This window comes from Streptomyces sp. NPDC014801, assembly GCF_043082085.1.
GTDB lineage: Bacteria > Actinomycetota > Actinomycetes > Streptomycetales > Streptomycetaceae > Streptomyces.
The window spans coordinates 1-56,236 of record NZ_JBIBXG010000009.1; the positions used below are offsets into that span (position 1 = coordinate 1).

Annotated in this window: 49 protein-coding genes (1 of these 49 cut by a window edge); 17 read left to right on the plus strand and 32 right to left on the minus strand. The window is 73.1% G+C overall.

All coding sequences use genetic code 11. The features are described from left to right. Positions 1 to 531 precede the first annotated feature (531 nt). The 6 genes from proC to ACF1AL_RS21930 form a co-directional block, all read right to left on the minus strand. Positions 532 to 1,344 carry a pyrroline-5-carboxylate reductase gene (gene proC, locus ACF1AL_RS21905; protein ID WP_366840554.1) on the minus strand — a complete coding sequence of 271 codons (813 nt, stop codon included), beginning with the start codon at positions 1,342 to 1,344 and terminating at the stop codon, positions 532 to 534. 103 nt (positions 1,345 to 1,447) lie between these two features. Then, entirely contained in the window at positions 1,448 to 2,224 is a 777-nt protein-coding gene (locus ACF1AL_RS21910) for an ABC transporter permease (protein WP_366840555.1), read from the minus strand. Then, positions 2,221 to 3,027: an ABC transporter ATP-binding protein gene (locus ACF1AL_RS21915; protein WP_391827015.1), complete on the minus strand. Its 807-nt coding sequence runs from the start codon at positions 3,025 to 3,027 to the stop codon at positions 2,221 to 2,223. The genes ACF1AL_RS21910 and ACF1AL_RS21915 overlap by 4 nt, the downstream gene beginning before the upstream one ends. Before the next feature lie 96 nt (positions 3,028 to 3,123). After that, the gene (locus ACF1AL_RS21920; RefSeq protein WP_391827017.1) at positions 3,124 to 4,035 is read right to left on the minus strand and encodes a class I SAM-dependent methyltransferase; all 912 of its coding nucleotides are present in this window, start codon (positions 4,033 to 4,035) and stop codon (positions 3,124 to 3,126) included. Positions 4,036 to 4,299: 264 nt separating this feature from the next. Next, entirely contained in the window at positions 4,300 to 4,845 is a 546-nt protein-coding gene (locus tag ACF1AL_RS21925; protein WP_391820810.1) for an EamA/RhaT family transporter, read from the minus strand. 214 nt (positions 4,846 to 5,059) lie between these two features. Next, positions 5,060 to 5,395 carry an SH3 domain-containing protein gene (locus tag ACF1AL_RS21930; RefSeq protein ID WP_366840559.1) on the minus strand — a complete coding sequence of 112 codons (336 nt, stop codon included), beginning with the start codon at positions 5,393 to 5,395 and terminating at the stop codon, positions 5,060 to 5,062. 181 nt (positions 5,396 to 5,576) lie between these two features. On the opposite strand from ACF1AL_RS21930, the gene ACF1AL_RS21935 reads away from it, so the two are divergent. Beyond that, positions 5,577 to 7,967, plus strand: a complete 2,391-nt coding sequence (locus tag ACF1AL_RS21935) for a PQQ-binding-like beta-propeller repeat protein (RefSeq protein WP_391827019.1) — start codon at positions 5,577 to 5,579, stop codon at positions 7,965 to 7,967. Positions 7,968 to 8,282: 315 nt separating this feature from the next. Here ACF1AL_RS21935 and ilvD read toward each other — a convergent pair whose 3' ends face one another. From ilvD to ACF1AL_RS21955, 4 genes are all read right to left on the minus strand, one after another. Then, entirely contained in the window at positions 8,283 to 10,136 is a 1,854-nt protein-coding gene (gene ilvD, locus ACF1AL_RS21940; RefSeq protein WP_386913885.1) for a dihydroxy-acid dehydratase, read from the minus strand. Positions 10,137 to 10,348: 212 nt separating this feature from the next. Beyond that, the gene (locus ACF1AL_RS21945; RefSeq protein WP_391827021.1) at positions 10,349 to 10,987 is read right to left on the minus strand and encodes a TetR family transcriptional regulator; all 639 of its coding nucleotides are present in this window, start codon (positions 10,985 to 10,987) and stop codon (positions 10,349 to 10,351) included. Further along, positions 10,984 to 11,808, minus strand: a complete 825-nt coding sequence (locus ACF1AL_RS21950; protein ID WP_391704349.1) for a sugar phosphate isomerase/epimerase family protein — start codon at positions 11,806 to 11,808, stop codon at positions 10,984 to 10,986. The genes ACF1AL_RS21945 and ACF1AL_RS21950 overlap by 4 nt, the downstream gene beginning before the upstream one ends. A gap of 416 nt (positions 11,809 to 12,224) precedes the next feature. After that, positions 12,225 to 13,157 carry a Ppx/GppA family phosphatase gene (locus ACF1AL_RS21955; RefSeq protein ID WP_391661835.1) on the minus strand — a complete coding sequence of 311 codons (933 nt, stop codon included), beginning with the start codon at positions 13,155 to 13,157 and terminating at the stop codon, positions 12,225 to 12,227. Between the two features lie 83 nt (positions 13,158 to 13,240). On the opposite strand from ACF1AL_RS21955, the gene ACF1AL_RS21960 reads away from it, so the two are divergent. Further along, on the plus strand, positions 13,241 to 14,239 hold the full coding sequence (locus tag ACF1AL_RS21960; RefSeq protein ID WP_391704354.1) for a hypothetical protein: 999 nt from the start codon (positions 13,241 to 13,243) through the stop codon (positions 14,237 to 14,239). A 59-nt stretch (positions 14,240 to 14,298) separates the two neighbouring features. Here the strand turns inward: ACF1AL_RS21960 and ACF1AL_RS21965 are convergent, their stop codons facing one another. Then, a complete protein-coding gene (locus ACF1AL_RS21965; RefSeq protein ID WP_391704357.1) occupies positions 14,299 to 16,041 on the minus strand; it encodes a hypothetical protein in 1,743 nt (580 codons plus the stop codon). A gap of 485 nt (positions 16,042 to 16,526) precedes the next feature. Here ACF1AL_RS21965 and radA point away from each other — a divergent pair, with 485 nt between their 5' ends. Continuing rightward, positions 16,527 to 17,936, plus strand: a complete 1,410-nt coding sequence (gene radA / locus ACF1AL_RS21970) for a DNA repair protein RadA (protein ID WP_384214096.1) — start codon at positions 16,527 to 16,529, stop codon at positions 17,934 to 17,936. Positions 17,937 to 18,015: 79 nt separating this feature from the next. Continuing rightward, positions 18,016 to 19,140 (plus strand): DNA integrity scanning diadenylate cyclase DisA, encoded by a 1,125-nt coding sequence (disA, locus tag ACF1AL_RS21975; RefSeq protein ID WP_366840568.1) that lies wholly within the window; start codon positions 18,016 to 18,018, stop codon positions 19,138 to 19,140. A 158-nt stretch (positions 19,141 to 19,298) separates the two neighbouring features. On the opposite strand, the gene ACF1AL_RS21980 is transcribed toward disA, so the two are convergent. After that, the gene (locus ACF1AL_RS21980; protein ID WP_391827023.1) at positions 19,299 to 20,144 is read right to left on the minus strand and encodes a hypothetical protein; all 846 of its coding nucleotides are present in this window, start codon (positions 20,142 to 20,144) and stop codon (positions 19,299 to 19,301) included. Between the two features lie 667 nt (positions 20,145 to 20,811). On the opposite strand from ACF1AL_RS21980, the gene ACF1AL_RS21985 reads away from it, so the two are divergent. From ACF1AL_RS21985 to cseC, 5 genes are all read left to right on the plus strand, one after another. Continuing rightward, positions 20,812 to 21,762 (plus strand): A/G-specific adenine glycosylase, encoded by a 951-nt coding sequence (locus ACF1AL_RS21985; protein ID WP_391827025.1) that lies wholly within the window; start codon positions 20,812 to 20,814, stop codon positions 21,760 to 21,762. Positions 21,763 to 22,101: 339 nt separating this feature from the next. Then, positions 22,102 to 22,641, plus strand: coding sequence for a SigE family RNA polymerase sigma factor (locus ACF1AL_RS21990; RefSeq protein ID WP_391661839.1), 540 nt, complete (start codon positions 22,102 to 22,104; stop codon positions 22,639 to 22,641). Then, positions 22,629 to 23,294 (plus strand): hypothetical protein, encoded by a 666-nt coding sequence (locus ACF1AL_RS21995; RefSeq protein WP_366840572.1) that lies wholly within the window; start codon positions 22,629 to 22,631, stop codon positions 23,292 to 23,294. Before ACF1AL_RS21990 ends, ACF1AL_RS21995 begins: the two co-directional genes overlap by 13 nt. Positions 23,295 to 23,564: 270 nt before the next feature. After that, positions 23,565 to 24,269: a two-component system response regulator CseB gene (gene cseB / locus ACF1AL_RS22000; RefSeq protein ID WP_366840573.1), complete on the plus strand. Its 705-nt coding sequence runs from the start codon at positions 23,565 to 23,567 to the stop codon at positions 24,267 to 24,269. 11 nt (positions 24,270 to 24,280) lie between these two features. Continuing rightward, positions 24,281 to 25,636 carry a two-component system sensor histidine kinase CseC gene (cseC, locus tag ACF1AL_RS22005; protein WP_386414908.1) on the plus strand — a complete coding sequence of 452 codons (1,356 nt, stop codon included), beginning with the start codon at positions 24,281 to 24,283 and terminating at the stop codon, positions 25,634 to 25,636. A 196-nt stretch (positions 25,637 to 25,832) separates the two neighbouring features. Here cseC and ACF1AL_RS22010 read toward each other — a convergent pair whose 3' ends face one another. Further along, positions 25,833 to 27,413 carry an MDR family MFS transporter gene (locus ACF1AL_RS22010; RefSeq protein WP_391661851.1) on the minus strand — a complete coding sequence of 527 codons (1,581 nt, stop codon included), beginning with the start codon at positions 27,411 to 27,413 and terminating at the stop codon, positions 25,833 to 25,835. A 147-nt stretch (positions 27,414 to 27,560) separates the two neighbouring features. On the opposite strand from ACF1AL_RS22010, the gene ACF1AL_RS22015 reads away from it, so the two are divergent. Further along, the gene (locus ACF1AL_RS22015) at positions 27,561 to 28,148 is read left to right on the plus strand and encodes a helix-turn-helix domain-containing protein (RefSeq protein ID WP_366840575.1); all 588 of its coding nucleotides are present in this window, start codon (positions 27,561 to 27,563) and stop codon (positions 28,146 to 28,148) included. 28 nt (positions 28,149 to 28,176) lie between these two features. Here ACF1AL_RS22015 and ACF1AL_RS22020 read toward each other — a convergent pair whose 3' ends face one another. Continuing rightward, positions 28,177 to 28,899: a M23 family metallopeptidase gene (locus ACF1AL_RS22020; protein WP_366840576.1), complete on the minus strand. Its 723-nt coding sequence runs from the start codon at positions 28,897 to 28,899 to the stop codon at positions 28,177 to 28,179. A gap of 438 nt (positions 28,900 to 29,337) precedes the next feature. On the opposite strand from ACF1AL_RS22020, the gene ACF1AL_RS22025 reads away from it, so the two are divergent. Continuing rightward, positions 29,338 to 29,982: an HAD family acid phosphatase gene (locus ACF1AL_RS22025; RefSeq protein ID WP_391781247.1), complete on the plus strand. Its 645-nt coding sequence runs from the start codon at positions 29,338 to 29,340 to the stop codon at positions 29,980 to 29,982. A gap of 125 nt (positions 29,983 to 30,107) precedes the next feature. On the opposite strand, the gene ACF1AL_RS22030 is transcribed toward ACF1AL_RS22025, so the two are convergent. Continuing rightward, complete coding sequence (locus ACF1AL_RS22030; protein ID WP_366840578.1) at positions 30,108 to 32,633, minus strand: ATP-dependent Clp protease ATP-binding subunit; 2,526 nt, start codon at positions 32,631 to 32,633, stop codon at positions 30,108 to 30,110. A gap of 430 nt (positions 32,634 to 33,063) precedes the next feature. Between ACF1AL_RS22030 and ACF1AL_RS22035 the strand changes: the two genes are divergently transcribed. Further along, complete coding sequence (locus ACF1AL_RS22035; protein ID WP_391704370.1) at positions 33,064 to 33,897, plus strand: SCO3374 family protein; 834 nt, start codon at positions 33,064 to 33,066, stop codon at positions 33,895 to 33,897. Here ACF1AL_RS22035 and ACF1AL_RS22040 read toward each other — a convergent pair. From ACF1AL_RS22040 to ACF1AL_RS22085, 10 genes are all read right to left on the minus strand, one after another. Next, on the minus strand, positions 33,876 to 34,211 hold the full coding sequence (locus tag ACF1AL_RS22040) for an Lsr2 family protein (protein WP_366840580.1): 336 nt from the start codon (positions 34,209 to 34,211) through the stop codon (positions 33,876 to 33,878). The two genes, ACF1AL_RS22035 and ACF1AL_RS22040, sit on opposite strands and share 22 nt — an antisense overlap. A gap of 250 nt (positions 34,212 to 34,461) precedes the next feature. Next, complete coding sequence (locus tag ACF1AL_RS22045) at positions 34,462 to 34,995, minus strand: amino-acid N-acetyltransferase (RefSeq protein WP_391704373.1); 534 nt, start codon at positions 34,993 to 34,995, stop codon at positions 34,462 to 34,464. Positions 34,996 to 35,004: 9 nt separating this feature from the next. Beyond that, complete coding sequence (locus ACF1AL_RS22050) at positions 35,005 to 35,544, minus strand: BlaI/MecI/CopY family transcriptional regulator (RefSeq protein WP_391827027.1); 540 nt, start codon at positions 35,542 to 35,544, stop codon at positions 35,005 to 35,007. A 211-nt stretch (positions 35,545 to 35,755) separates the two neighbouring features. Continuing rightward, the gene (locus ACF1AL_RS22055; RefSeq protein ID WP_384214109.1) at positions 35,756 to 35,935 is read right to left on the minus strand and encodes a hypothetical protein; all 180 of its coding nucleotides are present in this window, start codon (positions 35,933 to 35,935) and stop codon (positions 35,756 to 35,758) included. A gap of 649 nt (positions 35,936 to 36,584) precedes the next feature. Continuing rightward, positions 36,585 to 37,223 carry a hypothetical protein gene (locus ACF1AL_RS22060; protein ID WP_391827269.1) on the minus strand — a complete coding sequence of 213 codons (639 nt, stop codon included), beginning with the start codon at positions 37,221 to 37,223 and terminating at the stop codon, positions 36,585 to 36,587. 288 nt (positions 37,224 to 37,511) lie between these two features. Beyond that, complete coding sequence (locus ACF1AL_RS22065) at positions 37,512 to 38,309, minus strand: type III pantothenate kinase (RefSeq protein ID WP_366840585.1); 798 nt, start codon at positions 38,307 to 38,309, stop codon at positions 37,512 to 37,514. Positions 38,310 to 38,318: 9 nt separating this feature from the next. Continuing rightward, positions 38,319 to 39,296, minus strand: coding sequence for a carboxylating nicotinate-nucleotide diphosphorylase (gene nadC, locus ACF1AL_RS22070; protein WP_384214110.1), 978 nt, complete (start codon positions 39,294 to 39,296; stop codon positions 38,319 to 38,321). A gap of 5 nt (positions 39,297 to 39,301) precedes the next feature. Beyond that, the gene (locus ACF1AL_RS22075) at positions 39,302 to 41,035 is read right to left on the minus strand and encodes an L-aspartate oxidase (RefSeq protein ID WP_366840587.1); all 1,734 of its coding nucleotides are present in this window, start codon (positions 41,033 to 41,035) and stop codon (positions 39,302 to 39,304) included. Continuing rightward, a complete protein-coding gene (gene panC, locus ACF1AL_RS22080; RefSeq protein WP_391827029.1) occupies positions 41,032 to 42,024 on the minus strand; it encodes a pantoate--beta-alanine ligase in 993 nt (330 codons plus the stop codon). Before panC ends, ACF1AL_RS22075 begins: the two co-directional genes overlap by 4 nt. Next, entirely contained in the window at positions 42,021 to 42,965 is a 945-nt protein-coding gene (locus ACF1AL_RS22085; protein ID WP_366840589.1) for a DUF2520 domain-containing protein, read from the minus strand. Before ACF1AL_RS22085 ends, panC begins: the two co-directional genes overlap by 4 nt. Positions 42,966 to 43,218: 253 nt before the next feature. Here ACF1AL_RS22085 and ACF1AL_RS22090 point away from each other — a divergent pair, with 253 nt between their 5' ends. After that, positions 43,219 to 44,454, plus strand: coding sequence for a threonine aldolase family protein (locus ACF1AL_RS22090; RefSeq protein WP_391827031.1), 1,236 nt, complete (start codon positions 43,219 to 43,221; stop codon positions 44,452 to 44,454). Between the two features lie 166 nt (positions 44,455 to 44,620). Here the strand turns inward: ACF1AL_RS22090 and ACF1AL_RS22095 are convergent, their stop codons facing one another. Next, positions 44,621 to 44,845: a hypothetical protein gene (locus ACF1AL_RS22095; protein ID WP_391827033.1), complete on the minus strand. Its 225-nt coding sequence runs from the start codon at positions 44,843 to 44,845 to the stop codon at positions 44,621 to 44,623. 166 nt (positions 44,846 to 45,011) lie between these two features. On the opposite strand from ACF1AL_RS22095, the gene ACF1AL_RS22100 reads away from it, so the two are divergent. Next, a complete protein-coding gene (locus ACF1AL_RS22100) occupies positions 45,012 to 46,118 on the plus strand; it encodes a DUF5937 family protein (protein ID WP_391827035.1) in 1,107 nt (368 codons plus the stop codon). A 106-nt stretch (positions 46,119 to 46,224) separates the two neighbouring features. Here ACF1AL_RS22100 and ACF1AL_RS22105 read toward each other — a convergent pair whose 3' ends face one another. The 3 genes from ACF1AL_RS22105 to ACF1AL_RS22115 form a co-directional block, all read right to left on the minus strand. Further along, a complete protein-coding gene (locus ACF1AL_RS22105) occupies positions 46,225 to 46,857 on the minus strand; it encodes an AAA family ATPase (RefSeq protein WP_391827037.1) in 633 nt (210 codons plus the stop codon). A 33-nt stretch (positions 46,858 to 46,890) separates the two neighbouring features. Further along, positions 46,891 to 47,562: a response regulator transcription factor gene (locus ACF1AL_RS22110; RefSeq protein WP_366840593.1), complete on the minus strand. Its 672-nt coding sequence runs from the start codon at positions 47,560 to 47,562 to the stop codon at positions 46,891 to 46,893. 73 nt (positions 47,563 to 47,635) lie between these two features. Continuing rightward, positions 47,636 to 48,838 (minus strand): sensor histidine kinase, encoded by a 1,203-nt coding sequence (locus ACF1AL_RS22115; RefSeq protein ID WP_366840594.1) that lies wholly within the window; start codon positions 48,836 to 48,838, stop codon positions 47,636 to 47,638. A gap of 217 nt (positions 48,839 to 49,055) precedes the next feature. Between ACF1AL_RS22115 and ACF1AL_RS22120 the strand changes: the two genes are divergently transcribed. After that, a complete protein-coding gene (locus tag ACF1AL_RS22120; RefSeq protein WP_391827271.1) occupies positions 49,056 to 50,006 on the plus strand; it encodes an SAM-dependent methyltransferase in 951 nt (316 codons plus the stop codon). An 85-nt stretch (positions 50,007 to 50,091) separates the two neighbouring features. Here ACF1AL_RS22120 and ACF1AL_RS22125 read toward each other — a convergent pair whose 3' ends face one another. Further along, positions 50,092 to 51,243: an NADH-quinone oxidoreductase subunit D gene (locus ACF1AL_RS22125; protein WP_391704392.1), complete on the minus strand. Its 1,152-nt coding sequence runs from the start codon at positions 51,241 to 51,243 to the stop codon at positions 50,092 to 50,094. A gap of 250 nt (positions 51,244 to 51,493) precedes the next feature. Between ACF1AL_RS22125 and ACF1AL_RS22130 the strand changes: the two genes are divergently transcribed. Continuing rightward, complete coding sequence (locus tag ACF1AL_RS22130; protein WP_391704584.1) at positions 51,494 to 51,916, plus strand: PH domain-containing protein; 423 nt, start codon at positions 51,494 to 51,496, stop codon at positions 51,914 to 51,916. Then, positions 51,913 to 53,316, plus strand: coding sequence for a PH domain-containing protein (locus ACF1AL_RS22135; RefSeq protein ID WP_391827039.1), 1,404 nt, complete (start codon positions 51,913 to 51,915; stop codon positions 53,314 to 53,316). The genes ACF1AL_RS22130 and ACF1AL_RS22135 overlap by 4 nt, the downstream gene beginning before the upstream one ends. 669 nt (positions 53,317 to 53,985) lie before the next feature. Here the strand turns inward: ACF1AL_RS22135 and ACF1AL_RS22140 are convergent. Next, entirely contained in the window at positions 53,986 to 55,140 is a 1,155-nt protein-coding gene (locus tag ACF1AL_RS22140; protein WP_391827041.1) for a hypothetical protein, read from the minus strand. 113 nt (positions 55,141 to 55,253) lie between these two features. Further along, positions 55,254 to 56,236: the 3' portion of an alpha/beta hydrolase gene (locus ACF1AL_RS22145; protein ID WP_391661963.1), read on the minus strand. The gene runs 145 nt beyond the window's last position; only the last 983 of its 1,128 coding nucleotides appear in the window; the start codon falls outside the window, past its right edge; it ends in the stop codon at positions 55,254 to 55,256.

Consider the following 56,236-nt stretch of genomic DNA (forward strand, 5'->3'; position numbering starts at 1 on the left):
AGTTCTCAAGGAACGGTCGCTTCCTTTGTACTCACCCTCTCGGGCTTTCCTCCGGGCGCTTCCCTTCGGTCTTGCGTTTCCGACTCTATCAGATCTTTTCTCGATCCGATTTCCTCGGTGCTTTCCAGGTTCCCGCTCTCGCGTTTCCCTTTCCGGCGGTTCTGACTCTATCAGATCCTTTCGGCGTCTGATCCCCAGTCAGCGGGGTTTGCCTTCCCGGCCGTTGGGCCGTTCCGACGAGTGAGACTTTAGCGGATTCCCGGCTCCCGAGCTAATCGGGGGCCTGCGTCCTTTCGAACGCGGATTCCTCATTTCGCAAATGCGCACGCCAATGACGCGAAGGCAGCAGACTGAAACGACTGCCGTCGAGTAGTGGGTGGTACTTGCGGAATGGCTGTCCGGGGACCGACCGGAGTCGGCTCTCACGTCGGACAACTCGAAGTACCTTACGGATCCCGCGGGGGCGTGTCAACCCATGACGGGACACCATCCCGGCGGGCGTCCGGGATGACGGCGTCGCCGACGGCGGGGTCAGTCCTTCTTGCCGGAGGCGAGCTCGCGGCTGCGGTCGCGGGCGGCCTCCAGGGCGGCGATCAGCGCGGCCCGTACGCCGTGGTTCTCCAGCTCGCGGATGGCGTTGATCGTCGTACCGGCGGGAGACGTGACGTTCTCTCGGAGCTTCACCGGGTGCTCGCCGCTGTCGCGGAGCATGGTCGCGGCGCCGATGGCGGACTGGACGATCAGGTCGTGGGCCTTGTCGCGGGGCAGGCCGAGCAGGATGCCGGCGTCCGTCATGGCCTCGACCAGATAGAAGAAGTACGCCGGTCCGGAGCCGGAGAGGGCGGTGCAGGCGTCCTGCTGGGACTCGGGGACGCGGAGCGTCTTGCCGACGGCGCCGAAGATCTCCTCGGCGTGGGCCAGGTGGGCCTCGGTGGCGTGGCTGCCGGCCGAGATGACGGACATGGCCTCGTCGACGAGGGCGGGGGTGTTCGTCATGACGCGCACGACCGGGGTGCCGGCGGTGAGGCGCTCCTCGATGAAGGCGGTGGTGATGCCCGCGGCGCCGCTGACGACCAGGCGGTCGGCGGGGACGTGGGGGGCCAGCTCGTCGAGGAGGGTGCCCATGTCCTGCGGCTTGACGGTGAGGATCAGCGTGTCCGCGTTCTTGGCGGCCTCGGCGTTGGTCACCGGGGTGACGCCATAGCGGGTGCGGAGCTCCTCGGCGCGTTCCTGGCGGCGGGCCGTGACGAGGACGTCGGCCGGCGCCCAGCCGCCGCGGATCATTCCGCTGAGCAGGGCTTCGCCGATCTTGCCGGTGCCGAGAACTGCGACTTTCTGCGTCATGGCTGCGGATGCCTCCGAAGGGTGCGTCGTCCTGGAGGCATCCTCGCACCCGGGCCGCCGGCGGGGCCCCGCTGTCCGGTGGGCGGGACACGCGCGCGTGGCGTCACGTCGTACGGCGGCGGAGGGTGGCGGCGCCGAGGGTGAGGACGAGCAGGGCGCAGCCGGCCACGACGAGGACGTCCCGGACGAAGGTGGCGGTCATGTCGGTGTGGTGGAGGACCTCGTTCATGCCGTCGACGGCGTACGACATGGGGAGGACGTCGGAGATCGCCTCGAGGGCGGGGTGCATGGCGGACCGCGCGGTGAACAGGCCGCACAGGAGGAGCTGGGGGAAGATCACTGCCGGCATGAACTGGACCGCCTGGAATTCCGAGGCCGCGAAGGCCGAGACGAAGAGGCCGAGGGCCGTGCCGAGGAGGGCGTCGAGCAGGGCCACCAGGAGGAGCAGCCAGGGGCTGCCGGTGACGTCCAGGCCGAGGACCCACAGTGCGAGGGCGGTGGCGAGGGCGGACTGGAGGATCGCTACGGCGCCGAAGGCGAGGGCGTAGCCGGCGATCAGGTCGCCTTTGCCGAGGGGCATGGCGAGGAGCCGTTCGAGGGTGCCCGAGGTGCGTTCGCGCAGGGTGGCGATGGACGTGACCAGGAACATCGTGATCAGCGGGAAGATCCCGAGCAGGGAGGCGCCGATGTTGTCGAAGGTGCGCGGGCTGCCGTCGAAGACGTAGCGCAGCAGGACGAGCATCAGGCAGGGGATGAACAGCATCAGCGCGATGGTGCGCGGGTCGTGGGTGAGCTGGCGCAGGACCCGGGCGGCGGTGGCGGTGGTGCGGGCGGGGTGCAGGGCGCGGCTGGGGGCCGGCGTCGTCGTGGCGGTGCTCATGGGGTGCTCTCCTGTGCGCGGGATGCGGCGGCGGCCTGGTCGACCAGGTGGAGGAAGGCGGCTTCGACGGTGTCGGAGCCGGTGCGTTCGCGCAGGGCGTCGGGGGTGTCCTCGGCGAGGATCCGGCCGTCGCGCATGAGGAGCAGGCGGTGGCAGCGCTCGGCCTCGTCCATGACGTGGGAGGAGACGAGGAGGGTGGCGCCGCGCTCGGTGAGGGAGTGGAAGAGGTTCCACAGGTCGCGGCGCAGGACGGGGTCGAGGCCGACGGTGGGTTCGTCGAGGACGAGCAGTTCGGGGGTGCCGAGCAGGGCGACGGCGAGGGAGACGCGGCTGCGCTGGCCTCCGGAGAGGTGGGCGGCGAGGGCGTCGGCGTGGTGGGTGAGGTCGACCTCGGTGAGGACGCGGTCGACGTCGGCCCGGCGGTCGGGGGCGGGTTGCGCGGGGTTGAGGATCGCCGCGAAGTAGTCGAGGTTCTGGCGGATCGTCAGGTCGTCGTAGACGGACGGCGCCTGGGTGACGTAGCCGATGCGGGTGCGCAGGGCGGGGTGGCCCGCGGGGTGGCCGAGGACGTCGAGGGTTCCGGTGACCTTGGCCTGGGTGCCGACCACGGCGCGGATGAGGGTCGATTTGCCGCAGCCGGAGGGGCCGAGCAGGCCGGTGATACGGCCGCGCGGGACGGTGAAGTCGAGTCCGTGCAGGACGGTGCGGCGGCCTCGGACGACGGTGAGGCCGGCGGCGTGCAGGGCGGGGGCGGGTGCGGTTCCGGGGGTCGTCGGGGGTGGGCCGGACATATAATTCATCATGCGGTGAATAATGCTCCCGGGGGTGGGGGACGTCAAGCGCCCGCGGGGCACGGGGCCTCGCGGGCGCGGGGTCGGGGTGTCGGGGGCGGGGGTGAGTCAGGCGGTGGTGCGGGCGAGCAGCAGGTGGACCTCGTAGGTCTCCTCCACCACGCCGTCCGGGAAGACGGTCAGCAGGTGGGCGCGCTCGGCGGTGAGGAAGGCCTGCGCGCTGCTCGCGCCGTGGACGAGGAAGACGGAGTGGCTGCCGATGTTGGCGAGGTGGGTGTCGACCGGTACCCGGCGGCTCCAGCGGACCCGGCGGTGGGCGAAGCGGAGGCTGCCGGTGGGGTCGGCGGCGCCGGTGTCGAAGGACCCCTTCTTCACCTGGGCGTCCTCGATGCCGAAGTGGCGGGCGATGCGGGCCGACTGGTCGGAGATCCAGGGCACGTCGACGGCACTGGTGTTCCACCACAGGGCCAGCGCGCCGCCCGGACGCAGGACGCGCCGCGCCTCCGGGACCGCGCGGGCCGGGTCGGTCCAGTGCCAGGACTGGGCGTAGGTGAGGAGGTCGACCGAGGCGTCGGCCAGGGGCAGGGCGTTGCCGTCGCCCCGGACCAGCGGCACCTCGGGGAGGGCGCGGCGCAGCTCGGCCGCCATGCCGGCGCCGGGTTCCACGGCGAGCACGTCGGCGCCGCGGCGGGCGAGGAGGGCGGTCGCGATACCGGTGCCCGCGCCCACGTCGGCGACGCGGGCGCCGGCGAGCGGGCGGCCGGAGAGTTCCTCGACGGCGTCGAACAGGGCCTCGGGGTAGGACGGGCGGTGGGCGGCGTACTGGGCCGCGGCGGCGTTGAAGGAGTGGGCGCGGGCGGCGTGGAGGTGGGCGAGGTCTCGGGGCTGGGCGGGGGCCGTGGGGTCGGGTGATCCCGCATGGGTCGAGTCCGTTGGGGTCGAGTGCGTTGGGGTCGAGTGCGTTGGGGTCGATCCCGCTTGCGTGGATTCCGCTCGGGTCGATTCGGGTGCGGCTGCCATGCGGCCATGGTGGCCGGGGAGCGGGGACGGGGGCAGCCCGTTTTCGGCGCGGTCCGGGGGAGGTGTCGACGCGTCGGTCGTCGGCCGGGGGTGGCGTCGGTCGTCGGCCGGGGTGGCGTCGGTCGTCGGCCGGGGTGGCGTCGGTCGTCGGCCGGGGTGGCGTCGGTCGTCGGCCGGGGTGCCGGCCGGGGTTGGTGGCAGGCACGGCCGTGCTTCAGGCGCGGCGGTGACTCAGGTCCGCGGTGACTCAGGTCCGGCGGTGCTTCAGGCGCGGCGGCGCTTCTTCGTCTGGCCGCTCACGTTCTTGCGGGGGTTGCCCGAGCGCTTGGCGGTGCGGCGGCGGTGCTGGTCGAGGGCGGCCTCGTACTCGGCGCGATGGAGTTTCTCGCCGGGAGCCTCGGTGAGGGAGCGGAAGAAGTACGCGAGGAGCGAGCCGACGAAGCCGATGGCGAGCAGGCCGCGCAGGTTGGCCTGCCGGTCGGGGTCGGGGCGCCGGGTGAAGGAGTCCCAGGTGTGGCGGAAGGCGAGCGCGCTGCAGATCGCGAACATCGCGATGACGAGGACCGTCACGAAGCTGCCGGTGTTCGCGAGCGCCAGTCCCTCGTACGCGAAGCGCAGCACCAGGCAGGAGGCGGCCGCGACCACGAGCGAGCCGACGGCCACGCCGGCGCGGCGGGCCGGGTAGCCGCCGGAGTGGTCGACCCAGGTGGTGCCGAAGAAGCGCAGCGGCTCCGGGCGGGGGCCACCGGTTTCGGCGGCCGGGTGCGCGGTGCCCGCGGGCGTGTCCTGGGTGCCGTTCTCGTCGCTCACGCCCTCGATTATCGCCCCGGCGGCCGTACCCGCCGGCATCGGAGCCGGCCACGGGACCGGCCGCCGGGGCTTGCGCGCCTGGTCAGACGTGGGGTGGCCGGGCGTGGGTGGCCACGAGCGCAGGCTGGGCGCGGGTGGCCGTGCGCCGCGCGGCCCGGCGCACGGCGGTCAGGCGCACGGCGCTCGAACACACCGCGCGCCAGGCGCACTGCCGTCAGGCGCAGCGCGGTGCGATGTAGCCGTCGCTGCCGGTTTGGACGTAGGAGTCGGAGACGAACTCGCCGTTGCCGATGTTGTCCCAGATGTTGGTGGTGCCGTAGTAGCCGGAGACCCAGGTGCCCGGGGTCTGGCAGTAGACCGGCACCTTGATGCCCTCGGGCAGCACCTTGACGATCGGATAGCCGGTGCCGGGGCCGCTGCGCACGTTCAGGCGGACGCCGGGCGCGACCGCGTAGTACCGCAGGGCCGTGGCGGCCTGCGCGCGCACGGCCTCTCCTGCCGCCTCGCGCGCGGCCTCACCCGTGGTTTCGTCGACATGGTCGACCGACATGATGACCTCCCCCGTTGCACCCCATGACAGCCATGGGGTCCCGTTGATTCCCCCGCCGCGCACGGGGAAACACCTGTGCGCGACTCGCACGCGAACGCTAGCAAGCCGCCTCGGTCCTGTTCGAGACATCGACTAGGCTCCGTGCGTCGCGCGCGCGGACGAACAGCACGGGGGTGGTTCCATGGCGCCACGGAGGAACACCGGAGCGGGCGCGGAAGCGGAACTTCCGGAGTACGCCGGTCACTACCGGCTGGAGTCCCGGCTGGGCTCGGGCGGGATGGGCGTCGTCCACCTGGCGCGCAGTCCGTCGGGCATGCGGGTCGCGGTGAAGGTCGTCCATGCCGAGTTCGCGCGGGATCCGGAGTTCCGGGGCCGGTTCCGGCAGGAGATCGTGGCGGCGCGCCGGGTGAGCGGTGCGTTCACCGCGCCCGTCGTGGACGCCGATCCGGACGCCGAACGGCCCTGGATGGCGACGCTGTTCATCCCCGGCCCCACCCTGTCCGGCCAGGTGAAGAACAGCGGTCCCATGACACCGGCGGAGTTGCGGCGGCTGATGGCGGGGCTGGCGGAGGCGCTGCGCGACATCCACCGGGTGGGGGTGGTGCACCGGGACCTCAAGCCCAGCAACGTGCTGCTCGCGGACGACGGCCCGAAGGTCATCGACTTCGGCATCTCCCGGCCCAAGGACAGCGAACTGCGCACCGAGACCGGAAAGTTGATCGGTACGCCGCCGTTCATGGCGCCCGAGCAGTTCCGGCGGCCGCGCGAGGTGGGGCCCGCCGCGGACATCTTCGCGCTGGGGTCGGTGATGGTGCACGCGGCGACCGGGCGGGGGCCGTTCGACTCCGACAGTCCGTATGTCGTCGCTTATCAGGTCGTGCACGACGAACCGGATTTGACCGGTGTGCCCGGGAACCTGGCGCCGTTGGTGAGACGTTGTCTGGCCAAGGAACCGGATGAACGGCCGACACCGGACGAGCTGATGCGCGAGCTGCGCTCGGTGGCGGCGTCGTACGACACGCAGGCGTTCATACCGGACCAGCGGACGGGGGACGGCCTGCCGCCGTCCGCAGGGGAAGGGCGCCGCGGCGCGGGTGTGGCGCGGCGCGAGGACGGGGAACGGCGCGAGGACAAGGAGCGGCACGAGGACGGGGGTGGTCGAGGGCACGGGGGTGGTCGAGAGGCTGAGCGGAACCGGCGGGCGCGCATCGGTCGCGGTGCCGCGACGGGCGAGGGTACGTCGCCGGGGGACGTACCGGAGTCCGGCGGCGCTGCGGAGCGCGATGAGCCTGCGGGGCGCGGTGGCGGCACGGCTCGCGGTGGCGCCGAGCTGGGTGTCGGTGCTCTGTCGGGTGCCGGTGCCGCGGCGGTGTTGCGGCGGGTCGGTGGGCGCAGGCGGGGGCGGGTGCTGCTGGCCGCCGGGGCGCTGGCGCTGGTCGCGGGCGGTGCGTTCGCCGTGCCCGCGCTGGTCGACGGCGGGGACACGGCGGGCCGTACGTCGCCGCGGTCCGCGCGGGACGGCATCACCGGCTGGGAGAGCCGACCGGCCGCGGACGGTCGGCAGGCGGCGGACGGCGTTGCCGCGCAGTGCGCGCAGGGTGCCGGAAGGCTGCTGTGCGCGCGGCCCGGCGTGGTGTTCGCGCTGGATCCGGACGACGGGCGGCTGCTGTGGCGGCACCCCGTGGCGCGGGGCCGCACCGGCGGTCCGCCGGTCGTCGCGGGCGGGCTGGTGTACGCGCCGGCGGAGCAGGGGCGGCAGCTGGAGGCGCTCGATCCGGTCTCCGGAGACGTGCGCAGGCGGCAGGACGTGCCCGAGTACGCCGGGTTCCGGGCCGTCGGCGGGATGCTGCTGCTCACCGGTGCGCACGGGACGGTGACGGGGGTGGAAGCGGCGACCGGCGCCACGGTGTGGAGCCACCGGATCGCCGGACACGTCATGCCGTCGTTCGACGCGTTCGCGGGGAGTGCCCTGGCGTTCGCGACGAGCGTGTCCGGCGACGGGGCGCACACGCGCGTCACCGCGGTCGATCCGCGCACCGGCGACGTGCGCTGGAACGTCCGGCTCGACGGGATGCTGGATCTCGTCGGCGCCCAGGGCGGGTCGGTGTATCTGCTGGCCCTGGACCGGGCGTACGGCGAGGCCAAGGCCGTGGTCCGCTACTCCCCCGCGTCCCGGGCGACGCGCCGGGTCGCGTTGCCCGTCGCGCGGCAGGGCGTGCAGGCCTCCGTGCGCGGGGATGTCGTCTACCTCATGGGGGTGGGCGGCTCGCTGGACGCCGTCGACATGGACGCGCGCCGGCGGCTGTGGTCGCTGGAGACGTCCGTGAGCCGGGCGTCGGCTCCGGCCGACGACGGTGACCATGTGTACGTCACGGCGGCGGACGGGCGGCTGCTCGGCGTCGACGCCCGCACGGGCCGCCTCGTCGGGCAGACCCGCGCCCGGCTGGGCAGCGGTGCGGACCGCGTCGCGGCGACGCTGCCCACGCCCGTCATCACCGCGGGCCGCGTGTACGCCACGGCACCGGACGGCACGGTGTTCGCGGTGCCGGCGGGGGCACCGGGCGGCTGGTAGCGGGGAGGCGGGGCTGCTCGGCCGAGGGCTACTCGCCCGCCGCCCGCCGCCCGCCTCGCGTCGAGCGTCGCTCGCGCCCGCCGGGGCCCCGCACGGCGAGGGCCGGTACGGCCGGAGACCCGGTACGGCTGGTGACCCGGCGACCCGTGCGGCCGGTGACGCGGCGACCCGGTGCGGCCGGTGACCCCGTATGGCCGACGGCCCCGCACGGCCGGTGCCCGGCCGTGCCCGGTACGGCCAAGGGCCGCCCCCTGAGGAGCGGCCCCTGATCGTCGTACTGCAGTTGTGTCGGCCCGGCCCGGTGGGCGAGGGGCGTCAGCCCAGCTTGGAGACGTCGCGGACCGCGCCCTTGTCGGCGCTGGTGGCCATCGCGGCGTAGGCGCGCAGGGCCGCCGAGACCTTGCGGTCGCGGTTCTTCGGGCGGTACTGACCGTTGAGCGCCTGCTCGCGGCGGGCCAGTTCGGCGTCGTCGACGAGAAGCTCGATGGTGCGGCCCGGGATGTCGATGCGGATGCGGTCGCCGTCCTCGACGAGGGCGATCGTGCCGCCGGAGGCCGCCTCCGGGGAGGCGTGGCCGATCGACAGGCCGGACGTGCCGCCGGAGAAGCGGCCGTCGGTGACGAGCGCGCACGCCTTGCCCAGGCCGCGGCCCTTCAGGTACGAGGTCGGGTAGAGCATCTCCTGCATGCCGGGGCCGCCCTTGGGGCCCTCGTAGCGGATGACGACGACGTCGCCCTCCTTGACCTGCTGGGTGAGGATCTTCTGGACGGCTTCCTCCTGCGACTCGCAGACGACCGCCGGGCCCTCGAAGGTCCAGATCGACTCGTCGACGCCGGCCGTCTTGACTACGCAGCCGTCGACGGCGAGGTTGCCCTTGAGGACCGCGAGGCCGCCGTCCTTGGAGTAGGCGTGCTCCAGGGAGCGGATGCAGCCGCCCTCGGCGTCGGTGTCCAGGGCCTCCCAGCGCTCGGACTGGGAGAAGGCCTCGGCGGAACGCTTGCAGCCGGGCGCCGCGTGCCACAGTTCGACGGCCTCGGGGGACGGGGAGCCGCCGCGCACGTCCCACGTCTTCAGCCAGTCGGCCAGCGACGGGCTGTGCACGGAGTGGACGTCCTCGTTGAGCAGGCCCGCGCGGTGCAGTTCGCCGAGGAGGGCGGGGATGCCGCCGGCGCGGTGCACGTCCTCCATGTAGTACGTGCGGTCCTTGGCGACGTTCGGGGCGACCTTGGCGAGGCACGGCACCCGGCGGGAGACGGCGTCGATCTGCTCCAGGCCGAAGGGCACGCCCGCTTCCTGGGCGGCGGCCAGCAGGTGCAGGATCGTGTTGGTGGAGCCGCCCATCGCGATGTCCAGGGCCATGGCGTTCTCGAACGCCTGGATGGTGGCGATGTTGCGCGGCAGGACCGAGTCGTCGTCCTGGTCGTAGTAGCGGTGGACCAGGTCCATCACGGTGTGCGCGGCGTCGACGTAGAGCTGCTTGCGCGCGGTGTGGGTGGCGAGGACCGAGCCGTTGCCGGGCAGGGACAGGCCGATGGCCTCGGTCAGGCAGTTCATCGAGTTGGCGGTGAACATGCCGGAACAGGAGCCGCAGGTCGGACAGGCGCTCTCCTCGATGCGGAGCATGTCCTCGTCCGAGATCTTCTCGTTCACGGCCTCGGACATCGCGTCGACCAGGTCGAGCGTGCGGACCGTGCCGTCGACGAGGGTGGCGCGGCCGGACTCCATCGGGCCGCCGGAGACGAAGACCGTCGGGATGTTCAGGCGCAGGGCCGCGTTGAGCATGCCCGGGGTGATCTTGTCGCAGTTGGAGATGCAGACCAGGGCGTCGGCGCAGTGCGCCTCGACCATGTACTCCACGCTGTCCGCGATCAGGTCGCGGGAGGGGAGGCTGTACAGCATGCCGCCGTGGCCCATCGCGATGCCGTCGTCGACGGCGATCGTGTTGAACTCGCGCGGGATGCCACCCGCCTCCTTGATTGCCTCGCTGACGATCCGGCCGACCGGGGCCAGGTGGGTGTGGCCGGGGACGAACTCGGTGAAGCTGTTGGCGACCGCGATGATGGGCTTCCGGCCGATGTCCGCACCCGGTACACCGGAGGCGCGCATCAGGGCGCGGGCGCCCGCCATGTTGCGGCCGTGGGTGACTGTGCGGGACCTCAGCTCGGGCATCGTCGCTCGCTCCTTCTAAGACCTTCGGTCAGAGAGACTTCTGACTGCAGTCGAGCGTACGCCGGACTTCCAGGGGTCGGGACGCAGTGTCCGAAATGCGGGACGGGTGTCTCGCGTCCAGGGGGTACGGGCGTTCGGTGTCTGTCGACTGTCGTTCGGGGGCCGGGTGGCCCGTGGCCGGTGGCTGCCTGTGTGAGGCCTGCCAGGCGTCGTCAGTCGCCGGTGAGGTGGGCCTGTACGACGGGGGCGAGCCGGGCGATGATCTGTTCGACGTCGGCCGAGGCCAGCGGTTCGACCTTGATCACGTACCGCAGCATCGCCGTACCGACCAGCTGCGCGGCGGCCAGCTCGGCGCGCAGTTCCGCGTCCTCGGCCTGGAGCTCGCCGGCGACGCGGCGCAGCAGCTGGGTGGAGACGAGCCGGCGCAGGGCGGCCGCCGCGGTGTCGTTGTTGACCGCCGAGCGGATGATCGCCAGCAGCGGCGTCCGCGTGACCGGGTTCTCCCACAGGCCGAAGAGCAGGCGGGTCATGCGCTCGCCGACGTCGGCGAGGGGGCCGGCCAGCGCCGCGTCGCGCAGGGTCAGGGCGGGGGCGAAGGCGACCTCGATGGCCGCCTCGAAGACCTGTTCCTTGGTGCCGAAGTAGTGGTGGACGAGGGCGGAGTCGACGCCCGCGGCCTTGGCGATGCCGCGCACGGAGGTCTTCTCGTAGCCGCGCTCGGAGAACTCCTCGCGGGCTGCGGCCAGGATCCGGTCGCGGGTGTCGGCCGACTCGGTGCGCGGCGGCCGTCCCCGGCGCCGGGCGGCCGCGGGCGCCTGTGCCGTCGCCGGGACGTCGCCGCGGCCGGTCATCGCCGGGGCACCTTCACCGCGGACGCCAGGTGCAGGCGGGTGAAGGCCAGGGCCTCGGCGAGGTCGGCCTCACGCTCGGCGCTGGACATGGCGCGGCGGGTGTTGACCTCGATGACGACATGGCCGTCGAAACCGTTCACCGCGAGCCGTTCCAGCACCTCCGCGCACGGCTGGGTGCCGCGGCCGGGCACCAGGTGCTCGTCCTTGGCCGAGCCGCGGCCGTCGGCGAGGTGGACATGGCCCAGGCGGTCGGACATGCGGTCGATCATCTCGATCGCGTCGGTGCGGGCGGTCGCGGTGTGGCTGAGATCGATCGTGAAGTGGCGGTAGTCGTCCTTCGTGACGTCCCAGTCGGGGGCGTACGCGAGCATCTCGCGGTCGCGGTAGCGCCAGGGGTACATGTTCTCGACGGCGAACCGCACGTCGGTCTCGTTCGCCATGCGCCAGATTCCGTCCACGAAGTCGCGGGCGTACTGGCGCTGCCACCGGAAGGGCGGGTGGACGACGACCGTGCTCGCGCCCAGCTTCTCGGCCGCCGCCCGGGCGCGCTGCAGCTTGGTCCACGGGTCGGTGGACCACACCCGCTGCGTGATCAGCAGACAGGGGGCGTGCACGGCGAGGATCGGGATCCGGTGGTAGTCGCTGAGCCGGCGCAGGGCCTCGATGTCCTGGCTGACCGGGTCGGTCCACACCATGACCTCGACGCCGTCGTAACCCAGACGTGCGGCGATCTCGAAGGCCGTCGCCGTCGACTCCGGATACACCGAGGCCGTCGACAGCGCGACCTTCGCATCCGGGATCCGTACGACTGGCTCTGCCATGGGGGACAGGTTACGGGGTGCGGCCTTGTGAACGCCGGGTCCCTCTTGGCCGTTGTGGGCTTTGCCATACGCGGCCGCGGGCTTGAACGCCGGGAGTCCGGTGTCCGTTGTGGCCCGGGTCACCGTCGAGCGCCGGGGGCGTTGTGGGGGGCCGTCGTGGAGGCGGTCACGGGTGGGCAGGGGCCTTGGTGGGCGGGGCACCCCCGGCCCCGTGGGGTGGGGTGGGGTCGGCCGGAGGGGGTGGGGCAGGCCGGGTACGGGGGCCGTCGTGGGGGCGGGCTCGGGCGGAGGGGCAGGACGGAAGCGCGGGTACGGGCGTCTGCCGTGCCGATACGGCCACGAGCCCCGGGGTGATGCGCCGCCGCCCCCGCGTCGGCGGCCCCGAGCGCCGCGCGGCCACGGCACCCTCGCGGCGGCTACGCCGAGCCCATGTGGTCCAGGCGTCGCAGGATCACGCCCTCGCGCAGGGCCCAGGGGCAGACCTCCAGGGCCTCCACGTCGAACAGGTCCATCGCGCCCTCGGCGACCAGCGCGCCCGCCAGCAGCTGGCCCGCGCGGCCCTCGGAGACGCCGGGGAGCTCGGCGCGCTGGGCCGCCGTCATCTCGGCCAGCTTGGGCACCCAGGCCTCCAGGGTCTCCCGCTTCAGCTCACGCTGGACGTACAGGCCCTCCGCGGAGCGGGCGGCTCCGGTGAGGCGGGCCAGCTGCTTGAAGGTCTTGGAGGTGGCGACGACGTGGTCGGGGGCGCCGAAGCGGCTGAACTCGCCGACGGTGCGGGCGATCTGCGCGCGGACGTGGCGGCGCAGGGCGCGGACGTCGTCGGGGTCGGGCGGGTCGCCGGGCAGCCAGGCGGCGGTGAGGCGGCCCGCGCCCAGCGGCAGCGAGACGGCGGCGTCGGGCTCCTCGTCTATGCCGTAGGCGATCTCCAGGGAACCGCCGCCGATGTCGAGGACCAGGAGTTTCCCGGCGGACCAGCCGAACCAGCGGCGGGCGGCGAGGAAGGTGAGGCGGGCCTCCTCCGCGCCGGTGAGGACCTGCAGCTCGACGCCGGTCTCCTCGCGCACGCGCGCGAGGACGTCGTCGGCGTTGCCGGCCTCGCGGACGGCTGAGGTGGCGAAGGGCAGCAGGTCCTCCACGCCCTTGTCCTCGGCGGCCTGGAGGGCGTCCTTGACGACGGCGACGAGTTTGTCCACTCCCTCGGTGCCGATGGCGCCCTCGCCGTCCAGGAGTTGGGCGAGCCGCAGCTCCGTCTTGTGCGAGTGCGCGGGCAGCGGGCGCGCGCCGGGGTGCGCGTCCACCACCAGCAGGTGCACCGTGTTCGATCCCACGTCGAGGACACCGAGTCTCATGTAGGGAACGCTACTGCCAGCGGCGCCGTGCTCGGCCCCCCGTGCGGTGCCGGGACGGGCCCCGGGCGACTTACCCTGGACGGGTGCCAAAGACGAAAAAGGCGAAGGACGAAAAGCCGACCAAGTCGGTGAAGGCCGACAAGTCGACCGAAAACTCCACGGTTCCTTCGCAGGCGAAGGCGGGGAAAGCGGCGAAGAAGCGGAAGCAGGCCCTGGCGGACCCGGCTGCGGCGGCACGGGCGGCCGACGAGAAGGGCCTCGACTTCGCGCGCGCGTGGGTGGAGTTCCCGGATCCGGCGGACGACGAGCAGGTCTTCCGGTGCGATCTGACATGGCTGACCTCTCGCTGGAACTGCATCTTCGGCAGCGGCTGCCAGGGCATCCAGGCGGGCCGCGCGGACGACGGGTGCTGCACGCTGGGGGCGCACTTCTCCGACGAGGAGGACGAGCAGCGGGTCGCCGGGCACGTGGCGCGACTCACCCCCGAGATCTGGCAGCACCACGCCGAGGGCACGAAGAACGGCTGGGTGTCCGAGGACGAGGACGGCGAGCGCCAGACCCGCCCCTACCAGGGCTCCTGCATCTTCCAGAACCGTCCCGGCTTCCCCGGCGGCGCCGGCTGCTCGCTGCACATCCTCGCCCTGCGCGAGGGCCGCGAGCCGCTGGAGACCAAGCCGGACGTGTGCTGGCAGCTGCCGATCCGGCGGACCTTCGACTGGATCGACCGGCCCGACGACACGCGCGTGCTGCAGGTGTCGATCGGTGAGTACGACCGCCGGGGCTGGGGTCCGGGCGGCCACGACCTGCATTGGTGGTGCACGTCGGCGACCTCGGCGCACGGCGCGGGCGAGCCGGTGTACGTCTCCTACCGGGCCGAGCTGACCGAGCTGATGGGCAAGGCCGGCTACGACCGGCTGGTCGAGCTGTGCGAGGAGCGGCTGGCGTCGCGGCTGCCGCTGCTGGCCCCGCACCCGGCGGATCCGCCGCGTCCGGCGGAGGCCGGGCCTGCCGCGGTTCCTGCGGATCCGGCGGAGGCCGGGCATGCGGCGGATCCGGCGGGTCCCGCGCATCCGGCCGGCTGAGGTGACCGCCCGGGGCCCTGCGACGCCGTAGCGCGTACGGCGTCGCAGGGCCTGTGGCGTCACGACGTCGACGGGCTCGGGTCGCCGCTGTCACCGGGCGGCGGCGAGGAGCCGCCCGGGTCGGTGGAGCCACCCGGGTCGGACGGGGCGGACCCGGTGGGCGTGGGATCGGGGGACGACGGCGGGCTGCTCGGGGAGGGCGAGCCGCCGGGGTCCGAGGGGGCCGAGGTGCTGGGCGTCGGGTCGGGGTCGGAGGGGGCCGGGTCCGTGGGCGTGCCCGGGGCCGGTCCGCTGCCGGGGTCGGAGGGGCCGGGCGCGGTGCCGTAGCCGTCGATGGAGACGACGGCGCCGGCGGGCGCGATCGCCACCCGCGCGCTCCAGTGGCCGGACGGCTCGCGCAGGGGGTCGACGTACACCTGGATCGTGAACGACTCGCCGGGCTGCAGGGTTCCCGAGGACTGACTGAAGTAGAGCCAGCGGGCTGCCGTGGTGGCCGACCAGCGCACGGGGGCCGAGCCGGTCGCGGTGAGGGTGATCAGGGTGGTGTCGCCGCGGTTGCCGGCCGTCACCTCCAGGTCGCCGGCTCCCTTGCCGCCGGCCCCGGCGACACTGACGACCTCCACCGACACATCGGGGCTGCCGTCCTGCCCGAAGCGGGCACCGGGCCGGGTGCTGGCGTTGCCGGCGTTCTCGTAGCCGCCGCTGGCCGTCTCGCCGTCGAGGAGGCCCGCGCCGTGGTCGTGGCGGGCGGTGGCCGGGCCGCCGGCGGTGTCGTCACCGGCGGGAGCGCCCCGGTAGGCCGCCCACAGGGCGAGCACGGGGGCGGCGACGACGGTGGCGACGACCGTCGTGGTGACAGCACGCGAGCGCAGACGGTCCCGGCGGGCCGCGCGGTCCTTGGGGTCCATGGGGAAGCCGCGCCGGTCGAAGCGGGGTACGGCGAGGCCACGCGCGCGTGGATGGTGGGCGAGCGCGACGTGCAGGGCCGCGCGGGGCGCCTCCAGCACGGGCAGCTCGGCGGGGGTGACGCTGGCGCCGGGCCAGCGGCCGGGGACCGCGCGCTCGGCGGTGCGGCGGCAGCGGGGGCAGTCGTCGACGTGCCGGACCAGTTCGCGGCGCAGGGTGCTGCTGAGCACGAACCGGCCGTCGCCGGTGAGACGGGCCACGCTCGAACAGGCGCCGGTCTCCACGACGGCGAGCGCCGCGCGCGTGCGCTCCACCTCGCAGGCCGCGGCGGCGAGCAGCTCGCGGGCGGCGGCGAGATCCATGCCCAGCACGGCGGCGACCTCGTGGGCGGCCAGGTGGTGGCGCACGGCGAGTTCGAGGGCCTCGCGCTGCTCGGGGGTCGTGCCGGCGGCCTCCGGCCAGGCGAGCAGGCCCAGTTCACGCCGCCGCTGCTCCTGCACCTCCGGGTCCACCGGGACCTTCGGGGACGGCTGCCTGTCGGTGCCGGGGCGGCTCGCGGCGTGGGTGGCCTGACGTTTCTGCTTGGCCTCGGCGAGCTTGCGCAGGCACGCCCAGCGGGCCAGCGCGTACAGCCAGGCGCGGCGGTCGCCGGCGGCCTCCGGCACGCGCGTGCCGCGCCGCTCGGCGAGCGCGAGGGCGTCGGCGAGGGCGGCGGTGGCGGAGTCGTGGTCGCACAGGACGGACAGGCAGTAGGTGAACAGCCCGTCGAGATAAGGCTCGTAGCGCGCGGGCGGGCGCTGCGCCAGCGTGCGGGCGGCCGCGCGGTCGCGCGCCTCCCGGTGCGCCCGGTGTGCGCCGGTGGTGCGGGTCGTGGTCTCCGGACTGCTCCTCATCACCTGTGCGACCGTAGGCGGCACGAGCAGGCCCGCTCGGGCGCCTTGAGCACTTTTAATCCGTACGGGTGAAACGATCCCTCAATAGGGGACCCCACCCCACCCGCCCCTGCCCGCTTCCCCCCACGACCTGCCCACAACACCCCCCAACCTGACCGAACAAGCCCCCCACCTGCGCCCAACGATGCCACTGAAGCAGCGCCCACCCAGCCATGCACGGCTACGGGCAGTCGTGCCGCCGGGCCGGAGCCCACCCAGTCATGCGCAGCTGCGGGCAGTCGTGCCGCTGGGGCGGCACGGGTGGGCGCAGCGGCACCCCGCACCGCCGGGCCGCGCACCCCACGGCGGTCACCGAAGCCGCCGGGCACAAGCGCACCCCAGGGCACCGCACCCAAACGCACCGCACCCCACGGCGTGCACCGCACCCCACGGCGGCCCCCCAGCCCGCAGACCCCCCACTGTCAGACCCGCCCGCTACGGTGTGCGACATGGCTGCCCGTACCAAGACCACCAAGGACCGCCCCTCCTACCGCTGCACGGAATGCGGCTGGCAGACGGCGAAGTGGCTCGGCCGCTGCCCCGAGTGCCAGGCCTGGGGCACGGTCGAGGAGTACGGCGCGCCCGCGGTCCGTACGACGACACCGGGCCGCGTGACCACCTCCGCCCTCCCCATCGGCCAGGTGGACGGCCGTCAGGCCACCGCCCGCTCCACCGGCGTACCGGAGCTGGACCGCGTGCTCGGCGGCGGCCTGGTCCCCGGCGCGGTCGTGCTCGTCGCGGGCGAGCCCGGCGTCGGCAAGTCCACCCTGCTCCTGGACGTCGCGGCGAAGTCGGCGAGCGAGGAGCACCCCACGCTCTACGTCACCGGCGAGGAGTCCGCGAGCCAGGTCCGCCTGCGCGCCGACCGGATCCACGCGATCGACGACCACCTCTACCTCGCCGCCGAGACCGACCTCGCGGCCGTGCTCGGCCACTTGGACGCGGTCAAGCCCTCCCTGCTGATCCTGGACTCGGTGCAGACCGTGGCCTCGCCCGAGATCGACGGCGCGCCCGGCGGCATGGCCCAGGTGCGCGAGGTCGCCGGCGCCCTGATCCGCGCCTCCAAGGAGCGCGGCATGTCCACGCTGCTCGTGGGCCATGTCACCAAGGACGGCGCGATCGCCGGCCCGCGCCTGCTGGAGCACCTCGTGGACGTGGTGCTGCACTTCGAGGGTGACCGCCACGCGCGCCTGCGCCTGGTGCGCGGTGTGAAGAACCGCTACGGCGCGACGGACGAGGTCGGCTGCTTCGAGCTGCACGACGAGGGCATCACCGGCCTCGCCGATCCCAGCGGCCTGTTCCTGACCCGTCGTGACGAGCCGGTGCCGGGCACCTGCCTGACCGTCACCCTGGAGGGCCGCCGCCCCCTGGTCGCCGAGGTGCAGGCGCTCACCGTGGACTCCCAGATCCCGTCCCCGCGCCGTACGACCTCCGGTCTGGAGACGTCCCGGGTGTCGATGATGCTGGCGGTGCTGGAGCAGCGGGGGCGGATCAGCGCTCTGGGCAAAAGGGACATCTACTCGGCGACGGTCGGCGGCGTGAAGCTGTCGGAGCCGGCCGCGGACCTGGCGATCGCCCTCGCCCTGGCCTCCGCCGCGAGCGACACTCCCCTGCCGAAGAACCTGGTCGCCATCGGCGAGGTGGGCCTTGCGGGCGAGGTGAGACGGGTCACGGGCGTGCAGCGGCGTCTGTCCGAGGCGCACCGGCTGGGCTTCACGCACGCGCTCGTACCGGGCGACCCGGGGAAGATCCCGCCCGGTATGAAGGTCCTGGAAGTCGCCGACATAGGGGACGCGCTGCGGGTGCTGCCGCGCTCCCGTCGCCGAGAGGCCCCACGGGAGCAGGAGGAGCGCCGGTAGACTTTGCCCTGGTCTCGCCCGTCCGTACGAACCGAGTGCGCAACGGGAGCGCCCCAGAACCTGCGACCGGAGGAGTGCAGTGGCAGCCAACGACCGGGCAGCAGCTCCCGGAAAGTCCGGTGGGAGTGCCGGTTCCGATGGCCTGATGCGCGCCTCACTGAGCGCTGTGGCACCGGGCACCGCCCTGCGGGACGGCCTCGAGCGGGTGCTGCGCGGCAACACCGGCGGCCTGATCGTGCTCGGCTTCGACAAGACGGTCGAGACGATGTGCACGGGCGGCTTCGTCCTGGACGTGGAGTTCACCGCGACCCGGCTGCGCGAGCTGTGCAAGCTGGACGGCGGCATCGTCCTCTCCTCGGACCTGTCGAAGATCCTCCGGGCCGGTGTCCAGTTCGTCCCCGACGCGACGATCCCCACGGAGGAGACCGGCACCCGGCACCGCACGGCGGACCGCGTCTCCAAGCAGGTCGGCTTCCCAGTCGTCTCCGTCTCCCAGTCGATGCGGCTGATCGCCCTGTACGTCGACGGGCAGCGCCGCGTCCTGGAGGACTCGGCGGCGATCCTGTCCCGCGCCAACCAGGCGCTGGCCACCCTGGAGCGCTACAAGCTGCGCCTGGACGAGGTCGCGGGCACGCTGTCGGCGCTGGAGATCGAGGACCTGGTGACGGTCCGGGACGTCTCCGCCGTCGCCCAGCGCCTGGAGATGGTGCGCCGCATCGCCACCGAAATCGCCGAATACGTGGTCGAACTGGGCACCGACGGGCGTCTGCTCGCCCTCCAGCTCGACGAGTTGATCGCCGGTGTGGAGCCCGAGCGCGAGCTGGTCGTGCGGGACTACGTCCCCGAGCCGACCGCGAAGCGTTCCCGCACGGTCGACGAGGCGCTGGCCGAGCTGGACAAGCTCTCCCACGCCGAGCTGCTGGAGCTGTCCACGGTCGCCCGGGCCCTGGGCTACACGGGCTCCCCCGAGGCGCTCGACTCCGCGGTCTCCCCGCGCGGCTTCCGGCTGCTGGCGAAGGTCCCCCGGCTGCCGGGCGCGATCATCGACCGCCTGGTCGAGCACTTCGGCGGGCTGCAGAAGCTCCTCGCCGCCAGCGTCGACGACCTGCAGACGGTCGACGGCGTGGGCGAGGCCCGCGCCCGCAGCGTCCGCGAGGGCCTGTCCCGCCTGGCGGAGTCGTCGATCCTCGAGCGGTACGTCTAGCCTCCGGCCCCTTCAACGGGTCGCCCGTCCGGTCCACCCCGCGCGTGCGTCCGGGGCGTCCAGCCTCCCCGCGTGCGCGTCCCCCCGCCGGGCGTCCAGGCGTCCGCGCGTCCCCGTGTCCGCGTCGACGGGTCCGCGCACCCGCGCGTCCGTCCAGGTCAGTCCGCGGACAGGACGAACGACGTCTGCGTCTTCTCGAAGCCCGGGGCCTTGGCCTCGACCAGGTACGTGCCCGGCGTGGCCGTCCGTGCCGGCGGCGTGGCGCACTGCGGTGCGCTGGCCCTCCGGTCCCACGTCACGACGTACGTGATGGTGCTGCCCGCGGGCACCCGGTAGAGCAGGCTGCCGCTGCCCTTGGGGCAGTCGGCGGACGACCAGAAGTGATCGCCGTCCTGAGTGATCGTCACCACCGCGCTCTTCGGGCCGAGATCGACCTTGCAGTCGTGGGCGGAGGTGTTGCGCGCGGCGATCCGGAACGTCGGCGTCTGGTCCGGGGTGTAGCTGTTGCGGACGCTGCTCAGCGCCAACGTCACCGTGCTCGCGGTGCAGTTGGGCAGCGGCGAGCCGGCGGGCAGGGTCGTCCCCGTGCCGACGCCGCCGCCCGCGCTGCCGTTGACGGCGTCGTCGCCCGCGCCGGCCGAGCCGACACCTCCGGCGCCCGAGCCGCCCGTACCGGCCGTGTCACCGGAGCCGGAACCACCGCCGGCGTCAGAACCGGAACCGGAACCGGAGCCCGAGCCGCTGGAGTCCCCGCCGCTCGACTCGTCGCGCCCGCCGGGGTGTTGGCTGATCGCCGGTCCGGAACCGGACGGTCCGGGAGTGATCGAGGACGCGGGATTCTTGCCGTTGGACCCGCCGGCGTCGTTCTTTCCGCCGCCGTCGCCCGAGGTGACGATCCAGGTGATCAGCAGCGCCAACAGGGCGACCACGGACAGCAGTACGGCCCTCCGTCGCCAGTAGATGGAGGAGGGAAGCGGCCCGACCGGATTGCGCAGAGATCCCACGGCGCAAACTGTACGAGAGATCGCCGCGTTCGCCCGCGTCACCCGCCGTCCGGCGTACAACTTTTCCGGATCATCATTTCGGAGACAGCCCTGCTCACCGCCTACTTGGGCCCGCCGCACCACCAGGTGATCGCGGGCTGTGACCGAACTCCGTTGTCGAACACGGTCCGTGATCACGGGCATCGATGACGCGACGCTTCTCAGGGGCGTCATCGGCTGGTGCACGGCACCCCTTCGTGGGTACGGCAGAGGGGCGCGAGGCGCGACTGCTGTCGACGGCCGCGCAGTGCGGGGCCGTCCGGCGCGGACCGGGGCCGACTCCCCCGAGCGTTCGCGATCGCGGCCCTTGCACCTGTGGCCACGGCTGCGGCACACCCCCGGCAGCGCGCTGATCGCCTCGGCCTCGGCGCGCCGTACACCCTGCTCGCCGACGCGACGCGACGCGCGGCCCGCCGCGTCCGCCACATCCGCAGCGCCCGCCATGTCCGGCGCCACCACCGCATCCGGCGCGTCCACCGCTTCCACCGCGTCCGCCGTCAACCCGCACACGCCCGTCCCCCACCTGCGCTGCCCGCGCCCCGAGGCCCGTGGCCGCTCCGCCGCGCTTCGACCCGCCCCTGTCGCTGCGCACGCGCGCGTGGCCGTGCATGGCAGGATCGGTAGCGTCATGACTGCGCCCACGAAGCTTCCGCACAGCAGCTCCCTCCCCTCGGCCGCGCAGGCCGACCAGGCCGGCGCGCCGGCCGCGGAGGAGCTGCACCTGCCCGTCATCGCCTGGTTCGACGCACACGCGCGTGATCTGCCCTGGCGGCGCCCGGAGGCGGGTGCCTGGGGTGTCATGGTCAGCGAGTTCATGCTCCAGCAGACGCCGGTCAGCCGCGTGCTGCCGGTGTACGAGCAATGGCTGGCCCGCTGGCCGCGCCCGGCCGACCTGGCCAAGGAGTCGCCCGGCGAGGCCGTGCGCGCCTGGGGCCGGCTCGGCTACCCGCGCCGCGCCCTGCGGCTGCACGGCGCCGCGGTGGCGATAACGGAGCGGCACGGCGGCGACGTACCCACCGACCACGCCCAGTTGCTCGCGCTGCCCGGCATCGGCGAGTACACGGCCGCGGCGGTGGCGTCGTTCGCGTACGGGCAGCGGCACGCGGTGCTGGACACCAATGTGCGCCGGGTCTTCGCGCGCGCGGTGACGGGTGTGCAGTACCCGCCGAACGCCACGACGGCCGCCGAGCGGCGGCTGGCCCGCGCGCTGCTGCCAGAGGACGAGCGCACCGCCGCGCGATGGGCCGCCGCCTCGATGGAGCTGGGCGCCCTGGTGTGCACGGCGAAGAACGAGGACTGCCACCGCTGTCCGATCGCCGCGCAGTGCGCGTGGCGGCTCGCGGGCAAGCCGGAGCACGACGGTCCGCCGCGGCGCGGCCAGACGTACGCGGGCACCGACCGGCAGGTGCGCGGCAAGCTGCTCGCCGTACTGCGGGAGGCGCACGCGCCCGTGCCGCAGGCGGCGCTCGACCGGGTGTGGCACGAGCCGGTGCAGCGCGCCCGGGCGCTGGACGGTCTGGTCGCCGACGGTCTGGTGGAGCCGCTGCCGGGTGGGCTGTACCGGCTGCCACTGAGCTGACGTTCGGATCGCCGGACCGGCTGCCGGCGGGCCGGCCCACGGGTCCCGCCGGGCTGACGCACAGACACATCACGGTCTTGGGCGGGGTGTTACGACCCCTCCCAGGGGTCGAAACCGGACATACTACTTCAGAACGCCCACCGCCCTTACCCAGCAACGGCCTTCGTTACACAACCGACGTACAGCCGAGGGCTGGCCGCAGGCTGCTTCGGACAGCGCCGTGACAACGCCTCCGTACCTTCGTTGTCGTGCCCCGGCAGGGACACGACGGGGACAGACCACAGGCAGGACACCGGCGGAAGACAGCCGGCACCACGGGGATTTCGGAGGCGGTCGATCATGGCGCAGGGAGAGGTGCTCGAGTTCGAGGAGTACGTCCGTACCCGGCAGGACGCGCTGCTGCGCAGCGCCCGCCGCCTGGTCCCGGACCCGGTCGACGCCCAAGACCTGCTCCAGACCGCCCTCGCCCGCACCTACGGCCGCTGGGACGGCATCGCCGACAAGCGTCTCGCGGACGCCTATCTGCGCCGCGTGATGATCAACACGCGGACCGAGTGGTGGCGGGCCCGCAAGCTGGAGGAGGTGCCCACCGAGCAGCTCCCGGACGCGTCGGTGGAGGACTCCACCGAGCAGCACGCCGACCGCGCCCTGCTGATGGACGTCATGAAGGTGCTCGCCCCGAAGCAGCGCAGCGTGGTCGTGCTGCGACACTGGGAGCAGATGTCCACGGAGGAGACGGCCGCCGCCCTCGGTATGTCGGCCGGAACGGTCAAGAGCACGCTGCACCGGGCGCTCGCCCGGCTCCGCGAGGAGCTGGAGGCCCGCGATCTGGACGCACGCGCGCTGGAGCGTGAGGAGCGGGAGCGGTGCGCGGCCTGACGGACGGGGATGCCTCCCCGGCCAGGGGGAGTCTTCAGGCGGTGATCACGGCGGCGGCCGTGCTCGCCGCCCTCGCCCTTTTGGTCTCCGCGTGCGCCACCGGCGGCACCGGGACCCGCGACGAGGGCCCCGCCGCCCACTCCGACTCGGTGGTCGGCGCGGCGGCCTCGCCCTCCCCCAGCCCCTCGCCCACCCTGCAGCGGGTGGACCCGGTGCGGCTGGTGAAGGACGACCCGCTGGTCTCGGACGCGGTGAAGAAGAGCCTCCAGCCGTGTGTCGGGGACGACTACCCCGTCGACGTGAGTTACGGCGATCTGACCGACGGTTCCGTCGACGACGTCGTGATCAATGTGCTGACCTGCGGGGACGCGGTGGGGGTCGGCTCGTACGTCTATCGTGCGAACGGCGGCCGCTACCAGAACGTGTTCCAGTCCGAGGAGTCCCCGGTGTACGCGGAGATAGACCGCGGCGCTCTGATGGTGACCAAGCAGGTGTACAAGAATGGCGACCCGGTGTCGAACCCGTCCGGCGAGAACGTGATCACGTACGTCTGGCGGGCCGGGCGGTTCGTGCAGGACGACTTCCATCACACCGACTACGGCACCACGGCCGACACCGCTCCCTCACCGGTGCCGGAGCCGGCGGACAAGTGACGTGGGAGACCTCCGCGCGGGAGCGGCGGGGAGAATCCGTGCGGCGGAGGACCGGCGGGAAGAAACCGTGCGGCGCAGGAGCGGCGGGAAAATTCCGTGCGGCGGACGCGAACCGATCGGACCGCTCGATCCGATGGAGGAGTGGACACACCGCGGAAGTGGACGCACCGCGGAAGTGGACGCACCGCGGAACTGAACGAGCCGCGGGGTCCACGCGTCCACGCAGAGAGCACACGAGTCGAGAAGCACACGAGGACTGAGAGCACCGGGATGGCAGACCAGACCCACGTCCTGTTCGTCGAGGACGACGACGTCATCCGCGAGGCCACCCAGCTCGCCCTGGAGCGGGACGGCTTCGCGGTCACCGCCATGCCCGACGGCCTGTCGGGCCTGGAGGCCTTCCGGGCGAACCGCCCCGACATCGCCCTGCTGGACGTGATGGTCCCGGGCCTGGACGGCGTCAGCCTGTGCCGGCGCATCCGCGACGAGTCCACCGTCCCGGTGATCATGCTGTCGGCGCGCGCCGACTCCATCGACGTGGTCCTGGGCCTGGAAGCGGGCGCCGACGACTACGTGACCAAGCCGTTCGACGGGGCGGTCCTGGTCGCCCGGATCCGTGCGGTGCTGCGCCGCTTCGGGCACGCGGGCGGCGACCGGCAGGCGGACGGCGCGGACTCGGCGAGCCAGGGCGGCGTGCTGACGTTCGGGGACCTGGAGGTCGACACCGACGGCATGGAGGTGCGCCGGGCGGGCCGGCCGGTGGCGCTGACACCGACCGAGATGCGTCTGCTGCTGGAGTTCTCCTCCTCGCCGGGCACGGTCCTGTCGCGCGACAAGCTCCTGGAGCGGGTGTGGGACTACGGCTGGGGCGGGGACACCCGGGTCGTCGACGTCCATGTGCAGCGGCTGCGCACCAAGATCGGTCAGGACCGCATCGAGACGGTGCGCGGTTTCGGCTACAAGTTGAAGGCCTGAGCGGGGCCGGCATGCGGGGGATTGTGCGGCGCCTCCTTCCGGAGCACCTGGAGCGCGCGGGGATACGGACGGGGCTGCGGTGGAAGCTCAGCGCCGCCATCGCGCTGGTCGGCGCGCTGGTGGCGATCGTGCTCAGCCTGGTCGTGCACAACGCGGCACGGGTGTCGATGCTCGACAACGCCCGCGATCTGGCCGTGGAACGCATCAAGATCGCCCAGCGCAACTACGACCTGACCCACCGCGCGAACTTCCCGGGCATCACCGTCAACGACGCCGCCCTGCCCACGCCGCTGCGCGAGCGGGTCCTGGCGGGCCGCGTGGCGACGTACGTCTCCGACCGCCGGGGGCACCCGCCGGACATCTGGGCCGCCACCCCGGCGAAGGACGGGCAGGTGCTGTCGCTGCACACCCACTTCACCGACCGCAGCACGGACATCCTGCGCGACCTCGACCAGGCCCTCGTCATCGGCTCCATCGCGGTCGTCCTGGGCGGCAGCGCCCTCGGTGTCCTCATCGGCGGCCAGCTCTCGCGCCGGCTGCGCAAGGCGGCGGCCGCCGCCAACCAGGTGGCGCGCGGGGAGAGCGACGTGCGGGTGCGGGACGCCATCGGCGGGATCGTGCGGGACGAGACCGACGACCTGGCCAGCGCGGTGGACGCCATGGCGGACGCGCTGCAGCAGCGGCTGGAGGCGGAGCGGCGGGTCACCGCGGACATCGCGCACGAGCTGCGCACGCCGGTGACCGGGCTGCTCACGGCGGCCGAGCTGCTGCCGCCGGGCCGCCCGACGGAGCTGGTGCTGGACCGGGCGAAGGCGATGCGCACCCTGGTCGAGGACGTGCTGGAGGTGGCCCGCCTGGACGGCGCCTCGGAGCGGGCGGAGCTGCAGGACATCCTGCTGGGCGAGTTCGTCGCGCGCCGGGTGGCGGCCAAGGACCCGGACGTGGAGGTGCGGATCGTCCACGAGTCGGAGGTCACGACCGACCCGCGCCGGCTGGAGCGGGTGCTGTTCAACCTGCTCGCCAACGCCGCCCGGCACGGCAAGCCGCCGATCGAGGTCACCGTCGAGGGCCGGGTGATCCGGGTCCGCGACCACGGTCCCGGCTTCCCGGAGGACATCCTCGCCGAGGGGCCGAGCCGTTTCCGCACCGGCAGCACCGACCGCGCGGGGCACGGGCACGGGCTGGGCCTGACCATCGCCGCCGGGCAGGCCCGGGTGCTGGGTGCCCGGCTGACGTTCCGCAACGTCCGGCCGGCGGGCGCGCCCCCGCACATACCCGCCGAGGGCGCGGTCGCGGTGCTGTGGCTGCCGGAGCACGCCCCGACGAACACGGGCAGCTATCCGCTGCTGCCACCCACCGGCGCCTGACCGGGCCGGACACCGGCGGCCGACCGGGCCATACGCCGAATGCTGACGGGACCGCACGCCTGCGGCCGACCGGCATACGCCGGCGGCTGACCGAGCCGCACACTGGCAGCGGCGCTCTATGCAGGTGGGGTCGGGGGCCGGAACGGGGCAGGGCGCCCACCGGAACCGGTGAGCGCCCTGAGGGATGGTGAACGGGTCAGACGGCCTCGACGACCGGCGGCTGGGCCGGTGCGCCGTCCTCGGCGGCGGCGTCCGGCTTCGGGCCGGCGCCGCGCAGCGGGACTTCCTTCACGAACAGCGCCGACAGCAGCACGATCACCGCGACGACCGCGCCGAGCAGGAAGGCCGCGTGGGTGCCGGAGGACACCGCGTGCTGGTACGCCTCGCGCGCCTGAGCGGGCAGCTTCGCCAGGCTGGCCGCGTCCAGCTGCGCGGACTTCTCGGTGATCTTCGAGCCCAGCGTCCCGGCCTTCTCGGCCATGACGTCCTGGACCCGGTGGTTGAACAGCGCACCCATGATGGCGACACCGAAGGAGGAGCCGAGCGTACGGAACAGGGTGGTCGAGGAGGAGGCGACGCCCATGTCCTTCATCTCCACGCTGTTCTGCGCGACCAGCATGGTGATCTGCATCAGGCAGCCCATGCCGAGTCCGAGGACGGCCATGTAGAGACCGGAGGTGAAGCGCGTCGTGCCGGTGTCCATGGTGGACAGCAGGTAGAGCCCGGCGATCATCAGCACACCGCCGGCGATCGGGAAGAGCTTGTAGCGCCCGCTGTTGGTCGTGACCCGTCCGGCCACCATGGAGGTGACGAGCATCGCGCCGAGCATCGGCAGGAGCAGCAGACCGGAGTTGGTGGCGGACGCCCCCTGCACGGCCTGCTGGTAGAGCGGCAGGAACAGCGTGGCGCCGAACATCGCGAAGCCGGTGATGAAGCCGATGATCGACATCAGGGTGAAGTTGCGGCTGCGGAAGATGTGCAGCGGTACGACCGGCTCGGCGGCCTTGGTCTGCCAGAAGACGAACCCGATCAGCGCGACGACGCCGATGCCGATGAGCTCCATGATCCGCGCGGACGTCCAGGCGTACTCCGTGCCGCCCCAGGTGGTGACGAGCACGATCGCGGTGATGCCGACGGTCAGCAGCGCGGCGCCCAGGTAGTCGATGCGGGCCTTGGCCCGCTTCTTCGGCAGGTGCAGCACGGCGCTGATCAGGCCGAGGGAGACGACACCGAGCGGCAGGTTGATGTAGAAGGCCCAGCGCCAGCCCCAGTGGTCGGTGATGGTGCCGCCGACCAGCGGGCCGCCGATCATGGCCAGCGCCATGACGCCGGCCATCATGCCCTGGTACTTGCCGCGCTCACGCGGCGGGATCAGGTCGCCGATGATCGCCATGACGCCGACCATCAGACCGCCGGCGCCCAGGCCCTGTACGGCGCGGAAGCCGATGAGCTGTCCCATGTCCTGTGCCATGCCGCTGAGCGCGGAGCCGGCCAGGAAGATCACGATCGAGGCCATGAACGAGCCCTTGCGCCCGTACATGTCGCCGATCTTGCCCCAGAGCGGGGTGGAGGCGGCGGTGGCGAGGGTGTAGGAGGTGACGACCCAGGAGAGGTGCTCGAGGCCGCCGAGCTCGCCCACGATGGTCGGCATCGCGGTGCCGACGATCATGTTGTCCAGCATCGCGAGCATCATGGTGATCATGAGTGCGAGCAGGACGACTCGTACACTCTTGGGCTGTTTGCCCGCGTCTGTCTCGACTGCTTCTGTGGCGGTCATCATCCCCACTTCCCCCAGCTACTGCTACTTACTTGTCGACCGGCTAGTTCTACACTGGGAAGGTAGCTCCGTAACTAGCCGGTCGTCAAGTAAGTTTTGCCAGCCGGGCGGCAGGTAAGTTTCCGGGGAAGCCCTAGGAGGACGAGGATGGACGTCACCATGGACGGCACCAAGCAGCAGCGTCGCGGGAACACCCGCCAGCGCATCCAGGACGTCGCGCTCGAACTCTTCGCCGAGCAGGGCTACGAGAAGACCTCCCTGCGGGAGATCGCCGAGCGCCTGGACGTCACCAAGGCGGCGCTGTACTACCACTTCAAGACCAAGGAAGAGATCCTCGTCAGCATCTTCGAGGACCTCTCCCGGCCGATCGAGGACCTGATCGAGTGGGGCCGGCAGCAGCCGCACACCCTGGAGACCAAACAGGAGATCGTCCGCCGCTACAGCGAGGCCCTGGCCGGAGCGGCCCCGCTCTTCCGCTTCATGCAAGAGAACCAGGCCACCGTGCGCGAGCTGCGCATCGGAGAGCTGTTCAAGGAGCGGATGCTGAAGCTGCGGGACATCCTGATCGACCCGGACTCCGACCTGGTCGACAAGGTCCGCTGCATCAGCGCGATGTTCACGCTGCACGCCGGGATGTTCGTGCTGCAGGACATAGAAGGCGACCCCGAGGAGAAGCGCAGGGCCACTCTCGAGGTCGCTTTCGATCTGGTGGCCCAGGCGCACAAGGGCGCCTGAGCCTTCACCCCGGACGGGGCGGGGTGGGTCAGACGGACACACCCTTGGCCCGCAGGAAGGCGACCGGGTCGATCGCGGAGCCGTAGTTCGGGGTCTTGCGGATCTCGAAGTGCAGGTGCGGACCGCTGGAGTTGCCGGTGTTGCCGGACTTGGCGATGTGCTGGCCGGTGCCGACGATCTGGCCGACCTTCACGTCGATACGGGAGAGGTGGGCGTACTGGGAGTACGTCCCGTTGCCGTGCCGGATGACGATGGCGTTGCCGTAGGCGGGGCCGTCACCGGCGCCGTTCGGGCCGGCCTTGACCACGGTGCCGCCGTGGGCGGCGACGACGTTGGTGCCGCTCGGCACGGCGAAGTCCTGGCCGGAGTGGCGGTGCGACCACATGCCGCCGGCCTGGTTGAAGCTGGCGGACAGCGTGTAGTGGGCCACCGGGTGCACCCAGGAGGCGGCCTTCTTCTTGGCGGCGGCGGCCTTGGCGGCAGCCTTCTTCGCGGCGGCCTGCTGGGCGGCGGCCGCGGCCTTGGCCTTGGCGGCCGCGGCGGTCTTCGCGGCCTGCGCGGCCTTGGCCTGCGCGGCGGCCTGCGCCTCGACCGCACTGGCGGTGGCCGTGGTGGAGGCGGACGTGGCGTCGGCGGCGGCCGCGACCCCGGCTCCCAGCGCGACCGAGACCCCCAGACCGGCAGCCAGGACGGCGGCGCGGGTGCGGATGGCGGACGTACGGGACGGACGGGACGTGACGCGCTGGGACATGTGAACCTCGTGCAGACGGGGACAGAGAAAAGCCACCCGACGCTCAGGCGTTCGGCCGGATGGGCTCATCCTTGGTAACCCCCCGGCGCACATCCGCCCAAATGTGTGATCTACGACGCCAGCTAGTACTACAACACAAAACCTCCGACTTCCGACGCAACTAACATTCCGGGCATAAGGGTCACCGGCTGCGCATATACAGGCGGCTTCCGGGGGGAAAGTCCCTTTTGCAGACCCCGGGCGCCCACTATTCCGGCTCGTACGTGACGCAGGTCGCGTGCGGCACGTCACCGGGGAGGCCCCTCGGCGGGCGTACCAATGTGGCGCAGACCTCTAGCCACTTACCCACCGGTAACCCTACGGTTCCTCCCGCGCCACCCTCACCGAAGAGCATGCACACGACACGCCCGTGTGCACGGACTGTGAGAGGAACCCCCCATGACGATCAGACGCGCCTGGCTGCGCCGGGCCTCGGTGGCCGCCGTCTCCGCGGCCGCCCTGACGGCCCTGGCCGCCCCCGCGCACGCCACCGGGGCCGCCGCGGCCCCCGCGACGTCCGCCGCGGTCACCACCACGGCGGCGGCCCAGAGCGTCGACCACGCCACCTGGCAGCGGGACTGCCAGGCCGTGATGGACCAGGCGCTGCCGTATCTGCAGCAGCGGATCGCCGCCCCGAGGCCGGGCGAACGGCAGGCGATCGTCTTCGACATCGACAACACGACCCTGGAGACCGACTTCGGCTTCCACTACCCGCAGCCGGCCAACCAGCCGGTCCTCCAGGTCGCCCGCTACGCGCAGGAGCACGGCGTCGCGCTGTTCTTCGTCACCGCCCGCCCCGGCATCCTCTACGTGCCCACCGAGTACAACCTGGAGTACGACGGCTACGACGTCGCCGGGCTGCGGGTGCGCGGCCTGTTCGACCTGTTCAAGGACGTCGCCGCCTACAAGACCGCCCAGCGCGCGCAGATCGAGAGCCAGGGCTACACAATCATCGCGAACATCGGGAACAGCGCCACCGACCTGACCGGCGGCCACGCCGAGAAGACGTTCAAGCTGCCGGACTACGACGGGCAGCTGTCTTAGGTCACCGCGCGGGAGCCGCAGGGCCGGTCCGCGTACGGACATGCCGAAGGGGCCGCACCGCGTGCGGACATGCCGAAGGGGGCCGGTGCTCGAAAGCACCGGCCCCCTTCACTGGCCGTCGACGCTTACGCGTCCTTGCTCAGGTTCGGCCCGGCACCGCCGGCCGCCTGCTCGATCGGCGGGACGTCGGGCAGCGCCGACTTGTCCTCACCGCGGAAGGTGAAGGTCTTGTCGTCGCCCTCGCCCTCCGTGTCCACGACCACGATCTGACCGGGGCGCACCTCGCCGAAGAGGATCTTCTCCGACAGGGTGTCCTCGATCTCCCGCTGGATCGTGCGGCGCAGCGGTCGCGCGCCCATCACGGGGTCGTAGCCCTTCTTGGACAGCAGCTCCTTGGCGGACTGGGAGAGCTCGATGCCCATGTCCCGGTCCTTCAGGCGCTCGTCCACCTTGCCGATCATCAGGTCGACGATCCGCAGGATGTCGTCCTGGGTCAGCTGCGGGAAGACGACCACGTCGTCGACGCGGTTGAGGAACTCGGGACGGAAGTGCTGCTTGAGCTCGTCCGACACCTTGTTCTTCATGCGCTCGTAGTTGGTCTTCGTGTCGCCCTGGGCGGCGAAGCCCAGGTTGAAGCCCTTGGAGATGTCCCGGGTGCCGAGGTTGGTCGTCATGATGATGACCGTGTTCTTGAAGTCCACGACCCGGCCCTGGGAGTCGGTCAGGCGACCGTCCTCCAGGATCTGCAGCAGCGAGTTGAAGATGTCCGGGTGGGCCTTCTCGACCTCGTCGAAGAGGACGACCGAGAACGGCTTGCGGCGCACCTTCTCCGTCAGCTGGCCGCCCTCCTCGTAGCCCACGTAGCCGGGGGGCGAACCGAAGAGACGCGAGACCGTGTGCTTCTCGCTGAACTCCGACATGTCGAGGGAGATCAGCGCGTCCTCGTCACCGAAGAGGAACTCGGCGAGGGCCTTGGACAGCTCGGTCTTACCGACACCGGACGGGCCGGCGAAGATGAACGAGCCACCGGGGCGCTTGGGGTCCTTCAGACCCGCACGCGTACGGCGGATCGCCTTCGACAGCGCCTTGACGGCGTCGTCCTGGCCGATGACCCGCTTGTGCAGCTCCTCCTCCATGCGGAGCAGGCGGCTGGACTCCTCCTCGGTCAGCTTGAAGACCGGGATACCGGTGGCCGTGGCGAGGACCTCGGCGATCAGCTCGCCGTCGACCTCGGCGACGACGTCCATGTCGCCGGCCTTCCACTCCTTCTCCCGCTTGGCCTTGGCGGCCAGGAGCTGCTTCTCCTTGTCACGCAGGGAGGCGGCCTTCTCGAAGTCCTGCGAGTCGATCGCGGACTCCTTGTCCCGGCGGACGGCGGCGATCTTCTCGTCGAACTCGCGCAGGTCCGGCGGAGCGGTCATCCGGCGGATGCGCATCCGCGAGCCCGCCTCGTCGATCAGGTCGATCGCCTTGTCCGGCAGGAAGCGGTCCGAGATGTACCGGTCGGCCAGGGTGGCGGCCTGGACCAGCGCCTCGTCGGTGATGGAGACGCGGTGGTGCGCCTCGTACCGGTCGCGCAGGCCCTTGAGGATCTCGATCGTGTGCGGCAGGGACGGCTCGGCGACCTGGATCGGCTGGAAGCGGCGCTCGAGGGCCGCGTCCTTCTCCAGGTGCTTGCGGTACTCGTCCAGGGTGGTCGCACCGATGGTCTGCAGCTCACCGCGGGCCAGCATCGGCTTCAGGATGGAGGCCGCGTCGATGGCGCCCTCGGCGGCACCCGCACCGACCAGCGTGTGCAGCTCGTCGATGAACAGGATGATGTCGCCGCGGGTGCGGATCTCCTTGAGCACCTTCTTCAGGCGCTCCTCGAAGTCACCGCGGTAGCGGGAGCCGGCGACCAGCGCGCCGAGGTCCAGGGTGTAGAGGTGCTTGTCCTTGAGGGTCTCGGGCACCTCGCCCTTGACGATGGCCTGGGCGAGGCCCTCGACGACGGCGGTCTTGCCGACGCCGGGCTCACCGATCAGGACCGGGTTGTTCTTGGTACGGCGGGACAGCACCTGCATGACCCGCTCGATCTCCTTCTCGCGCCCGATGACCGGGTCGAGCTTGGACTCACGAGCGGCCTGGGTGAGGTTCCGGCCGAACTGGTCGAGGACCAGGGACGTCGAGGGGGTGCCCTCCGCAGGCCCGCCGGCGGCGGCGGTCTCCTTGCCCTGGTAACCGGAGAGCAGCTGGATCACCTGCTGCCGCACCCGGTTCAGATCTGCGCCCAGCTTGACCAGGACCTGGGCGGCGACGCCCTCGCCCTCACGGATCAGGCCGAGCAGGATGTGCTCCGTGCCGATGTAGTTGTGGCCCAGCTGGAGCGCCTCGCGCAGGGAGAGCTCCAGCACCTTCTTGGCACGGGGGGTGAAGGGGATGTGACCGGACGGCGCCTGCTGGCCCTGGCCGATGATCTCCTCCACCTGCTGGCGGACCGCCTCGAGCGAAATCCCGAGGCTCTCAAGGGCCTTGGCGGCGACACCCTCACCCTCGTGGATCAGGCCCAGGAGGATGTGCTCGGTGCCGATGTAGTTGTGGTTGAGCATCCGGGCTTCTTCCTGAGCCAGGACGACAACCCGCCGCGCGCGGTCGGTGAACCTCTCGAACATCGTTAATCGCTCCTCAGAGCGGTCAGGCAGTGGGGGGAACTTCCCCTCCCTGTCCTTCCGCAGCTTAGTCCCGCAAGCGGGGACCGCTCATTCCAACTGCCGACACCGTCGATGGCCTCCTGACCCCGAACGCCGACATCTGCTCCAACCCGATGGTGCGAGACGATGTTCCCGCAGGCCAGGCAGTTACCCCAGTCGCCAGTACGCCCATGGCGAACGTGAGACGTCCCGATCTGCGTGTCGCCCCCTCCCACTAGGGATGTCTTACCCGCTCGGACGGACAGTCCATGCCGCGCGCACCGCTCGGCTCCGCTACGGGCGAACAACCCTTGCGCCCCTTCGCACCCCCACACGCCCCTCGTCCGGCACTCTGCGCACACACCGGTGCACCGAGCGTAACCCGCACGGGTCTTCGGCTGTTGCACCCGGCATGGCTGGCGCAGTCCCCCCATGTCCCACGGTCCCCCTTCCCCGCCGGTCGCCCGAGACGGGCGATCCCCTCCGGTCCTGGTACGAGAACGAACTCGGCTGGCCGGTGGTGCCCGGGGAGCCGGTACGACTTTCCGTGGGCCCGCGCTTCGACGTCCTGGACGTCCCCGCGGAGGCCGGGCTGGCCGCGCTGCGGCATCTGGGCCCCTCGTCGCCCGTGGCGGCCCTGGACGGGCGGCTGTGGCTCTGGCTGGCCCCGGGCAGCGCGGAAGAGCTGCCGGGCCTGCTGGAGTGGCTGGAGTGGGGCCCCCTGGCCTCGTCCCTGGACCTCAGGCCCCTCGGCCCGGGAACGTCGGTCCGGGCGCCGCTTCCGGCGGAGCCGCTGCGCACGTCGGGGCTCCCGGGCGGAACGGCCCGGAGCGGGGCGGAGGCGACGGTCGCGGAGGGGGCGGTGCCGGTCCCGCGCGTGGGCGGGAGGCCGGTCGCGGGTGAGGGCGGGGTGCCGGTCGCCCGCGAGGGCGGGGCGCCGGTCGCGCGTGGGGACCAAGCCGGGAGGCCGGTCGGGGGCGAGGCCGCACGGGCGGCGGAGGCCGTCGCGGGTGGGCGCCCGGGCGCTTCGCAGGGGGCCGCCGTATGGGTGCGGCCCCCCGTGCCGGGGCGCGAGGGTGAGGCCTCGCTGCCGACGATGTCGGTCATGCCGGCCCTGTCGGCGGGGTCGGCGCCGGGTGGCGGCGCGGGCGCCCCCGATCTGGTGCGGGTGGTGGACACGGTGGCCACGCAGTGCCACCGGATCCGCCTGCGGCGCGCGTGCGCTCAGCCGTTGGCCTTCTCGTAGGCCTCGCGAATGGACGCGGGAACGCGGCCACGGTCATTGACCTCGTAGCCGTTCTCCTTGGCCCAGGCACGGATCGCCGCGGTGTCCTGGCTGCCGGCGGAGGCGGCACGCGCCTTTCCGCGGCTGCCGGAGGCACGGCCACCGGTACGACGCCCATTCTTGACGTACGGCTCGAGAAGGCCGCGCAGCTTGTCCGCATTGGCGGTCGTGAGATCGATCTCGTACGTCTTCCCGTCCAGCGCGAACGTCACGGTCTCGTCTGCCTCGCCGCCGTCGAGGTCGTCGACAAGAAGGACCTGAACCTTCTGTGCCACCGGATTTCCTTTCATCGATAACGTGAGGGCCCGGGGTGCGCGGCCTCCGCCCGTTTCGCCGCCGCCCCTGTTATATGCAGTACTGCAGTACGTCGGAAAGCAAACCGCTTTTGCCGGAAAAACACAAACCCCTGGCAGAGGCCGCCTCAGCGGCCCGGGTCGGAAACATGCGCGTTTCGGACATAGGGAACGTGGGCAACGGGCTGTGCCGTGGAATACGCCTTGACCGTCCTTGGCCGTTGCCCGGCGATCACAGATGCAGAAGCATCCGGCTGTTGCCGAGGGTGTTCGGTTTCACTCGTTCGAGACCCAGGAACTCCGCGACGCCCTCGTCATAGGAACGCAGCAGCTCCGCGTAGACATCGCGGTCCACCGGGGTCTCACCGATCTCGACGAAGCCGTGCTTGCCGAAGAACTCGACTTCGAAGGTCAGGCAGAATACGCGGCGAACGCCCAGCCAGCGCGCGGTCTGCAGCAACTTCTCCAGCACCTGGTGACCGACGCCGGCGCCCTTCAGGCCGGGCTTCACCGCGAGAGTGCGTACTTCCGCGAGGTCTTCCCACATCACGTGCAGTGCGCCGCAGCCGACCACCTCGGCGTTGTCGTCGCGTTCCGCGACCCAGAACTCCTGGATGTCCTCGTAAAGCGTCACCATCGCTTTGTCGAGCAGGATGCCGTCACGGACGTAGGCGTCGAGGAGTCGGCGCACGGCGGGGACATCGCTGGTGCGCGCCCGCCGGATGGTGATGGCTTTAGCGGTGGGTTCCGGGCTCTGTGCGGACATGCCGGGACGCTATCGCCCGCCGCCTCGCGTTGCCGAGTCGGGGTTCTGCTCTGCCGCTTCAGGGTTCGGGCCGACGCCTTCCGCGTCTTCGGGCGGTTGCGTTCCTCGGGCGCGTTCCTGAGGTTCGGTGCGTTCCGTCGGTTCGGCGGGCCGCGGGGCTTCCGTGGTTTCCGTGACGGGTTCCTCGCCGCCGTCGCGGATGATGCGCAGGGCGTCGCGCAAGGCCTGGCGCTGTTCGTCGCTCATCATGCCGAAGAAGGCGACGAGAGCCGCGGCGGGGTTGTCGCTCTGCGACCAGGCGTCGTTCATCAGGGCGGCGGCGTAGGCGGCTCGGGTGGAGACCGCCTCATATCGATAGGCCCGGCCTTCCGCTTCGCGGCGCACCCAGCCCTTCTGATGGAGATTGTCCAAAACGGTCATGACCGTGGTGTAGGCGATCGACCGTTCCTGTTGCAGATCTTCCAGGACTTCTCGAACCGTGACGGGGCGGTTCCACTTCCACACCCGCGTCATGACCGCGTCTTCGAGTTCTCCCAATGGGCGAGGCACAGCTCAGCACAATAGTGGGAGATCCCGCCCATGGCGTGCCGGACGTGCGCTTTTCATGACATCAGCGAACAAAAAGGGCGTACGGCTCGGCAGCGGGGCTGCGTGGGGAGCCGTACGCGCGGGTGCAGCGCCGTACGCGGGGGTACGGCGCGGGGGGGCGCCGGGGCAGGGTGGCCCGCTTGGCCGGGCTCGGCCTGCTCGGCCTGCTCGCCTAGGCGTCGCCTGCGGTGGAGGCCTGGCGGGTGCTCTCCGCACGCGCGAGGGCGGCGTCGACGGCCGCGTCCTCCTTGGCCTTGTTGGCGCCGCCCTGAGTCTTGACGATCACCCGGATCACACCGACGAAGAAGACGGCCATGACGAGCGGGGGCAGGAGCGCGGAGACGTAGTCCATGACTCCCAGAGTAGCCACGCACGCGGAGGGATTTCGGCCGGGGTCGGCCGATTCGCCCGGGCCCGGCGGGGCCCTCCGGGGGTTGGGGGCCTCGAAGAGGGAGAGCGGGGCATACGGGAGTGGCGTCGGGCCACTGCGGGGTCTCAGCCGGGGGCGGGAGGGCACGGGCGGGCCCGCGAGGCTGGGGACGGGCGGCACGCGCCCTGGAGGGGCCGTACCGGCGGCCGGACGGGCAGCTGGTCGCTCCAGGGACGGAGGCGATCCGGCGCCATGGGGCCGGCCCGGGCCATGCCTGGCGGCCGGGGCGGGCCGGAAGCGGGCGATGCGCTTAGTCCGTCCGGGCACCCGCCGGGCCAGGTGGGTGCCCGGAGGCGCCGCCACCTTTGGCGGAGATGGCTGATAGGGCCGCCCGCCGGATTCGATACGCCGACGGGCCCTCGTCGGGACCCGAGAGGCCCGGGCCGTGCAGGGCGGCTCGGCCCGGGAGGGGCCGGCGACAGGGCGGGGCCGGGAGTACTGCGGAGCCGCCGATGGGGTGGGGCGGCACCGCCCGGGCGGGGCCGGCAACAGGGAGGACTCTGCCCGGGCCGGACCGGACGGGCCGGGACGGGCCAGGAGAGGGACGGGCCCGTCCCGGACTACGGAGTCGTCAGCCGGCTGCCAGTTGCTGGGGCGGCTTCGTGGGGGACGCGGCCGGCTTGCGGCGGGGGAAGACCTCGCCGGGGGTGGGGATGGGGCGGGACGGGGCGGGGGACGGCTGCTGGGCGGGGCCCGGCTTCGGGGACGGCTGCTTCTCCGGGCGGTCGTCGGCGGCGCGCTCCTCCTCCGCCGCGAGACCGCCGGGCAGCGCCGTCAGGCGTGTGCGGCTCGCCGGGACGGTCGGCGGGACCGCGGTGGCGGTGCCGCGCGCCGCCGCACCGCGTGCGAGACGGGCCCGGACGTCCTGCTCGGCCATCGTCTGGCAGCGGTCGAGCAGCGCGGCGGCGACGGGGTTGCCGCGCAGGGCGCGCAGGGCGGCCAGGTCGTCGGGGTCGGGCCGGTATCCGGCGCCCAGCGCCTCGTCGAGCAGCGTGAGGTAACCGGCCGCGGTCCCCGGGAGCGCCGCGCGGTAGCGGCCGAGGTCGGCCACGAGGAAGGCGCGCAGCCGGGCGCCCTCGCGCATCGCCTCGTCGAGGGACTCGGCGAGGCGGAGACAGTCCTGGACGTCCTCGGCCGAGGCGGGGGCGGGGTTCAGGGCGAGGGCGAGAGCGCGGCGGAGCACACGCAGCTCCTCCACGCCGAACGCCATGCCGCCGCGGGATCCGTATGGCGTGGGCATGCGGCGACCATACGCGCTAATCAGACAAACCAGACACTTCACACGGGCGTGGCGCAGGGAGCCACCCAGGTGGTCCCCTACGCACCACACGCCGGACGCAAGGAGGCCGCCACCACGGCACCGGGCGGTGCGGTGCGGGGCCCTGCGCGTCCTTGGGGCTTCCCGCTCCGCGTCCGCCCGCCCGAGCCGCACCCGGCGGCGGCAGCGGCCCTCGCACACCGGCACCGCAGCGCCCCGGAAGCGCTGCCCGCCGCCCCGTCACATCCGGGACACGTTCCGCTCGTACACCAGGCGGAGGCCGATCAGGGTCAGCCAGGGCTCGTGCTCGTCGATGGCGGAGGACTCGCCGAGGACCATGGGGGCCAGGCCGCCCGTGGCGATGACCGTGACGTCCTCGGGGTCGTCGGCGAGTTCCCGGGCCATGCGGCTGACCACGCCGTCGACCTGGCCCGCGAAGCCGTAGACGATGCCGGCCTGCATCGCCTCGACCGTGTTCTTGCCGATCACGCTGCGCGGCCGGGCGACCTCGATCTTGCGCAGCATCGCCGCCCGCACACCCAGCGCCTCGACGGAGATCTCGATACCGGGCGCGATGACGCCGCCGACGTACTCCCCGCGCGCGGAGACCGCGTCGAAGGTCGTCGCCGTACCGAAGTCGACGACGATCGCCGGGCCGCCGTACAGCTCGTTGGCCGCGACGGCGTTGATGATGCGGTCGGCGCCGACCTCCTTCGGGTTGTCGAAGAGGATCGGCACGCCCGTCTTCACGCCGGGCTCGACGAGGACCGCGGGGACGTCGCCGTAGTAGCGGCGGGTGACCTCGCGCAGTTCGTGGAGCACCGACGGGACGGTCGCGCAGATGGCGATGCCGTCGATGCCGTCGCCCAGGTCGTCGCCGAGCAGCGGGTGCATGCCCATCAGGCCCTGCAGGAGGACCGCCAGCTCGTCCGCGGTGCGGCGGGCGTCCGTGGAGATGCGCCAGTGCTCGACGATCTCCTCGCCGTCGAACAGCCCCAGGACGGTGTGCGTGTTGCCTACGTCGATCGTCAGCAGCATGGCCGGCCCCTACTCCGCCTCGCGCAGGTCCAGGCCGATGTCGAGGATCGGCGAGGAGTGGGTCAGCGCGCCCACGGCCAGGTAGTCCACGCCGGTCTCGGCGTACGCGCGCGCGTTGCCGAGCGTCAGCCGGCCGGAGGCCTCCAGCAGCGCCCGCCCGCCGACGATCCCGACGGCCTCGGCGCACTCGGTGGGCGTGAAGTTGTCCAGCAGGATCAGGTCGGCGCCGGCGTCGACGACCTCGCGCAGCTGGTGCAGCGTGTCGACCTCGACCTCGATCGGCACCTCCGGGAAGGCCTCCCGTACGGCCTTGAAGGCCTGCGCGACACCGCCCGCGGCGACGACGTGGTTGTCCTTGACCAGGGCCGCGTCGGACAGCGACATGCGGTGGTTGACGCCGCCGCCGCAGCGCACCGCGTACTTCTCCAGCGAGCGCAGGCCCGGCGTCGTCTTGCGGGTGTCCCGCACGCGTGTCTTGGTGCCCTCCAGCGCGTCCGCCCACGCGCGCGTGGCGGTGGCGATGCCGGACAGGCGGCACAGGATGTTCAGGGCGCTGCGCTCGGCGGTGAGCAGGTCGCGCGTGCGCGTGGTGACCGACAGCAGCTTCTGCCCGGCCTCGACGCGGTCGCCGTCCTCGACGTGCCGCTCGACCTCGAACTCGTCGGTGCACACGACGGAGATGACCGCCTCGGCGACCCGGAGGCCGGCCGCGACGCCCGCCTCGCGCGCGGTGAAGTCGGCCGTGGCGACGGCGTCCTCGGGGATCGTCGCGACGGTCGTCACGTCCACGCCGTGGTCCAGGTCCTCCTGGATGGCGACGTTGGCGATGTCCTCGACCTCGACGGGGTCGAGTCCGGCGTCGGCCAGGAGCTGGGCGAGCGCGGGGTCCAGACCGCACTCCAGGTACTCCTCGTCGGCTTCTGCGCCGCAGGCGCAGCCGTCGCCGCAGCCGCCGTCGGAGGCGAGGGGAAGGTCCTGATCGGTCACGTGGGTCACTGCTCCTGGGAGGGCCGGGCCGCGGGGGCCTCGGGGCGGGTCGGGGGGAAGTCGGCGGTGTCCGTGGTGTGCACGTCCAGGGTGCGGTCCGGGTTCAGCCGTACGACGATGTGGCGGCGCCAGTGGGCGTCGTCGCGCTCGGTGCGGTCCTCGCGCCAGTGGCAGCCGCGGGTCTCCTCGCGCCGCTGGGCGGCGGCGACCAGGACACGGGCCACGCACAGGAGGTTGGTGGCCTCCCAGGAGTCGACGCCGGGCTCGGCGGTCTTGCCGTTGTCCTGCAGCGCGTCGCGGGCCTCGGTGTGCAGCCGCTCCAGCTCGTCGGCGGCCTTGGCGAGGGATGCGGCGGAGCGCAGCACGCCGGCGCCCTCGGTGGTGATCCGCTGGATCGCGAACCGGGTCTCGGGGGCGAGCAGCGGGTGCGCGGGCGTGTCCGGGTGGGGCACCGGCTCGGGCACGCGCGCGTGCAGGGCGTCGCCGGCGTGCTGCGCGACGATGTCGTCGGCGATCCGCTCGGCGTAGACCAGGCCCTCCAGCAGGGAGTTGGAGGCGAGCCGGTTCGCGCCGTGCACGCCGGTGCAGGCGACCTCGCCGCACGCGTACAGGCCGGCGACGGTGGTGCGGCCGTGGGAGTCGGTGCGCACGCCGCCGGAGGCGTAGTGGGCGGCCGGGGCGATCGGGATCGGCTCGTGCACGGGGTCGATGCCGTGGGCGCGACAGGCCGCGAGGATGGTCGGGAAGCGGTTCTCCCACATCTCGGCGCCGAAGTGCCGGGCGTCGAGGAACATGTGCTCGGCGTCCTGCTCCAGCATGCGGCGCAGGATGCCCTTGGCGACGATGTCGCGGGGCGCGAGCTCGGCCAGTTCGTGCTGGCCGACCATGAAGCGCACGCCGTCGGCGTCGACCAGGTGGGCGCCCTCGCCGCGCACCGCCTCGGAGATCAGCGGCTGCTGCCCCTCGGCCTCGGGCCCGAGGAAGAGCACGGTCGGGTGGAACTGCATGAACTCCAGGTCGGAGACCTCCGCGCCCGCGCGCAGGGCGAGCGCCACGCCGTCGCCGGTGGACACCGACGGGTTGGTGGTCGCGGAGAACACCTGGCCCATGCCGCCGGTGGCGAGCACGACCGCGGGCGCGTGCACGGCGCCGACACCGTCGTGCTGGCCCTCGCCCATCACGTGGAGCGTGACGCCCGCGGTGCGGCCGTCGGCGTCCGTGAGAAGGTCCAGCACGAGCGCGTTCTCGATGGTGCGCAGCCCACGCGCGCGTACCGCCTCGACCAGGGCCCGGGAGACCTCCGCGCCGGTCGCGTCGCCGCCCGCGTGGACGATACGGCGCCGGTGGTGGCCGCCCTCGCGGGTGAGCTCCAGGCTGCCCTCGGCGGACGCGTCGAAGTGGGCGCCGGTCGCGATGAGCCGCCGCACGGCGTGCGGGCCCTCGGTGACCAGGACGCGCACGGCCTCCTCGTCGCACAGGCCGACACCGGCCACGAGGGTGTCCTCAAGGTGCTGTTCGGGGGTGTCGCCGTCGCCGAGGGCGGCGGCGATGCCGCCCTGCGCCCAGCGGGTGGAGCCGTCGTCCAGGCGGGCCTTGGTGACGACGACCGTGGTCAGGCCGGCGGCCTGGCAGCGCAGGGCGGCGGTCAGGCCGGCGACGCCGGAGCCGACGACCACCACGTCCGCGTCGATGGACCACCCGGGTGCGGGCGCGTGCAGTCGTATGCCTGTGCTGGTCACGAGGCGGCTCCGAAGGTGAGAGGAAGGTTGTCGATCAGCCGGGTCGAGCCGACTCGGGCGGCGACGGCGAGGACGGCCTCGCCGGTGAAGTCGTCCCTGATCTCGGTGAAGTCGTCGGGGTCGACGAGCGCGAGGTAGTCCAGTTCCAGCGGCGGGTCCAGCCGGGAGGCCTCGTCGAGGACGGCCCGCGCGGCGGCGCGGACGGCGGCCGGGCCGCCCGGGGCGGCGGTGGCGACGGCGTGCGCGTCGGCGGCGGCGCGGGACTCGCCGAGGGCGCTGAGCGCCTCCGCACGCGCCTGCGTGGCGGGCACCTCACGCGCGCGGGCGCGCAGCGCCTCCTGGGCGGCGTGCCGGTCGCGGCCCGCGAACAGGGCCTGGGACAGCGCGAGCGCGGTGTGCCGCTCCTGCGGCGAGAGGTAGCGGTTGCGGCTGGAGAGGGCCAGCCCGTCGTCCTCGCGGACGGTGGGCACGCCGACGATCTCGACGCCGAAGTTCAGGTCGCGGACCATGCGCCGGATCAGGGCGAGCTGCTGGGCGTCCTTCTGGCCGTACAGGGCGACGTCGGGGCGGGTGAGGTGCAGCAGCTTGGCGACGACGGTGAGCATGCCGTCGAAGTGGCCGGGCCGCGAGGCGCCTTCGAGGCGCTCCCCCATGGGGCCGGCGCTGACCCGGACCTGCGGCTCGCCCCCGGGGTAGACCTCGTCGACGGACGGCGCGAAGACGGCGTCGGCGCCGGCCTGCTCGGCGACCTTCAGGTCGGCGTCCAGGGTGCGCGGGTAGCGGTCGAGGTCCTCTCCCGCACCGAACTGCAGCGGGTTGACGAAGACCGTGACGACGACCTCGCCCTCGGCGCCGGCGATCTCGCGCGCGGTGCGGATGAGCGTGGCGTGACCCTCGTGCAGGGCGCCCATGGTCATCACGACGGCGCGACGGCCCGCACGCGTGCGTGCGTGGAGCTCACCGGCGGTACGCAGCAGGGTGATGGTCATCGGGCGTCCCCTTCGTTGCCGTCGGTCCCGTCCGTGGCGGTCCCGGTGGCGAGTACCCCGAGGAGGTCCTCGGCGAGTTCCGGCTTGAGCAGGCCGTGGGCGAGCGCCCGGTCGGCGGTGGCGCGGGCCATCGCCAGGTAGCCGGCGACGGTCTGCGGGGCGTGCTTGCGCAGCTGTTCGACGTGGGCGGCGACCGTGCCGGCGTCCCCGCGCGCGACGGGGCCGGTCAGCGCGGCGTCGCCGGAGCGCAGGGCGTTGTCGAGGGCGGCGCCCAGCAGCGGGCCGAGCATGCGGTCGGGCGCCTCGACGCCCGCGGCGCGCAGCAGCTCCATGGACTGGGCGACCAGTGTGACCAGGTGGTTGGCGCCCAGGGCCAGTGCCGCATGGTAGAGCGGGCGCATCTCCTCGGCGATCCACTCCGGTTCGCCGCCCATCTCGATCACCAGGGCCTCGGCGGCCAGCCGCAGCTCCTCGGGCGCGGTGACGCCGAACGAGCAGCCCGCCAGGCGCTGCACGTCCACCGGAGTGCCGGTGAAGGTCATCGCCGGGTGCAGGGCCAGCGGCAGCGCGCCCGCGCGCAGCGCCGGGTCGAGCACCTTCGCGCCGTACCGCCCGGAGGTGTGCACGAGCAGCTGGCCGGGGCGGACGGCGCCGGTCTCGGCGAGGCCGGCGACGAGGCCGGGCAGGGTGTCGTCGGGGACGGTGAGCAGCACCAGGTCGGCGCGCTGGAGGACCTCAGCGGGCGGCACGAGCGGCACGTCGGGCAGCAGCAGCGCGGCGCGCCGCCGGGAGGCGTCCGAGACCCCGGAGACGGCGACCGGGCGGTGCCCGGCGAGCTGCAGGGAGGCGGCGAGCGCGGGCCCGACGCGTCCGGCGCCGACGACGCCGACGGTGAGCCGCGCGGGGCGGTCCCTGGGATCTGGCTGTTGGCTTGTACTCACGCGACGGCGGCCTTCCGTTCCAGTCCGCTCCGGGTACCGGACGATTTCTCGTCATGTTAACGCTATCGGGTCCGGGGGCGTCCGGCCCTCCACAGGCTGTGGGTTACGCCACGCTCGCGGAGGGCGCTCGCGGGGGCCGCCCGGGTCGAAGCACGGCCGGACGAAGCGCGGCCGGTCGAAGCGCGGCCGGTCGAAGCGCGGCCGGTCGAAATGCGGGTGCCCGCCGGATCGCGGGCACGGCATGATCGCGCGCATGAGCGATGTGGCGGATCAGGACGCGGGGCAGACGGAAGCCGACACGGGACAGGACGTGTCCGGTGCGGGGGCGGTGGAGGAGCCGTCGGCCGAGGAGCGGCGCAAGCGGATGCGCGAGCGGCGCATTGGCGCGTACCAGGGCGCGCGGCGGGTGCTCTGGCGCCCCGGGCTCCTGGCCACCCTGCGCGAGCGCCTCGCGGTCCTGGACAGGGCCTCCGAGCTGTACGACCTCGACGAGCGCGCCGACCTGTACGGCGACGGCCTCGTCGAGGTGCTGGAGCGCCGGGTCGCCGCACTGCTCGGCACGGAGGCCGCCGCCTTCTTCCCGACCGGCACGATGGCGCAGCAGGTCGCGCTGCGCTGCTGGGCGGGCCGTACCGGCAACGCCACCGTCGCGCTGCACGCGCTGGCCCATCCCGAGGTCCACGAGGGCGGCGCGTTCACCGCGGTCAGCGGCCTGCGGCCGGTCCGGCTGACGAGCGAGCCCCGGCTGCCGACGGCGCAGGAGGTACGCGACTTCCCCGAGCCGTTCGGGGCGCTGATGCTGGAGCTGCCGCTGCGGGACGCCGGGTTCGTGCTGCCGACCTGGGAGGAGCTCACCGAGGTCGTGGAGGCGGCGCGCGAGCGCGACGCGGTGGTGCACTTCGACGGCGCGCGCCTGTGGGAGTCCACGGTCCACCTCGGCCGCCCGCTGGACGAGATCGCCGGCCTGGCGGACAGCGTCTACGTGTCGTTCTACAAGTCCCTCGACGGCTTCGGCGGCGCGGCCCTGGCCGGCCCGTCGACGCTGGTCGAGGAGGCGAAGACCTGGCGGCACCGGTACGGCGGCATGGTCTTCCAGCAGTTCCCGACCGTGCTGTCCGCGCTCGCCGGCCTCGAATGGGAGCTGCCCCGGCTGCCCGAGTACGTGGCGCACGCGCGCATGGTCGCCGCCGCGCTGCGCGAGGGGTTCGCCGAGGCGGGCGTGGGGTGGGCGCGCGTCCACCCCGAGGTGCCACACACCCACCAGTTCCAGGTCTGGCTGCCGTACGACCCCGATGTCCTCGCCGAGGCGGCGGTGCGCCAGGGCGAGGACACCGGGACGCTGCTCTTCCAGGGGCCGTGGGACCGAAGTGGTCCCGGGCTCGCGTTCACCGAGGTCACCGTGGGCCGCGCGGGCCTGGGGTGGACCGCGGACGACGTACGCGCGGCGGTGGGCGACTTCGTCACGCGGCTGCGGGCGGTCGCCGGCTGACGTCCGCGGGGGGTCGGGCGGCTGAGCCGTGCGTGGCGACACGAGCTCACGCGTGCGTAGCGTCGTAGCGTCACAGACCCACGCGTACGTGCCGTCGCAGCGTCACACGCCCACGCCTGCGTGCCGTCGCAGCGTCACACGCCCACGCGTACGTGCCGTCGTACCGTCACAGACCCACCCGCGCGTGGCGTCGCAGGCCGGACAGTGCGTGTCGCAGGTGCCGCCGCAGGCGTCCGTGGGCCGGGCGGCCGGCGACGACCGCGCGGAAGCGGACGTAGTCGCGCAGGGCGCGCACGGCCCGCGCGTCGCCGATCCCCGGCGCGGGCGGCGCGGGCTCGCCGTGCTGCCGGGCGCGGTGGCTGTCGAGAAGGTACTGCTGGGTGATGCTCATGGCGGATCGCCTCGTCGGGACGGGAAGGGAACAGGTCGGTTCCGGAAGGCTCCGCGGCGGCCCCGGTGACCTCAGACTGCGCCCGCCGGCGGGGCCGCGTCCCGTCGATTGACGTCGGCCGTCAATCGACGCGGGCGCTGTCAGTGGCGGGATGCACCATGGGGTCATGAGCGTCCGCATCGACATCACGGGGCTGCGGCCCGAGCAGGTGGCCGTCGTGCCGTCCGCGCTGGCCGAGCTCGGCATGGCGCTGCACGCGCTGTCCGAACCGGGGCACCACCCGGGCCTGCAGGGCTGGGTGACCGGGGTGACGGCCGGGCTCGACCCGCATCTGGCCGACCGGATGTGCGAGGCCGACTTCCTGTGGCGGACGACGTTCTCCGACCTGTTCCTGCCGTTCGCCGGCATCCCGGGCCGCAGCACCCTGCCCGGGGCGACGCTCGCCGAGGACCTCGACCTGCTGGACAAGCTGACGGACGAGCAGTTCGTGGACGCGGCGCTGGAGTTCACATGCACGCCCGTGACCGCGACACCGCCGGCGGGCATCCTGAGCGATCGCGCGGTGCGCTGCCGCGCCCTGGAGGTGGCCGCCTCCCGGGGACCCCGGCAGGTGCGGTTCACCCGGCGGCTGCTGGACGACCCGCCCAGCGTCCGGGCCTGGCTGCGGCGGTTCCTGGAGGACTGCGAGGAGGCGTTCTTCGCCGACGTCTGGGCCCGGCTGCGCCACCAGCTGGCGGCCGACGCCCGGCACAAGACGGACCTGCTGCGGCGCAAGGGCCTGGCGGAGGCCCTCACCGCGGTCTCGCCCGCGGCGCGGCTCGACGAGGAGAGCGGGCACATCCTCGTGGACAAGCTGGCGCAGGGGCTCACGGTCACCGCGGGCGGCGGTCTGCTGCTGGTCCCGACCAGCCTGGGCTGGCCGCACCTGAACGTCCTGCACCGCTACGGCTGGCAGCCCCTGCTGCACTACCCCGTCGGCTCCCCCGAACTGGCCGCGCCGCCGTCGGTGGAGCAGCTCACCCTGCGGATGACCGCCCTGTCCCACCCCGTGCGCATGCGCATCTGCCGGCATCTGGCCCGCAGCGCGTACACCACGGGAGAGCTCGCGCGCGTGCACGGGATGTCGCCGCCGGAGATATCGCGGCACCTCGGGGTGCTGAAGAAGGCGGGACTCATCACGACACGGCGGCGCGGGCGGTACGTCCTGCACCAGCTGGACGTGACGGTGGTGGCCCGGCTGGGCAGCGACTTCCTGGAGGGAATCCTCCGGTAGGCGCACCCGTCCGCCGGATCATTGGAAGGGACGCTCGCGCAGGAGGCAGTCCGTCCGCCGGGTCACCGGAAGGGACGCTCGCACAGAGGGCTGCCCGTCCGCCGGGTCAGTCGAAGCGGATGTGGCGCAGGCCCACCGCCGTCTGGCGCAGGCGGGTGCGGACGCGTCCCTCGGTGTTCGGGGTGAGGGTGAGTCCGGCCAGGACGGCGATACGGTCGGCGGTCTTCGGGACCGTGGTGTGGTCGGTCCACAGGTGCTCGGCGAACTCCGGCTCGCGCAGCCGCTCCAGGCAGTGATCCAGCTGCCGCACCGCCCAGCTCTCGCGGCGCAGCCCGGCGTTCTTCCCAGCGGCGAACCGCAGCAGCCGGCCGAAGCCGCGCTCCCGCAGCCGCTTCAGCACGGTCTCCCGCTCCGCGAGCAGCGTGAAGTGCCGTACGTCGTGCCCCAGTTCGCGCAGGCGACCGACCGTCTCGGCGAAGTGGCCGGAGTCGGTGACGGTCATGGGCGCGATCACCACGCCGTCGTGCTTGGTCAGCGCGAGGTCGAGCACCTCCACCACACCCTGCCTCCAGGCCGCCAAGTCCTGGAAGTCTCCTCGCAGTTCGGGCGGCAGCATGCGGTGCAGGCCGAAGCCGGCGTGCTCGGGGTCGCAGATGACGCTGCCGGGCAGCCGGCGCCGTATCTCGTGTGCAGTCTGTGTCTTGCCGCCCCCGAAGGGGCCGTTGATCCACAGGAGCATGGCCCGACACCCTACCGGCGCGGCAGCGGCGGGTCAGCCGTGTCCGCCGGCCCGCACCAGCCCCGTCTCGTACGCCAGCACCACCACCTGCACCCGGTCGCGCAGCCCCAGCTTGGTCAGGATGCGGCCCACGTGTGTCTTCACGGTGGCCTCGGAGAGCACCAGCCGGGCGGCGATCTCGCCGTTGGACAGGCCCTGGGCGACGAGCACCATCACCTCGCGCTCGCGTTCGGTGAGCCGCTCCAGCTCCTTGGCCTGCGGTTCCTGCCCGGCGGACGGCAGCATCGGCGCGAACCGGTCCAGCAGCCGACGCGTGGTGGAGGGCGCGACGACGGCGTCACCGCTGTGCACGGCTCGGATCGCGGCGAGCAGGTCGCCGGGCGGCACGTCCTTGAGCATGAAGCCGGAGGCACCCGCCTTCAGCCCGGAGAAGGCGTACTCGTCCAGGTCGAAGGTGGTCAGGATCAGCACCTTGGGCGGGTCGGGCTCGGAGCAGATGCGGCGGGTGGTCTCCACGCCGTCCAGCTTCGGCATGCGGACGTCCATCAGGACGACGTCGACGGCCGTCGCGCGCAGCACCTGCAGGGCCTCGACACCGTCACCCGCCTCCGCGACGACCTCCATGTCCGGCTGGGCGGCGAGCACCATCCGGAACCCGGTGCGCAGCAGCACCTGGTCGTCGACGAGCATCACGCGGATCGTCATCGGGCCTCTTCCGTTCGTGGGTCAGCGGGTCGTGCGGGGGCGCCGCGCCGTGCGGCGGGGCGCGCGTCGGGTGTCAGTGCGCCGGTTTCAGCGGCAGGAGGGCGCTGATGCGGAATCCTCCGCCGGGGCGCGGGCCCGCGTCCAGGGTGCCGCCGACCATGCCGACCCGCTCGCGCATGCCGATCAGGCCGTGGCCCCGGCCGTCGATGCCGCCCTCCTCGTACAGCTCGTGCGGGGCGCCCTTGCCGTCGTCCTCGACGAGCAGGCCGAGCCCGTCGTCGAAGTACACCAGGCGCACGCTGGCGCCCGCGTTGGGCCCGCCGTGCTTGCGCGTGTTGGTGAGCGCCTCCTGCACGATCCGGTACGCGGTCAGTTCGACGCCGCTGGGCAGCGGGCGCGGCGTGCCCTCGACCTTGAAGTCGACGGGCAGTCCGGAGGTACGGCACTGCTCGACCAGGTCCTCGATCTGCTGCACGTCGGGCTGCGGGACGTACTCGCCGCCCTCCTGGGGCTCGCCGGTGCGCAGCACGCCGAGCAGCCGGCGCATCTCGGCGAGGGCCTGCCGGCCGGTGGAGGAGATCGTCTCCAGGGCCTTCTTGGCCTGGTCGGGGGCGGCGTCCAGGACGTAGGCGGCGCCGTCGGCCTGGACGACCATCACGGAGACGTTGTGCGCGACGACGTCGTGCAGCTCGCGCGCGATGCGGGCGCGCTCGGCGGCGACGGCGACCTTCGCCTGCGCCTCGCGCTCCTTCTCCAGGCGGGCGGCGCGCTCCTCCAGCTGGGCGTAGTAGGCGCGCCGCGTGCGTATCGAGTCGCCGAGCACCCAGGCCAGCGCGAAGGGCACCGTCTGGAACACCACCACGGCCACGTTCCCGGCGACGCTCGCGTCCGTGTGGGGCCAGCGCAGCTGGGCCACGGACGCCGCGCTCAGGCCCGTCGCCAGGGCGAGCCGGGAGGCCCAGCGGGCGCCGGTCGCGGCGACCGTGTAGACGATCACCAGCATCGCGAAGTCCGCGGGCATCGTCTCGACGTCCAGCGCGAGCTGCGCCACGCCGAGCGCGAGGGCCAGCAGCAGCATCTTCTCCGGCATGCGCCGCCGCAGGGCGACCACCAGGCACAGCAGCAGCGCCACCGGTACGACCAGCGCCGGGGCGTGGGTGCCCCGGGTCGCGTGGTCGGCCGCCGCGGACACGAGCGAGAGCCCGAACAGGACGACGGCCCAGAAGGCGTCGACACCGACCGGGTGTCTGCGGAGGAAGTCGTAGAGCCGCTGCACGTAACCCAGCGTAGGCAAACGAGATAGGTGCAGGGGTCAACCGGAGGGCCGATCCCCGCCCGGCGGGCGTACTCCCCAAGGTGGAGGCGGTGATCACCTGTGCGCCTAGTCTGGGCGCGTGGGCGAGGAGACGACGGACGGCACGCACGACCGGCGGGCCGCGGGCGCGGACGAGACGGACGGCCGACGCGGGTGGCGGGCCGCGACCGAGGACGCGCTGTACGGCGCGCACGGGTTCTACCGCAGGCCGGAGGGGCCGGCCGGGCACTTCCGTACGTCCGTGCACGCCTCGCCGCTCTTCGCGCGGGCCGTGGCCGCACTGCTGGTCCGGGTGGACGAGGCGCTCGGCCGGCCGGACGTGCTGGACTTCGTGGACATGGCCGCCGGGCGCGGCGAGCTGGCCGCCGGGGTGCCGGCCGCGCTGCCCGCCGAGGTGGCGGCCCGCACGCGTGTGTGCGCCGTCGAGATCGCCGGCCGTCCCGACGGGCTCGACCACCGGATCGAGTGGCGGGCCGAACCGCCACGGGAGATCACCGGGCTGCTGCTCGCCAACGAGTGGCTGGACAACGTGCCCGTGGACGTCGCCGAGGTGGACGCCGAGGGCATCGCCCGCCGGGTGCTCGTACAGCCGGACGGCACCGAACAGCTGGGCGAGCCGGTGACGGGGGCGGACGCGGCCTGGCTGGCCCGGTGGTGGCCGCTGGCCGGGGAGCCGGGGCTGCGCGCGGAGATCGGGCGGCCCCGGGACGAGGCGTGGGCGGCCGCGGCCGGACGTGTCACCCGCGGCCTCGCGGTCGCCGTCGACTACGCCCATACGGCGGCCACGCGGCCGCTCTTCGGCACGCTGACGGGCTTTCGCGAGGGGCGCGAGACGGCGCCCGTGCCGGACGGGTCGTGCGACATCACGGCGCACGTGGCGCTGGACGCGTGCGCCCTGCCGGGCGGGCGCGTGCTCCGCCAGCGGGACGCCCTGCGCGCCCTCGGCATCACCGGCGCGCGCCCCCCGCTGACGCTCGCCGCCACCGACCCCGCCGGGTACGTGCGCGCCCTCGCGAGCGCGGGCGAGGCGGCGGAACTGACGGCGCCGGGCGGCCTGGGCGACTTCGGGTGGCTGGTGCAGCCGGTGGGGATCGCCGATCCCCTGGACGGCGCCCTGGACGGCGTATGAGCGCCTGATCGCCGGGGAGCCGGCGGGCGTCCGGGGAGCCGGCGGGCCGCCGGGGAGCCGGCGGGCGGCCGGTTGCTGGTCGCGGTTACTTGTCGATGTCGCCGACCACGAAGAACATCGAGCCCAGGATCGCCACCATGTCCGCGACCAGCGTGCCCGGCAGCAGCTCGGTCAGGGCCTGGATGTTGTTGTAGGACGCCGAGCGCAGCTTGAGCCGGTACGGCGTCTTCTCCCCCTTGCTGACGAGGTAGTAGCCGTTGATCCCGAGCGGGTTCTCGGTCCACGCGTACGTGTGCCCCTCGGGCGCCTTCAGGACCTTCGGCAGCCGCTGGTTGATCGGGCCCGGCGCCAGCTCGCCGAGCCGGTCCAGGCAGGCGTCGGCCAGGTCGAGCGCGTTGTGGGTCTGCTCCAGCAGGCACTCGAAGCGGGCCAGGCAGTCGCCCTCGGTGCGGGTGACCACCTTCAGCGTGTCCTGCAGCTCCCCGTAGGCGAGGTAGGGCTCGTCGCGGCGCAGGTCGAAGTCGACGCCGGAGGCGCGCGCGATGGGGCCGCTCACGCCGTACGCGTGCACGGCCTCCGGCGCGAGGGTGCCCACGTCGCGGGTGCGGCCGCGGAAGATCTCGTTGCCGAGGACGAGGTCGTCGAAGACGTCCATCCGGGAGCGCACGGCGGCCACCGCGGCACGCGCGCGTGCGGTCCAGCCCGCCGGCAGGTCCTCCTTGAGGCCGCCGACCCGGTTGAACATGTAGTGCATGCGCCCGCCGGAGACCTCCTCCATGACGTTCTGCAGCACCTCGCGCTCGCGGAACGCGTAGAAGACGGGGGTGATCCCGCCCAGCTCCAGCGGGTAGGAGCCGAGGAACATCAGGTGGTTGAGCACCCGGTTCAGCTCCGCGAGCAGCGTGCGCGTCCACACCGCCCGCTCGGGCACCTCCATGCCGAGCATCCGCTCGACGGCGAGGACCACGCCGAGCTCGTTGGAGAACGCCGACAGCCAGTCGTGGCGGTTGGCCAGCACGATGATCTGGCGGTAGTCGCGCGCCTCGAAGAGCTTCTCCGCGCCGCGGTGCATATAGCCGATCACCGGCTCCGCGCGCTGGATGCGCTCGCCGTCCAGCACGAGCTTCAGCCGCAGCACGCCGTGCGTCGACGGGTGCTGGGGCCCGATGTTGAGCACCATGTCGGTGCTCTCCGCGGCGCCGCCGATCCCGACCATGGTCTCCGTCGTAGGAGTCATGGACACAGTCTCTCCTACGTACGCTGGCCGTATGGAAACGGGGAGCCCGCAGGACCGGCGGGGCGCGCAGGACGTGGGGACGACGGGGGCGGCGGGGGCGGCGGAGCCGCTTGTCGCGCAGACGGCCGGGCAGGGCGTTCGGCAGACGGCCGGGCAGGGCGGGGAGCAGGCGGCCGGGCAGGGCGGGGAGCAGGCTGCCGAATCGGCCGGGGAGCCGGTGTGGCGGGCGCTGCCGCCGGGGCTGCTGCGGATGCGGCGGCTGTTGCTGGTGGTGTGGCTGGGGCTGATCGCCCTGGCCGGCGGCCTGCTGCTCGGGCTGCTCGCCGGGCCGGCCTGGGCGGCGTTCGCGCTGCTGCCGCTCGCGCTGATGGCCTGGGGCTGGGTGCTGATCGGCCGCAACTGGCGCTCCTGGCGCTACGCCGAGCGCGCCGACGACCTGCTGATCAGCCGGGGCGTGCTGTGGCGTGAGCAGACCGTCGTGCCGTACGGGCGCATGCAGCTGGTGGAGGTCACCTCCGGGCCCGTGGAACGGCACTTCGGGCTGGCCAGCGTCCAGCTGCACACCGCTGCCGCGGCGACCGACGCGACCATCCCGGGGCTGGACCCGGCCGAGGCGGAACGGCTGCGCGACCGGCTCACCGAGCTGGGCGAGGCCCGATCGGCCGGGCTGTGACGGCGCCGGAGGCCACCGGCGGCGTGGCGGAGCAACGGGCCGTGGGCGAACGGCGGCTGCACCCGGTGACGCCGCTGCGGCGCGCCTGGGCGCCGATCGCCGTGATCGTCGGCTGGGCCGTGCACGACCCCGACCAGGCGCAGCGGCAGCTGGCCCGGCTGACCACCACGACGCTGCTGCTGGGCCTCGCCGTGATCGTCCCGGCGGCCGCCCTCTACGGCCTTTTGACCTGGTGGTTCACGCACTTCTCGGTGACCGACACCGAGCTGCGCATCCGGACCGGGCTGCTGTTCCGGCGGACCGCGCACATCCGGCTGGAACGCGTCCAGGCGATCGACGTCACGCAGCCGCTGCTCGCGCGGATCGCGGGGGTGGCGAAGCTGCGGCTGGACGTGGTGGGCGCGGAGAAGAAGGACGAGCTGGCGTTCCTGGGCGAGCGTGAGGCGCGTGCGCTGCGCGCGGAGCTGCTGGCGCGCGCCGCCGGGTTCGCGCCGGAGGCGGCGCACGAGGTCGGGGAGGCGCCGGCGCGCGAGCTGCTGCGGGTGCCGCCGCGGGTGCTCGCGCTCTCCCTGGTGCTGACGGGCGCGACCTGGGGTTCGCTGATCGCCGCGCTCGTCGTGCCGCCGGTGCTGTGGCTGGCCACCCACAGCCTGTGGACGGTCATCGCGACGGCGGCGCCGCTGCTGGGTACGGCGGGGGCGAGCAGCGTCGGGCGGTTCGTCGCGGAGTACGACTGGACGGTCGGCGAGTCGCCGGACGGGCTGCGGATCGACCGGGGCTTGCTGGACCGCAGCCACGAGACGGTGCCGCCGGGGCGGGTGCAGACGGTACGGATCGTCCAGCCGCTGCTGTGGCGGCGGCGGGGATGGGTGCGGGTGGAGCTCGACGTGGCCGGGTCGTCGAACTCCGTGCTCGTCCCGGTCGCTCCGCGGGAGGTCGCCGAGGCGGTGATCGGGCGGGTGCTGCCGGGTGTGGTCGTGCCGATCGCTCCGCGGGAGGTCGCCGAGACGGCGAACGGGCCCGTGCTGCCGGTGGTGGTGCCGGGACTGTCGTCTTTCGCGCGGCCGCCGGCGCGGGGGGCGCGGTGGTGCGTGCCGGTGTGGTGGCGGGGGTACGGGGTCGCGGTCACCGGGGCGGTGTTCGCGGCGCGGCGGGGGTTGCTGCGGCGGCAGGTCGCGCTGGTGCCGCACGCGAAGGTGCAGAGCGTGCGGGTGACGCAGGGGCCGTGGGAGCGGGTGTGGGGGCTGGCGGATGTGCATGTGGACACGGGGGCGGACAAGACGGTGACGGCGCGGTTGCGGGGGGCCGGGGAGGCGGAGGAGCTGCTGCGGGGGCAGGCGGAGCGGTCCCGGACGGGACGGCGGGGGGCTGTGCGGGATCGGTGGATGGTGGGGGGCTGACGGGGGTCGTCGCTCGTCTGCGGGTGCCTGCGGCGGCTGTGCGGGTGGGTGCGGTTTCGTCACCGGGTGCGGGTGCCTGCGGCGGCTGTGCGGGTGGGGGCGGTTTCGTCACCGGGTGCGGGTGCCTGCGGCGGCTGTGCGGGTGGGTGCGGTTTCGTCACCGGGTGCGGGTCCGTCGTGGCTTGTCGCGCAGTTCCCCGCGCCCCTGAAATGCCTGCGGCGGCCCGCGCGGGTCCGGTGGGGGCTGATGTAGCGCCTACGGCCGGTGGGTGAGTCGGGGCCGCGGTGGGGGGTGTCCGTCCTCGGTACGGCCCTACGTCAGTTCAAGACGGCACCCGAAGGCAATGCCGTCCGCTGCGGGCGGACACCCCCCACCACGTCCCCTCCCCGCCGTCGGCGACTGCAGGCCGTCGCCGCTACCTGCCTCCGTAGCTGCGGGCATCCGATCCGCCGTAGCTGCGGGCAGTCGTGCCGCTAGGGGCGGCACGGGTGGGCGCAGCGGCACCCCGCACCGCCGGGCCGCGCACCCCACGGCGGTCACCGAAGTCGCCGGGCGTCACGCACCGCAGGGCACCGCACCCCACGGCGTTCACCGCACCCCGGGGCACAAGGCACCGCAGGGCACCGCACCCCAAGCCACCGCGCCGCGAGGCGCAACGTGCCGGGGCGTCAGGAGGCCGCCGTGCGGAGGTTTTCTATGTTGATCTGTTCCGTTTCGTCGTGGGCCGTCAGGTCGATGACCTGACCCGCCCGCGGAGCCTCCGCGTCGGCGGGTTTGAACGCCGCCGCCTCCGCCTCCGCCTTGTGCAGCGCCAGCGCCTCCGCCCCCACGACATCCGCGAGGTCCTCGTTCTGGACGGCCTCCAGCGCGTCCGGCGTCGGCGACGTCTTCGTACCGAAGAAGTCGAAGCCCCCCTCGGCGGTGGGCCGTCGCACCGGCGGAGCCGGCGGGACGACGGCGACGGCCGTCGGCACGGTGAAGTGCCCGCCGGACCGGTGACCGGACGGCGTCTCGGCGCCGTCGTCCACCCGGCCCGCCGCCGGCTCGGAGGCGGCGGCCGCGTGCTCGCGCCCGTCGGCCGCCCCGGGCTTCCCCGCGGCCTCGTCCTCCCGCGCCGCGTCCGGCGCCGGCGCATCCGTGCCGGTGTCCTGGGACGTGTCCTTGGCCGTGTCCCCGGACGCGTCCTTGGCCAGCCGCACCAGCGCCGTGTTCGCCGCCTGGAAGAGCCGCGCGCCCTCGCGGGAGAAGACCGCCGGGGCCGTCGGCTCGTCCTCGGTGCCCGCGACGTCCGTGGCGACCGCCGTGTCCGCCGCGTCCGCCGCGTCCTCGTTCTTGCGTGCCGCCGGCAGCAGTTCGCGACTCGGGGCCGCCGCCTCCAGCTCCAGCCGGCGCCGCCCCTCCAGCGCGCTCGCGCGTTCCGTCTCCGCCGTGGCGTACCGGCGCAGCAGGGCCGCGTGTTCGTTGCGCAGGCCCGCCAGTTCGGTGCGCTTGGCGCGCAGCCGCTGCTCCAGCTTGGCGCGCAGTTCGCGCGACTCCTCGAGGTCGGTCTCCAGTTCGGCGACCCGCTCCTCGTGCCGCCACTCGTCGCTGGCACGCGCGCGCGTGAGCTCGGCCACCTGCTTGCCCGCCTGGATGTCCCAGCGCCGCATGACGAACGCGCCGAGGACGGCGGTCACCGCGCCGGCCCCGGCCACGACGCGCAGCACCGCGGCTTCCGAGAACACCCAGGGGCCTAGGGCGCAGACGACGGAGACGCCTGCGATCGCCGACGGTGGCAGCAGCCTGTGCAAGGGCGGGGAATGGCGGTGACGTCCACGTGGCATGGCCAGAAACTTACCGCGCGTAGGCGAATCGTGAAGCCCCGCCCCGTAAAAACAAAGCCATGGGCAAGGGTTCACGGGGCATCAGCAAAACCCAAGGGGCACAAGGGCCGTGCTCAGCCCGCCGTGAGCCGCCCGCTGAGCCAGGCCAGGGCCTCGGGGATCTCACGCCGCCAGGTGTTGAAGTTGTGGCCGCCGCTGTCGAGGATGATCGACGACACGCGCGTGCGGCCCGTCGCCTTCACCGCGTCGATGAACTTCACGGTGCTCTTGTAGTTGTTCTCCCCCACCTTGCTGCTGGTGACGAGCAGTGAGGTGTCCGCCGCCGGCATGTGCTTGACGAACCACATCAGGTCCGCGTGGTTGCGCAGCTGCTTGTCGCCGTGGAAGAGGTCGCCCGTCGTGGGGTCGATCGGCGCCTTGTAATAGGGGGACAGGCCCACGGCCGCGGCGTACACACTCGGGTGGTGCAGGGCGAACTTCAGCGCGCAGTAGCCGCCGGTGGAGTCGCCTATGACGCCCCAGGAACCGGGCTTGCGGTTCACCCGGTAGTGCCCGGCCACCGCCTCGGGCAGGTCCTTGGCGAAGAACGTCTCCGTCTGCGGGCCGCCGGGGACGTCCACGCACTCGGTGTCGCGCGGCGGGGCGACCGTCGGCCGCATCATCACCAGGATCATCGGCTGCATCCGGCCCTGCTGGGCGAGGTCGCGCGCGGTGCGCGGGTAGTGCAGCTTGTCCACCAGCGCCTCCGCCGTGCCCGGGTAGCCGGTCAGGACGACGGCCGCGGGGAACGTGCGCGTGGCGTACTGCTTCTGGAAGTACTCCGGCGGCAGGTAGACGTACGCGGGCGTGGCGATGTGGGTCGTGGGGCCGGTGAGGGCGATCTTCTGGATCTGCCCGCCGATGTCCGGCCGGGCGCCGCCGGCCTTGCTCACCTTGCGGGTGTCGAGCACCTGCAGCGGTCCGCCGTCGGGGCCGTGCGCGTTGTGGTCGACGACCACGCCCTGGCCGTTCTCCTGGCCGAAGAGGTCGGCCCAGCTGGCGTAGAAGCCGAAGGAACGGTTCGCCGCGAGGCCCACGCAGGCGAACAGCGTCACCT

Excerpts from the sequence above, each read along its gene's own strand:
- proC (WP_366840554.1), bottom strand. The coding sequence starts at position 1,344 with ATGACGCAGAAAGTCGCAGTTCTCGGCACCGGCAAGATCGGCGAAGCC.
- ACF1AL_RS21910 (WP_366840555.1), bottom strand. The coding sequence starts at position 2,224 with ATGAGCACCGCCACGACGACGCCGGCCCCCAGCCGCGCCCTGCACCCC.
- ACF1AL_RS21915 (WP_391827015.1), bottom strand. The coding sequence starts at position 3,027 with ATGATGAATTATATGTCCGGCCCACCCCCGACGACCCCCGGAACCGCA.
- ACF1AL_RS21920 (WP_391827017.1), bottom strand. The coding sequence starts at position 4,035 with ATGGCAGCCGCACCCGAATCGACCCGAGCGGAATCCACGCAAGCGGGA.
- ACF1AL_RS21930 (WP_366840559.1), bottom strand. The coding sequence starts at position 5,395 with ATGTCGGTCGACCATGTCGACGAAACCACGGGTGAGGCCGCGCGCGAG.
- ACF1AL_RS21935 (WP_391827019.1), top strand. The coding sequence starts at position 5,577 with ATGGCGCCACGGAGGAACACCGGAGCGGGCGCGGAAGCGGAACTTCCG.
- ilvD (WP_386913885.1), bottom strand. The coding sequence starts at position 10,136 with ATGCCCGAGCTGAGGTCCCGCACAGTCACCCACGGCCGCAACATGGCG.
- ACF1AL_RS21945 (WP_391827021.1), bottom strand. The coding sequence starts at position 10,987 with ATGACCGGCCGCGGCGACGTCCCGGCGACGGCACAGGCGCCCGCGGCC.
- ACF1AL_RS21950 (WP_391704349.1), bottom strand. The coding sequence starts at position 11,808 with ATGGCAGAGCCAGTCGTACGGATCCCGGATGCGAAGGTCGCGCTGTCG.
- ACF1AL_RS21955 (WP_391661835.1), bottom strand. The coding sequence starts at position 13,157 with ATGAGACTCGGTGTCCTCGACGTGGGATCGAACACGGTGCACCTGCTG.
- radA (WP_384214096.1), top strand. The coding sequence starts at position 16,527 with ATGGCTGCCCGTACCAAGACCACCAAGGACCGCCCCTCCTACCGCTGC.
- ACF1AL_RS21985 (WP_391827025.1), top strand. The coding sequence starts at position 20,812 with ATGACTGCGCCCACGAAGCTTCCGCACAGCAGCTCCCTCCCCTCGGCC.
- ACF1AL_RS21990 (WP_391661839.1), top strand. The coding sequence starts at position 22,102 with ATGGCGCAGGGAGAGGTGCTCGAGTTCGAGGAGTACGTCCGTACCCGG.
- cseB (WP_366840573.1), top strand. The coding sequence starts at position 23,565 with ATGGCAGACCAGACCCACGTCCTGTTCGTCGAGGACGACGACGTCATC.
- cseC (WP_386414908.1), top strand. The coding sequence starts at position 24,281 with ATGCGGGGGATTGTGCGGCGCCTCCTTCCGGAGCACCTGGAGCGCGCG.
- ACF1AL_RS22010 (WP_391661851.1), bottom strand. The coding sequence starts at position 27,413 with ATGACCGCCACAGAAGCAGTCGAGACAGACGCGGGCAAACAGCCCAAG.
- ACF1AL_RS22015 (WP_366840575.1), top strand. The coding sequence starts at position 27,561 with ATGGACGTCACCATGGACGGCACCAAGCAGCAGCGTCGCGGGAACACC.
- ACF1AL_RS22020 (WP_366840576.1), bottom strand. The coding sequence starts at position 28,899 with ATGTCCCAGCGCGTCACGTCCCGTCCGTCCCGTACGTCCGCCATCCGC.
- ACF1AL_RS22025 (WP_391781247.1), top strand. The coding sequence starts at position 29,338 with ATGACGATCAGACGCGCCTGGCTGCGCCGGGCCTCGGTGGCCGCCGTC.
- ACF1AL_RS22030 (WP_366840578.1), bottom strand. The coding sequence starts at position 32,633 with ATGTTCGAGAGGTTCACCGACCGCGCGCGGCGGGTTGTCGTCCTGGCT.
- ACF1AL_RS22035 (WP_391704370.1), top strand. The coding sequence starts at position 33,064 with ATGGCTGGCGCAGTCCCCCCATGTCCCACGGTCCCCCTTCCCCGCCGG.
- ACF1AL_RS22045 (WP_391704373.1), bottom strand. The coding sequence starts at position 34,995 with ATGTCCGCACAGAGCCCGGAACCCACCGCTAAAGCCATCACCATCCGG.
- ACF1AL_RS22055 (WP_384214109.1), bottom strand. The coding sequence starts at position 35,935 with ATGGACTACGTCTCCGCGCTCCTGCCCCCGCTCGTCATGGCCGTCTTC.
- ACF1AL_RS22060 (WP_391827269.1), bottom strand. The coding sequence starts at position 37,223 with ATGGCGTTCGGCGTGGAGGAGCTGCGTGTGCTCCGCCGCGCTCTCGCC.
- ACF1AL_RS22065 (WP_366840585.1), bottom strand. The coding sequence starts at position 38,309 with ATGCTGCTGACGATCGACGTAGGCAACACGCACACCGTCCTGGGGCTG.
- panC (WP_391827029.1), bottom strand. The coding sequence starts at position 42,024 with ATGACCATCACCCTGCTGCGTACCGCCGGTGAGCTCCACGCACGCACG.
- ACF1AL_RS22090 (WP_391827031.1), top strand. The coding sequence starts at position 43,219 with ATGAGCGATGTGGCGGATCAGGACGCGGGGCAGACGGAAGCCGACACG.
- ACF1AL_RS22095 (WP_391827033.1), bottom strand. The coding sequence starts at position 44,845 with ATGAGCATCACCCAGCAGTACCTTCTCGACAGCCACCGCGCCCGGCAG.
- ACF1AL_RS22100 (WP_391827035.1), top strand. The coding sequence starts at position 45,012 with ATGAGCGTCCGCATCGACATCACGGGGCTGCGGCCCGAGCAGGTGGCC.
- ACF1AL_RS22105 (WP_391827037.1), bottom strand. The coding sequence starts at position 46,857 with ATGCTCCTGTGGATCAACGGCCCCTTCGGGGGCGGCAAGACACAGACT.
- ACF1AL_RS22110 (WP_366840593.1), bottom strand. The coding sequence starts at position 47,562 with ATGACGATCCGCGTGATGCTCGTCGACGACCAGGTGCTGCTGCGCACC.
- ACF1AL_RS22125 (WP_391704392.1), bottom strand. The coding sequence starts at position 51,243 with ATGACTCCTACGACGGAGACCATGGTCGGGATCGGCGGCGCCGCGGAG.
- ACF1AL_RS22130 (WP_391704584.1), top strand. The coding sequence starts at position 51,494 with ATGCGGCGGCTGTTGCTGGTGGTGTGGCTGGGGCTGATCGCCCTGGCC.
- ACF1AL_RS22140 (WP_391827041.1), bottom strand. The coding sequence starts at position 55,140 with ATGCCACGTGGACGTCACCGCCATTCCCCGCCCTTGCACAGGCTGCTG.